Genomic DNA, 57671 nt, shown 5'->3' with positions numbered 1-57671 from the left:
AACGGCTCCGGAGGCAGTTGCGTGCTGTCGTGCGGATCGTCGTACCCAGCGTCCTGGTCATCGGCGTCGCGTTCGCCGTCACTGACGACTACGGCTGGCACAACGTGTTCTTGTTGAACTCAATCGTTGGTCCCCAGGGGTGGACGGATATGTCCCGCTTCTGGTTCGTCGAAGTGCTGGTTCATATCCTGATCGGGTTGGCTCTCCTGTTGGCCACACCAGCAGTGGACCGCGCGGCACGCAGATGGCCGTGGGCGTTTCCACTCGCCTTGGCCGCCATCGACCTCCTGCAGCGCTTCGACATCATCGAGCTGCCTTACCCTGGCCAAGGGCCTGTCCTGTGGTTGTTCGCCTTCGGATGGGCTGCAGCTGTTTCCCGGGAGTGGTGGCAACGCGCCGCCATGACCGCTTTCGCCCTACTCACGATCCCCGGGTCCTTCAGCAACGAACACCGCAGCGCGACCATCCTGGTAGGTTTCCTCATCCTTCTCTGGATTCCTACCTTGCCCGTGCCGCGCGGCCTGCACCGCATCACTGCCCTGCTGGCCAGCGCATCACTGTATATCTACGTCACGCACTGGCTGGTCTATCCGCTCTTTGAACAGACCCACAAAGGGTTGGCCCTCGCGGCATCAGTGCTGGTGGGCGTAGCCTACTGGGCTGCGGCGACGCGCGCCATGGGCAGCGTGGAGCGATGGCTGCATGACCGCCAAAGGCGGCGCCACTTCAATGCCTCCGGCCCGCGGCCGGATGGCGATTCCGGGTCGGACAGGTTTCCAGAGCCGGACAGGATTTCAGTGCTGGATGCGAGGATGCCGCAGCGATCGCGTGCTCGCGGATGAGTGTGAGAAGACCGGCCGTGCTCCCGAAAACGCCCTCCTGCGGCCGTCACGGCGGCCCCTCCGATTCGAGGAGGCCCCATCTTCCTCCTGGGAATGCGACGGAGCCAACAGCACCAGCGGCACAATGGTTATCCCCAGCCAGACAATCACAGCCAGCAACGCCAGCATCAGGCCTGTAGTAGGTTCCATAGGTTAAGAATAGGCGGATTCGCCCTTGACCATAAGGCACCTTATTGGTATACGCGCCGGTAGGTGCGCCGCGCCCGACGCGTCCTCACATGAGCCTTTCAGCGAACTGTGGCAGTCTTGATTCAATGAGTTCCCAGCAGTCCCGCCCCATAGCGATGTCCCCTGACCGGTCAGCACAAGGTCGCAAGCCCGGCGTCGGTACAGGACTGCTTTTTGGCTTGGGTACAGTCGCCAGCATCCTGGGCTTGGTGGTCACGTACTACTTCTTCGTGCGGACCACCATGGGCCAGTTCATCGACGAGTCCGCATTGGTTGAGGCCACTGAATTGAGCGGATCTGCGGGCAGGGCGTCCACCAAATTCCTGGATATGCTGCCCATCCTGTCACTGGCGATCGCTATCATCGTGGTGCTCTTCGTGACTGTGGCGCGTCGCCGTTGGACTGCCGCCGGAATTGCCGTGGCCGCCTGCATTGCCGCCAACCTGGCTACGCAGGTATTGAAGTTGTTTATCCCGGACAGGCCCGATCGCGGCGTCCAAACACTTGAACTCAATTCCCTCCCCTCTGGCCACACAACGTTGGCAGCCTCTGCTGCTGCTGCGGTTTTCCTCATGGTCTCGCCCCGCTGGCGACCCCTGGCAGGTTTCCTCGGCAGCACCTTCGCCGTGGCCACTGGGGTTTCGACACTCATCAACCAATGGCATCGGCCCTCCGACGTCGTAGCCGCCTTCCTCGTGGTGGGCGCCGTCATGCTTCCTGCCGGATGGCTGATCCTTCGCAGCGGGACCAGCTGGAACGTTTGGAAAGGCTACGGCGAGCACTGGGCAGCGTCACGACTCTGGGTATGGTTGACCGCCGTTGCCTTGCTCCTGGCAGCTATCGTCGCCGGCTACTCACTGCTCCAGGTCATGCCGGGACTCAGCCCGGACAGCACCGTTGACTACTTCTGGGCCGGGACTGCATTCATTGTGGTTGCCGGGTACCTGTCAGCCCTTGGCGGGACGTGGCTGTTCGGCCTGGCGGCCAGGAAGCGCTAAAGCACCAGGGAGTTAAGGCTCGACGGCGGCAGCTTACTTCCGCTCGATGTGCCGGGCCTGAGCTCGGATGAAGTCCCGATCCTCTTCCGTAAGCAAGGTGCCTCCGTGCCCGTCGACAGGGCTATCCTCACCCGTCTCGTTGTTGAGGATGGCCGTTTGGGTTCGTGGGATGATCATGCTTCCCGGATTATCGATAAGCCACTGCTGCGTTTCCGGTGAAAGTTGATTCCAGAATTCCTTGATGTGCATAGTAATCAGCGCCGCCCCTTCAATGGTTGAGTACATTCCCACACTGGGCAGATTCCCTCAGTGCGTCAAGCATATTTTTACGAGATTACAAACACCTTTACGGATTATTTCGGGGCTGCAACATCTTCGGTTTCAAACCCGGAAAAACTTGATCCAACCTTGAGCCAGCGCCGCATGGACCCTTGATCTGAGACCGCGAAAGTAATCGCAAGGCAGAAGCCACAACAACACGAAAGAAGGTCTCACGGTGAAAAACACAACAATGCTTAAAGGCGCAGCGGCACTGGCACTTGGTGGAGCGCTGCTCCTGGGTGGCGGAGGAACACTGGCTTGGTGGAACGCTTCGGATTCCGCGGCAGCAGGCACCATTGTCGCTGGCAACTTGAACGTCCAGGCCGCAACCGGCGTTTGGACCGACCGCGCAGGCAACCCGGTCAACCTCGCCACGTACCTGGTGGTTCCTGGCGATCTCCTGACCTACACACAGGATCTGGACGTCACCCTCACCGGCGACAAAATGGCAGCCAACCTCGTTGCCGCGAACACCGGTGCAGGCGCAGGATTCGATCCCTCCAACGTCACGGTTACGTCACCCAAGCTGACGGACGCTCACGGGGCCGTCATCGCCAACCCGCTCACCACTTCGCAGCATGTCACGGCGAGCATCACCTTCGAATTCAAGTCCAGCACCTCAACCCGCACGGACAACAACGCAAGCAGGAACCTGGGCAACGTATCCTTCACCCTGACACAGGTCCAGCAGTCCGGCCTCCAGTAGTCCTGCCCCGCAACAACTTCAACAGGAGTGTCAATGAGAATCCCCAGGAGCATCAAGACGGCTGGCCTTATGGTCGCGGCCGTGCTCCTGGGGCTCATGGCCGTCCAAGGTACGTACGCACTCTGGTCCGCTACCGCTGTTGCCCAGCCGGGCACGGTCAAAGCATCCAGTTTTACCGTCAACCTGACAGGGAACCCTTCCGGGTCCTCGGTGCCCATGACCGTCAATGACCAAGCGACCACGTTGGCACTGACCACGGCACAGGCGCCCCTGGCGGACCTGGCCCGCGGCAGCTCCGTTTACACGTCCATGGGAATCGGAAACGCCAGCGACGCCGGTGGGGTCTTTGACATCACCGTCACCGCTACGGCGCCTACTGTCAGCAACGTATCCGGGGGCACCATGGCCGGCTATCTCACTGTGACTGCCGCCAGCGCCGCGTCGAGCACCGCATGCTCATCGGCCAGCGGCTATCAGCCTTTGACCGGGGCAGGATTTACGACGCCGGCAATCGCCAAAGGTGCCACCTCCACCCTCTGCTTCAAGGTGACCTTGGACGCTGCCGCACCTTCCAGCGTCGAGGGAAATTCCGTCTCAATCACTCTTCCGCTGCACGCTCGTCAGAAATGTGGGGTTCCCAATGGTTGCGCCTAGTACCCTCGTAGATCGCAATAGCCTTGATGAGCTCGTGCTGGACACGACGATTGACACCACATTTGGCGAATCTGGCGCCGACGCGTCCGTCGCAGTCGAACCCGAAAATGGGGAACTGAAGGAAGCCGGCCGGCTTTCCTCAGAACGTTCTTCCAACGCACGGGTACTGGCCCGCATCGGCCGGGGACTCGGCGTCGTACTTCTTTCCCTTGCACTCCTGGCAGTCACGGTGCTGATCATGCTGCCCAGGGTGACCGGCTCGCAAACGTATTCCGTGCTGACCAACTCCATGGCACCGAAGTACGCACCTGGCACGTTCCTGGTTTCGCAGGCAGCGGACTTTGACGAATTGAAGCTCGGCGACGTGATTACGTACCAGATCGAATCGGGCAAGCCGGGTGTCATCACGCACAGGATCATTGCTTTCGGGTTCCTCCAGACGGGCGAGAAGACGCTCACCACCAAGGGCGACAACAACGACGTCGCGGATCCCCAGCCCGTTCGTGAGATCCAGGTGCGCGGCAAGTTGCTGTACGCCGTGCCGTTCGTGGGGTTCGTCGCGAACGCCTTGGGCAACAGCGACCGCTCACTGTGGCTGGCCGTGGGCGCGGCGGGTTTGATCGGTTACGGTGGGTTCACCATGTTCCGGGAAATCCGGGGCTCGCGAAAGGAAAGGCAGTCTGCGTGAAGCGGGGAACTGGCCCCTCGGCCAAAGCCTGGGCGGTTGGCCTTTTCTGCCTGACTATATTGGTGGGCATCGGTGGAACGTCCGCATTCGGGCTGTGGGAGCAGAGCTCCAACGCAACCATGACTGTTCGAGCCGCGGTTTCCACGCCAACGCCTACCCCCACACCAACCCCAACTCCCAGCGCGCCTGTCGTATTGACGTTGACCTGCACGCAGATAACTACGAGCACTGTCCGGATCAGCATCGCAGGTCTGAGTTCCCCCACGGTGATGACGGTCGGCGGCAAGATGAGCACCAGCAGCGTCTATGTCTCCATCCCTGTGCTGCCTCCGTCTGCAACTTTGGATTTGACGCCGAGCAGTCCCATCTTCGCCACCGCCATCCTTGACGGCCACAACCCTGAAGTCGACGTTCAGGTGACAGCGTTGCAAAACACTGGGACCACAGCCACGGGCGAGCTACGCCGTTTGAAGCTCTCCGGTAATGGAAAATTCCTGACCTGTCCGGTGTAGCGCGGGTCGGCCTCGGGCAGCTGCAACCGCCTCGATAGGCTGACCCGATGACGACGATTCAGGCCTTGGGGCCGACCCTGCTAGGGATCGGCCTCCTCGTGACCCTGACCGCGGCAGTGCTGACCACCTATAAAGTGCCGTACAGGTGGGCGCCAGCGTTGGCGATCCTGAGGGGGACAGTTCAGCTGGCCGCTATCAGTGTCATCCTCAGCGGTGTCATCTCAAGTCCCGTCTTCGTGGCGCTGGCGCTGCTGATCATGTTTGCTGTGGCTGCAACCACTGCTGCCCGGCGCATCGGGTGGAGTTGGAAAACCCTTGGCCTCGTTGGCGGATCCATGGGTCTGGGGGTCGCCGTGACGCTCGGCGTCATCTTCGCCACTGGCGCGGTTGAGCTGACTCCACGTTATGCATTGGCGATGGGTGGCATCATCATCGGCAACGCCATGACCACGGCCACTCTGGCTGGACGCCGTTTCTCGGAGGCCGTTAATGATCACTGGGAGGAAGTGGAAGGGTGGTTGGCCTTGGGTGCAACACCTCGCCGGTCAACGTTGGAATTGGCCCGTCGCGCCGTCTATTCAGCGTTGATTCCCTCCATTGACCAAACGAAGACCACGGGGCTGGTAACTCTTCCAGGTGCCTTTGTCGGTGCGATTTTCGGTGGCATTTCACCGCTCGAAGCCGGCCGGTTCCAGATTGTGGTTCTGGCCGGAATCATGGCTGGCGGTGCGTTTACCGCCGTTTCAGTCATCGCTTCCCGTGCCGCTGTTCGGGTGCGACCGGCGCGCTTGGACCGGTGATCGGCTACTGGCGTCGTGAAGGCCAACGGCGGACGGAGCTTTGGGCCGTACCTTCCCGTGGGAGTCCTGGCTTTGTCGTTGCCAAGGGCAGTGTGATCCTCATGGAGGTGCCGTCTGGGCCCGTGGAGGCCACGTCCGCGGAGCCTCCTGCGGCGACGGCGATCTCGCGAACAAGGGACAACCCGATTCCGAAACTGCGCTGCTGCTGGCCCAGGCCAAGATGGGTGGTCCGAGCAAAACGGTCAAAGATCCGGGCCCGGTCAATGCCTGTGATGCCTGGGCCCGTATCGGTCACGGTGATTGTGGCCTGGCCGCCGGCCACGTTGGTGGCGACCATTATGTGGCCTCCCGCCGGCGTATGGACGAGTGCGTTCTCGGCCAGACCCAGGATCGCACGGTGCAGTCTTTGAGGATCAATAAGCGCCCGCGGTTGCCCCACGCTGGAACAATCCAGGGTGATGCCTCGGTCAACGGCTAACTGGCGGATACTGTCCACAACATCCTGGGCAACACCCGCGACGTTGGTCAGGGCAATATCCGGTTCCTGTACTGTTCCGGTGGCGGATTCCAGCAGCTCATTGACTATCGCGGTCAGCGCGGCAGTGTCGCTCCGGATCCGGGCAAGCGCTTGGGCGGCTGCCGTATCAGGTGGTGTGCCGCGCTGTGCCAGTTGAATTCTGGCGTCCAGGATGGCCAAGGGCGTGCGCATCTCATGGCTCGCGTCCTGGACGAAGCGCCGCTGCATGGCCAGCGCTTCGCCCAGCGGACGGATCGCACTGCGGGCACTGAGCCAGCCAATGCCCCCAGCCAGCAGGATGCCGGCTGCCCCTGCGATGATCATGGCTTTGATCAGATCGTTGGTATCAAGATAGGCGTACACGGCGCCGGGTTCAGCCGGTTCCGGGATGCCGGACTGGTTAAGCAGGTAAAGCGTAGACGCCGCCAGGAGGCAGAGGACCAGAACTGCGCAGGCGGCACTGATGCGAAGAGCGATCCTCATGGATGCCCTACGCAGGAATGCCTGGTCCTGGTCCAAAGGAGCAGGATGTTTAGTCATTCGCATCGCCGATCTGGTACCCCACCCCGTGCACTGTACGGATGATCGATCTGGTGATCTTCCTGCGCAGGTGGTGGACGTAGGTGTCGATCACTCCGGGCAGTTCACCTTGGCTGGAGGTGGCATTGATGAGCTCTTCCCGCGTGAAGACGTGGTCCGGCTGCGCGGCTATCGTCGCGAGCAATTCACTCTCCTTGGCAGTCAATGAGGCGAGGAATCCGTGAATGGAACGGATGGACCTGGAAGAAGGGTCCAGTTCCCAGTCTCCAATACTTAAGGTCTTGAACTCTTGCTGGTAACTCCGGGTCAACGCCCTTAGCCGGGCCCCCAGTTCCAAAATGTCGAAGGGCTTGGTCATGTAGTCGTTCGCGCCGGCGTCGAGTCCCCTGACCTTCTCCTCCGTTGCGCCGAGGGCGGTGAGTATGAGGATAGGGGTGGCGATACCCCTGGACCTGAGGGCGGCAATCAGCGCGACGCCGTCCATGCCGGGCAGGCCCCGGTCCACCACCATCACATCCCAGATCCGGGAGAGTCCCCGATGCAGGCCTTCATGGCCGTCGACGGCGACGTGAACCTGGTAGTCCGGCTCCAGCAGTTCGGCGATGAGCGGCCCGAGGACGACGTCGTCTTCCACCAGGAGCAGGGATGGCTTGGTTGCAGTGATCACGAATCCATTGTTGCGCGCCGGTCTTTTTCCGACGCACGGGCCCGCTTGTGCTTGAGGAATTCGATGCCCCACGGCAGCACGGACACCAGGACCATGATGATTGCTATGACGTCAATATTCTTGGCCACGAAGTCAAAGCGGCCCAGCCAGGAACCGAGCAGCGTCACCGAGGCGGCCCAGAGGATTGCCCCGGTGATGTTCCAGAGAGCGAAGGATCTGTAGTGGTAGCGGGCAATTCCGGCGCTGAGCGGTGCGAAGGTTCGCACCACGGGTAAAAAGCGCGCCAGGACCAGTGCCGAGCCACCACGGCGCCGGAAGAACTCTTCTGCTTTTCTCAGGTGTGCAGTCTTCAGTATGCGGGCATCATCCGAGAACCATCGGCGTCCGAACCGGCGACCAAGCAGGTAGCCTACTTGGTCGCCTGCGATCGCCGCCACGCTCACGACGATGATGAGTACGGGCAGTGTCAGATTCAGTTGCTGGTGCAGCAGGCCAGCCGTGAAGAGCAGCGAGTCGCCCGGCAGGAAGGGGAACAGGACCCCGGACTCGATAAAGATGATCAGGGCCACGACAGCCAGCGTTGCAGGGCCCAAACCCTGCAGCAGACTGGCAGGATCCAGGATTGGCAGCAGTTCGGCGGGGCTCAGTGTCGGTGCGAGAGCGAGGGCTTCCATTAAGGCTTCTTTCGATGTGGACTCGCGTCGGAACGGGATGACCGGGCGGACTGCAGCCGGGCCACGATCGAGGGTGCTTGACGGTTCCAGAGACCAGCCATCAACACGACGACGCCAATGGTTGCCGGAAACGATGCCATGACATCCAGTGGATAGTGCGCGCCGATGTAGACACGGGACCAGGCGACGATCACTGCGAGGATCATTCCTGTCCAGAGAACCGGCTTCTCCGCGCGGCTACCCCGGGCCAGGAAATACGCTGCAATGGCCAGGGCGACGGCCAGACATGTGTGTCCGCTGGGAAAGCTGTTGGATATCGGCTCCGGCGCCAGCGGGTCCAACAACAGTGTCGGGTCCGGCCGGATCCTGCCGATGACCACCTTGAACAGTTGGCAGCTCAACCATCCCGAACCCACTGTGAGGGCAAACAGCACAGCTTTCTGTGGGGAACGTCGAATCAGCAGGAGATACAGACTTGTGGCGAGCACCACCAGCGCTCCCACCACAGGCTCGAACAGCAGGTTCAAGGCCAGAGCTAAACCGGTCAGGACAGGGTTATGGTTGCGGCTGAAGTTCTGATCCACAGCCAACTCAGCCGACGTGAAGCCCGGCACGGACTGGACCGCTAGCCCGACGGCGATGACGACTGCCACCAAAATAAGCCCAACGGTCAGCCAGTGTTTGGGGGCGGGCAGCCGCTGGACTGGTACGGAGCCAGGTGTGGATTGCGGGAACATGGGACCCTTCGGCAGGACGTATCGTTCTTCCAATCCTCCGTGAGGGCAATTAAGAACTCGTTAAGAAGTGTGTCCCGGCCGGATTGAGCCCATGATGAAGGAATGCAACGCGTCATCGGTTGGCTGGCCGCAGCCATCATCGTCACTCTGATCTTCGGAAGTACCTATGTCACGCTGCAGCAATTGGGCCGGCGGGCAGCGAATGATGCGCCGACGGCTGCTGCTGCGGCACGGGTTGAAGCCATTGATTCGCCGGCGCCGAGTACGCCGCCGCTGGAATTGAATCCTGACAGCGGTGTCTTCGTCATTGTCTACGGGGCGAATAACAAGCCGGTGTCCAGCACTGCTGTCCTTCATGGGTCCTTTCCCGTCCTTCCTGAGGGCGTGCTCGAGGCGGCACGACGGACCGGATCCGATGCTGTGACCTGGCAGCCGGAGCCCGGTCTGCGGATGGCGGTGGTGGCACGAGCCGCTGGGGAACAGGTAGTCGTCGCGGGTCAGTCGCTAAAACCTGTCGAGGACAGGAACTGGATGGTCCTGATCTTCCTGTCGGCGGCATGGCTGGGCAGCATGGTTGTCCTTGGCTTGGGATACGGCGCCGCAGAGATATTTCGGGGACGTTCGCTCCGGCGCTACGCTGAAACCGGAGATGCGGGAAAGGATCTGTCATGAGTGCTGAAGGAACGAAGGAAGACCCATGGGTGCTGGTCACGGCACCGGGCTCGTCGGAGTACTCCATGTACCGCGACCCGGAGTCAGACCCACCGGCCCTCGTTTGCCAAGTAGGGTCGACGACCCTGAAGTATCACCTGCGAGCCATCGAGGATCTGTCCGCCTGGCTCCGTGAGCAGGAGGACTGGGTGCCCCTGGGCGCAGCCGATGAGAGCAAACCAGCACCGGAGGGAAGCGTCGAGGCATGGGGACGGGATCCGGCCAACCCTGTATCCGGGTGGTACGGGCTCCGCAAAGGATACCGCGGCCGCTTTGGGATGTACCTCCCCCCGCTGCTCGAAAAACTCGGGCTGGTCGAACTGACCCACGAGAAACGCAACAACATGGTTCGAGCCCTCCCCAGCTAACCCATTGCCGTGGAGAAAGCGGCTTCCCACTCCGGTTGAAAGGGCGCGGCTAGTAGTTCCGCCGATGTTTCAGTCGAGGGATCGCGACGGCGAACACGGCTGCCGCTGCGAAGCCCAGGACGCCGGTGGCCCAGACGCCAGCAGCGAGCGAAATGGCAGCAGTCAGGGCAGACAAGAGCACCGGCCCACCCGTTGCACCAGAATCGGCAATGAACCGCCAGATGCCAAGGAAGTGGCTCCTTCCATTGTCCGGTGAGAAGTCAGCACCCAGTGTCATGATCAGCCCGGAACTGATGCCGTTGCCAAAGCCAATCAACAGGGCAGTCAACAGCAGCGGAAGGAACCCACCAGTGAACGGAATGAGGATCAACGCCGTCCCCATGATCACTGTGGACGGAACCGCCACCCACTGCCGTCCCTTGCGATCCATCAGCTTTCCAGCCGGATAAAACACCAACATGTCGATGGCGCCTGAGAGGCCGTAGATCAGCGATGCTTGCGTGGCGTCCATGCCTAAGTGATCGGCCCACAACGGGATGACAACTTGGCGCGAAGCACGCAGAGCGCTGAGCAGCAGAATTCCGAAGCCCACAGACAGGAACACCCCGGCATGGGAAGCAGCCACATTTCGCAGCGTTGACGCCGGGATGACTGGCCCGCCGTCGGACGTATCGGGAGCCACCAAGTCAGGGATGGTGAGCGACAAAGCAGCGGCCGCCATCATCCCGACAAAACCAACCCAGTACGCCCCGCTGATTCCGGCGAACTGCATCACGCCGGCACCGATGAACGGACCGATGAAGATGCCGATCCTCGTAACGCCGCCCAATGTGGACAACGCACGGGCGCGGAACATCACCGGAACTGCCTCGGTGAGGTACTTCTGGCGGGCCAGGTTGAAAACGCTCGCCGACATACCCACCAAGGTCATAGCTGCTGCCAGCAACCAGATCCCGTGCTCCATCTGTGGAGCGAAAGCTGCCGCGCCGAGGGCAAGGGCTCCTACGGCACCTGCCCCAACAATTGCCCAGCGTTCGCCGAACTTTATGGTGATGAGCGATGCCGGGATATTGAAGAGCCAGGACCCCAAGCCGATCAGCGTGACGATCAACGCGGAGACTGCCACGGATGCTCCAAGGTCACGCGCCGAGAGCGCGATGACCGGAAGAACCGCCCCCTCGCCGATACAGAACAACAGCGCAGGCCCGAAGGCCGGTAAAGCAATGCTGCGGAGGCTGAAGTTTTGGTCTTGCTGGGTGGTTGTCATCCCCTTCATCCTAGGACTCTGACCCAGCCGCCTCGCAGTTGTCGCAGTTCCGGAGATCCGGAACCGCAACAACTGCGCGCGAGACTAGGCCTCGTCCAGGTGACTAGATGCGGTTAGCCGTTGCCTTCCGACGTCCGGCTGCTGAAAGTGCCAAGCCTATGAGAAGAAGGCCGACTGCCCAGAGCGTGAAGCTGCCGTCCAATCCCGTAGTGGCCAGAGAGTTGGAACTCCCGACGCCGGTCGCAAGGCCTGCTGTCAGCACACCTTGAGTGCCGCCTGCAGTTACTGCGCTACCACCTAGCTGGGCACCGCCCATTCCGGTTGTCCCGACGCCAGCGTTCCCGAATACAGGACCCCCAATTTCGGTCCCCGGATTGTTGGTGCCAGAGTCAATGCCAAGTCCCCCACCACCAGCAGGCTGGCTAACCTCCGGCGGGTTGACGACGGGAGGGTTGGCCACCGGCGGATTCACAACGGGAGGATTCACAACGGGAGGGTTGACGACCGGCGGATTCACAACGGGAGGGTTGACGACCGGCGGATTCACAACGGGAGGATTCACAACGGGAGGCGTGATGGCTCCGACAGAGGCGCCACCGATGCCAAGCGATGTCGAGTCGACCGTGACCGGAGCGGTGATTGGAACAACCACCTGGGTCCCGGAAGCGACGCCGCCCGATCCATTAGTGGTAGCACCCGAGGTCCCCGCCGGTGCAGTTCCCCCGGAAGTACCGGCAGTGCCAGCCGACGAATCGCCCAAGACACCAGCAGACGTCGAGCCAACAGTCACCGGAGCGGTAACCGGAGCAACCACCTGCGTCCCGGAGCCAAGGCCCTTAGATCCCGAGGTCGTAGCGCCCGAGGTCCCCGCCGGTGCAGTTCCCCCGGAAGTACCGGCAGTGTTGGCTGACGAATCACCCAACACACCAGCCGACGTCGAACCAACAGTCACCGGAGCTGTAATCGGAGCAACTACCTGAGTCCCGGAGCCAATGCCACCAGAACCGTTAGTCGTAGCGCCGGACGTTCCCGCCGGAGCAGTCCCACCGGAAGTACCGGCAGTGTTGGCTGACGAATCACCCAACACACCAGCCGACGTCGAACCAACGGTCACCGGAGCTGTAATCGGAGCAGCCACCTGAGTACCCGAACCGATGCCATTAGATCCGTTTGTATTGGAACCTGTGGTTGTACCTGTACCCGTGCCCGAAGTACCGGACGTGCCACCGCTGGCAGACGAATCACCCAGCACACCAGCCGACGTCGAACCGACAGTCACCGGAGCGGTAACCGGAGCAACCACCTGAGTCCCGGAAGCTACCCCATCTGACCCGTTGGTCGTAGCACCCGAGGTCCCCGCCGGAGCAGTCCCACCGGAAGTACCGGCAGTGCCGCCATTGCCGCTGGCGGCTGAATCACCCAGCACACCAGCAGACGTCGAACCAACAGTCACCGGAGCGGTAACCGGAGCAACGACCTGGGTCCCGGAAGCAACGCCCTTAGATCCCGAGGTCGTAGCGCCCGACGTTCCCGCCGGTGCAGTTCCGCCGGAAGTACCGGCAGTGTTGGCCGACGAATCGCCCAGCACACCAGCCGACGTCGAACCAACAGTCACCGGAGCTGTAACCGGAGCAACCACCTGAGTCCCGGAAGCTACCCCTTCTGCCCCGCTGGTCGTAGCACCCGACGCCCCCGAAGGAGCAGTCCCACCGGAAGTACCGGCAGTGCTGGCCGCCGAATCACCCAGCACACCAGCCGACGTCGAACCAACAGTCACCGGAGCGGTAACCGGAGCAACCACCTGAGTCCCGGAAGCTACCCCATCTGACCCGTTGGTCGTAGCACCGGGAGTAGCGGCAGCAGGTGCGCTGCCCGTATTCGAGGGTGCGCCGGACGTAGCTGATGAATCTCCAGCCACACCCGCGGCAGTGGCTCCGATGTTAACAGGGACCAATATCGGAGCCACTACCTGAGCGCCGGATGCGATGCCTTCTCCCCCCGACGTTGTTGCCTGCGCAGGCGCTTGGGCCGGTGCAGAACCTGATGTTGCTGCTGGTGTTGTCGTTGCCGATGAGTCCCCCAGGACACCCGTCGACGTCGATCCCACAGTTACGGGGACCGTCACCGGTGCAACTACTTGGGTACCGGAGGCTGTGCCGCCGGAACCGTTGGTGCCAGCCGCCGTCGTCGAACTGCTTGGTGCAGTTGGAGCGGCAGGTTTGGCTGGGCCCGTCGCAGTGGAGCCCCCCAGCAGACCCACTGATGACGAGCCCAGGTTTATGGGCGCTGTTACGGGCGCGACTACCTGTGTCCCGGAGCCAGTCCCGTTGGAACCGTTGGTGCTGGCAGTTGGCGCCGTCCCTGTAGCCGGAGCGGCTGCGGGCGCCTTTGTGGTTGAGGATGAATCTCCCACGAGGGCCAGTGACGTAGCGCCTGTGCTGACTGGCGCTGTCACCGGTGCCACCACCTGTGTGCCGGAAAGGGTTCCGTCCTTTCCACTGGTCGTATCTGCCGCGTTGGCCGCGGTCCCGCCGAGGGCTATCAAGCCTCCGGCAAAGCATGTGCCGATCAGGCACCTGCGAATTGTCGAGTTCATTGTGATCTTCTCCTGAAGGTCTTGTTCCCAAAGACGTCCGATGACGGATCGTCCGGCTAACCATCGGCCGCATGTAGAGGCGCGGCTGGGCTGGGGAACTAGTCAGGAGAGGAGCCGGGATCGAAAGAAACCGGCTTTGGATGATCTTCATTGCTGGCCGCTGCTGGACCAGAAAGTGTGTCTGCAGGAACGATTGGCGCCCCATGCAGGAAGGCTGCGGCAGGGCTTGGCGGCCCGTTTTGTGAGGTACCCGAGCCCGCGCCGGTGACACCAAGAGGTGTCGTTTCCGGGTCGGCCGGCAGCTCGGCTGGAACCTCAGGTTCGACGATGACAGAGGCGCCGATTACGGCACCAGGTGAAGCAGGGGCAAAACCTCGCGCCAGAGCAAAGGTCAGTGAAACGTCGGCATTGAGGGTGGGCGGAGTTGTCCCGAGGGGCAGGCCAGCGGATTCCGTCCCCGAACCGCCGCCGGCTGAAGCCGTTGGTGAAGTCCCGACGGCGGGTGGCGGCACAGTTCCGGCACCTGGCGTCGTGGGGAGCATGGCGCCGTCGCCGCCCAAGAGCGGGGGAAGCAGGCTTCCGGGTCCAGCAATCGGAGGTAAAACGCTGCCGACAGGCGGGAGGACCTTATCGATGACCTCAACGATGGGGGCCACGACAGGCTTCGTCACGCCCGTCACCGGGTCCAGGCCGACGGGTTTCAGAACATCATTTACCGGAGGAACAACCGCCTCGACGGTGTGGTCAATAGTGCCCGTGGCTGGTTTGACGACCGTGTCCACAACGCTGCCGACTGTGTCGCTCGGAACTACCCGGTTAACAACGGGGAGTTTGGCGATGACTTTGTCCGCGGACTCCGCAACCTGCTTAACCACCGGGGTTACAGCTGGAACGTGCACGGTTATCGGATGTGCCGGGACAACGACTTTGGCGGGAGCCGGAAGAGGTACGTTCGGCACAGGGACAGTGACGACGGGGGCGGATGGCTTAGGCCCGACGGAAGTTGCAACGGACGCGGCCGCCTTCTTGACCGCACCCGTTGCAGCACTGAGTGTCTTGTTGGTTTGCTTGCTGGCGGTGTCGGCTGATGAAACGGTTGACGACACCGAAGATGTCACTCCGCCCAGCAGCGAGTGGTTATCAGTGATCCCGGAATCGGCGTTGGCGGCCGTCGCGGACAATGCCATCCAAATTGCGGTACCGGCGCCAGCGATCATGACGGAGCGGAGAATCTGAGTAGCGCGCGGAATTACGCGAATGGCCTTCATCTCGACACCCCCCAGGTAGCCGCAAACCGATGGTCGATTTCATCCTAGGACTGGTGTTGCCCAATAGTCCATGGGGAGGCAGTAATCAAGATGACAAATTTGTCAGTAACCTTCATTTATGAAGAAGGGTAAAAGCCAGTCTTCTCGGGTCCAAAGTCGGGCGTTGCCAGGGATCCACCAGCAACCCTTCCGTGCTGGGCATTGGTTTCCTGGAGCCGTTTGATGAACCAGCGCGACTGCTCCGGTCCATAAGGCAGTACAGGGATGGCCTTGGTTGCATCGTTGGGCATATCGCGGATGGACTGGGTTGCCTGCCGCACTGCAGTGCTCATGGTGTCGGCCATGGTCTTGACGAATTCGTCGCTCGCAGGCTTGCCGTGGCCCGGGACCAGGAACTCGTAGCGGTGACGCAAAGCGGAGATGTGCCGGAGGACGTCCGCCCACTCCTCGGGATACGAGTCCTCAAAGGAAGGGTGTGCGCCGTGCTCGACGAGGTCACCCACGAACAGCGTTGAGTTGGTACCCACCAGGAGGTCACCGTCGGTGTGGGCGCGGCCCAGATAGAACAGTGTGGCTGTAATTCCGCCGAGGTCCACTAGAACAGGCTGGTCGCCAACGATCGCGTTCGGAACAACGATGTCGACGGCGTCACCCTCCCCCGCGGCCATCTCCGGTTCGTTGGTGGCGACGAAGCGACGCTGGTTGTCGGCGTCCCGCTCGATGGTTGCCGCACAGTTGGCGTGCGCCCAGAACTCTGTCACGCCGTCGTCGGCAAAAACAGCGTTACCGAAGAAGTGGTCGTAGTGCGCGTGGGTGTTGACTACCACCAGCGGAAGCTGGGTCTTTTCGCGGACAGCAGCGAGGATCTCGCGGCCTTGGCGGGGGCCACATCCGGTGTCGATGACCATGGCGAGCTCACTGCCCACCACAAGCCCGGTGTTGAGTAAGGACCCCTCGGTCTCCAAGACGTAGTTGTCCGTGCCAAGTTCATGCCAAGCTGACAATGAGTTCTCCGTATCCAGTGCAATCCGGCGATGTTCAGGCCTCGATTCTACCCATGCGCAGCTGGGAGAAGCCGGAATGACCCGGTGGCAGGTGAACTCCGTGCCGGACTAGAGGATGGCCGTCATGACGTTCCAGCCGGACCCAATCTGGCGGGCAGCAAGCCACCCACCCGAGCCGTCACCCGGGTAGAGCCACAAAACACCGGAGCTGTTGCGGGCAATGACGTCAATCTTGCCGTCGCCATTGAAATCACCGGGGCCCTCAATAGCGGTCATGACATTCCAACCGGAACCAACCTGCCGGGCAGCAAGCCAACCACCAGAACCGTCACCGGGATAGAGCCACAGAACGCCCGACCCGTTGCGGGCAAGAACATCAGCTTTGCCGTCGCCATTGAAATCACCGGGGCCTTCAATAGCGGTCATGACATTCCAGCCGGAACCAATCTGGCGGGCAGCAAGCCAACCACCAGAACCATTGCCCGGATACAGCCACAGAACACCATTGGCATCGCGGGCTATCACATCGGCTTTGCCGTCCCCGTTGAAGTCACCGGGTGCCTCGATCGCGGCCATCCCATTCCAGCCTGCACCGATCTGACGGGCAGCAAGCCAGCCACCAGAACCGTTGCCCGGGTACAACCACAAGACACCGTTCGCATCCCGGGCGATCACGTCCATTTTGCCGTCCCCGTTGAAGTCACCGGTTGACTCAATGGAGGTCATGGCATTCCAGCCTGCACCGATCTTGCGGGCGGCTAGCCAGCCACCGGAACCATTGCCTGGGTACAGCCACAAAGCGCCGCCGTTGTCCCTGGCAAGGACATCGCTCTTGCCGTCACCGTCGAAATCAGTGATTTTTTGACTGGAGGTCTTGAAGGTGAACTTCCACTCGGCCAGAGCTGTCGGGGCCAATGCATAATCTGCAACAACCCTGGCGGTAACGGTTACTGCTCCACTCCCCGGATAGGTGCCAGGGGCAAGAACCTTTCCACCTACCAAATATTCCACGCCGGCGAGGGCGGGAATCGTGTAGGTATCGTTCGAGGTGCCGTCCCGGTCATTGAAAACTACGGGCGCAGGCGTCACGGGAAGGTGCCCACCAAATGTGGTGAGCGCTGCGGTGGCATCAATCAAACCCGCCCCACAGCCGGCCGGGCAACCAGCAGGAAGTGGTCGTGCCGAGTCCTTCAGCTGCTGTTCCACGTGGTCGGGAGTGAGGGCGATCCCCTCTGCCGAGTACAGGAGAGCCGCAAGGCCTGCCACATGAGGGGCGGCCATGGACGTTCCCTGCATAAACGCATAGCCCGCCGTGCCCTGCGTGGTTGTCCCTGAGTTGTAGGTGGACAAGATACCGTTCAGGGCCGAGGAACTCATCTCGCCCCCGGGAGCAGTTACATCAACGGCGCTCCCGTAGTTGGAGTACGACGCCTTCGCGCCGGTCCTGTCGCTCGCGGCAACGGTGATGACGTTCGGGCAGTTTGCAGGGCTGGAATCGGCCGCGGGGCGATTGGAATTTCCAGCAGCAACTACTACAACGGCTCCAGCGTTATGGGCGAAATTGATGGCGTTTTGGTACGTGTCAGAGCACGGCTTGATGCCACCGAGACTGAGGTTGATAACGCGGGCCGGGTTGGGATTGATGGGAGCCCCGCTAACAATGCCGCCTGCCGCCCAAATGATTCCATCTGCGATATCCGATGAATACCCACCACAGGCACCCAACGCCCGAACCGGAAGGATCTTAGCCTTCGGGGCAACACCGGTTACACCGTAAGTGTTGTTGCCGATCGCAGCGATTGTGCCAGCCACGTGCGTTCCATGCCAGGAAGAATTTATCTGCGGGCTGCCCACACCGCATTCATTTGCTGTCGACCAATCCCCGGGATCCGTAGGATCAGCGTCCCGGCCACTCCCATCCCGGGCATCGGTGGCATCGGACATCATGTCGTAGCCGGGCAGGACATTGGCGTCGAGATCCACATGACTGGTGATCCCGGTGTCCACTACTGCGACGACTACGCCTTCACCATGGTTGTATTGCCACGCCCCGGAAGGTCGAATGCCGGCCAAATCCTCAGAGAGATCCCACTGCGTGGAGTAATAAGCATCATTCGGATCAGCCGCCACCTGCATAATGTCGTCGGCTTCGGCGTAGGCAACGTTGGGATCCGCACGAAGGGTTTTCAGGAAATCCTCGGCTTTTGTCCCGGAAAGGGCCTTGGCAAGTTTGATGACCTGGCCGCCCGCTGCGTTCGGGTGCGAGCTCTGGGCAACGACTCCGAGCTTCATGGCCGCATGACCGGCGGCCTGCTCCACGGCAGCCGCAGCCGCTTTGGCGTTGTCCCGTAGCCCGACGATAAATTGGTCCGTTGCCGCCTCAGGTGCCGGACGGAGTGATTGAGGGGTGCTCGGGATGATGTCGCTATCTCCCGCTACTGCCGGCTGTATGGCCAGGCCGCCGGTGATGAGGAGCGTGGCCAACGCGAAGCCGACGGTCCTTAAGGATCGCATTGGGGAGTTTTTTACCATGGTTGGGCATCCTAGAACGGCGACTGAGCACGGTAAGGCTGGGTCGCGGGCAACTGGAGACCACCAGTTGACCCCCACAGAAAATTGTACGCAGAGGTGGCAGCACTTTCGGCCAGTCTTTTGCGAGGATTTGTCGAGGATTTGCCCTACAAAGAGCAGGACCCCGATTGCCCGAATCGGGGTCCCGCAGCGTTGCTGTCTGTCTCGCGCCTACATATCTGCGAGCGCTCCACCAGGGTTCTCGATGGCGTCGGCCACGTACCGGAGGAAGCCGGCGGCAGTCTCGCCGTCGCACACCCGGTGGTCGAAGGCTAGGGTCAACTCGGTAACCTTGCGTACGGCAAGTTCACCGTTGACCACCCACGGCCTGTCGATGATGCGGCCCACGCCGAGCATCGCAACCTCTGGATAGTTGATGATCGCGGCCGAGCCATCCACGCCGAACACACCGTAGTTGTTCAGCGTGAAGGTGCCTGAGCCGAGTTCGGCTGGGGTCGCCTTGCCGTCACGCGCGACGGCGGTCAGGCGCCGGATCTCGGCATCCAACTCGCGGGCGCTCAACTGGTGCGCGTTCCGGACAGACGGGACAACGAGACCGCGATCCGTCTGTGCTGCGAAACCCAGGTTGATTCCGTCAAAACCGACGATCTCCTGGGAGCCGTCCTCCCCGACTTCAAAGCGCGTGTTCAATGCCGGGTACTTTTTTAACCCAGCCGTGACAAAACGAGCAATGAAGGCCAGCAGACCGGGCGTGTCGTGCGGAGCGCGCTTCTTCAGTTCAGCCCGCATCTCAAGCAAAGCCGTTGCATCCACATCCACCCAGACCGTGGCCTCAGGGATTTCCGTGCGGCTCTTGGTCATGTTCGCGGCAACTGCCTTGCGAACTCCACGGACCGGAGTCCGGGCCGAGACAGCGAGCCCGGTACGGGAGTCGAGGTCGCCCTCAGCCACCGGCACCGAGGCCGGAGCCGTCTCACGAACACGAGCAGCAGGAGCTTGCGGGGCCTCAGGAGCTGAAATAGCAGCTTCCACATCCCGGCGCATGATCAGCCCACTAGCTCCCGAGCCCTCGATGTTCTCAAGGGAAACACCATGGTCCCGGGCCATCTTCCTGACGAGCGGCGAGATGACGGCGCTGAGCTTGCCGGGGATGCGCGTTCCGGCGACGGCCGGCTCGGAAGCAACCGGGGTGTCAGCCCGGATCTCCCTTTGGCGGTCGACGACGGCGACGCTCGCCTTCGGCGGGCGGGTGCGGCCTCCGGTCACGCCACCTGGAGTGCCGTATCCGATGAGTACATTGCCGGATCCAGCTTTCTCCTCGGTGCGATACGTCTCGGCGGCCGCATCAACCTCGGGCGAGGCCACGATCCCGGTCGAGACTGCATCGTCGGCAGAAGAGGTAGGTTCCGGCGCGGCGGGAGCAGCGCCCGAACGTGCGATCGAGATCAGCGGCTTGCCGACGTCGAGCGTTTGGCCAGCCTCACCGTGAAGCTCGGCCACGGTGCCCGCATAAGGCGAGGGCACCTCGACCATGGACTTCGCGGTTTCGACTTCAGCGATCGGCTGATCCACCTTGATTTCGTCACCCACAGCGACGAGCCAGTTCACGAGTTCAGCCTCAGTAAGGCCCTCCCCCAGGTCCGGCAGTCGAAATACCTGCATATCTGAGCTCATGGTCAGTCCTCCCATTGAAGGTCGTCGACGGCGTCGAGAATACGGTCGACGCTCGGCAGGTAGTAGTGCTCCAACTTGGGAGACGGGAACGGGACATCGAAGCCAGTCACACGGCGGATCGGTGCAGCGAGGTAGTGGAACGCACGCTCCTGCACACGGGCCACGATCTCGGAGGATACGGAGGCGAAGCCATGAGCCTCGGCGATCACGACGGCGCGTCCCGTCTTGCGCACGGACGCGCAGACGGTTTCATCGTCGAAGGGGACGAGGGTGCGGACATCGATGACCTCAAGCGAGCGACCCTCTTCGGCCGCAGCGGCCGCCGCTGCGAGCGCAGTGGGAACGGACGGCCCGTAGGCAATCAAGGTGGCGTCAGTGCCGGGACGAGCAACAGCCGCGCGGCCCTCGGTGGAGGTGCCGGCGTCGTGCTCTGCCCGCAAGGCGTCCAGGTCAACCTGGTCTTTGGACCAGTAGAGCTTCTTGGGCTCCATGAACATCACGGGATCATCCGAGTCGATGGCTTCGCGGAGCATCCGGTAACCGTCTGCAACGGTGGCTGGGGTGTAGACCTTCAGGCCTGCGGTGTGGGCGTAGTAGGACTCGGAGGAGTCGCAGTGGTGCTCCACTCCCCCGATGCCACCGGCGTAGGGAACACGGATAACCAGGGGCATCTTGACCTTGCCCTTGGTTCGGTTGTGCATCTTGGCGACGTGGCTGACGATCTGTTCGAACGCCGGATAGGCGAAGGCATCAAACTGCATCTCGATGACAGGCCGCATGCCGTTGATAGCCATGCCCACAGCCATGCCGACGATGCCGGATTCTGCCAGCGGGGTATCGAAGCAGCGCTGCTCGCCGAATTCGGCCATGAGTCCGTCGGTGATGCGGAAGACGCCGCCCAGGATGCCGACATCTTCGCCGAAGACCAGGACCGAGGAATCGGCACGCATGGCATCGGCCATTGCCGTGTTGAGGGCCTTGGCCATGGTGATGGACTGAGGGCCGCTCGCCTCAGCGGTAGCTGCAGCGGACGCGGCTGCGCTTGCGGTGGCGGCGCTGACGTTGCCGTTGACGTTGGTGGTGACGGTCATTTTGCGCTCTCCTCTCGTGCGAGTTCGCCGGCAAGCAGTTCAGACTGCTCTTTCAGCTGCGGGGTGGGCTTGGAGAACACGTACCTAAAGAGGTCCAGCGGCTGTACCGGGACGTCTTCACCCAGGCCTTCGCGCAATTGGGTGGCCACCGCTTCTGCATGTTCGGCAATGCGGTCGTTGGCGGCGTCATCCAAGAGTCCCTTGTCGGTCAGATAAGACTTCATGCGGGTCAGCGGATCCTTCGCTTGCCACTCGGCCACCTCACTGTCCGGGCGGTAGCGCGTTGCATCGTCGGCGTTGGTGTGCGCCTGCATGCGGTAGGTGTGGGCTTCGATAAGCAACGGCCCCGAGCCTTCGCGGGCCAGGTTCACGGCACGGTCCATGACGGCAAGGAGCGCGACGAGGTCGTTGCCGTCAACGCGCTCACCGGCCATGCCATAGCCAACAGCCTTGTGAGCCAGAGACGGTGCCACCGACTGGTGGCTGAGCGGAACGGAAATGGCGTACTTGTTGTTCTGCACGAAGAAGATGACCGGCAGGTGGAAGACGGCCGCAAAGTTCAAGGCCTCGTGGAAGTCACCCTCACTCGTGGCACCATCACCGCACATCGCCATCACCACGGTGTCCTCACCGCGGAGTTTGGCGGCATGCGCGACGCCGACGGCGTGCAGCAGCTGCGTGGTCAGCGGGGTGCACTGGATCCCGACGTGATGCTTCTTGGGATCGTAGCCACCGTGCCAGTCGCCGCGGAAGATCGTCATCGCCTCAACGGGGTCCACCCCGCGTGTCATGACGGCGACGGCGTCACGGTAGGTGGGGAACAGCCAGTCACCTTCGCTGAGGCACATGGCAGCCGCCACCTGGCAGGCTTCCTGTCCGTGGCTCGAGGGATAGACAGCCATGCGGCCCTGCCGGACGAGCGCGGAGTTCTGATCGTTGACGCGACGTCCGACGACGAGCTGCTCGTACGCGGCCATCAGTTCAGCGTCGTTCGGCGTTGGGTACTCGTGGCCGGGTTCGGTGCCTTGCTCTTCATGGGAGCGAAGGGTGCCATCCGGATTCACCATCTGAATCTGGTGCCGGGCAGGCAGCATGTAGTCCTCTACGCTGATGCCGAATTTTCTCTGGACGTCAGCAGCTTGGTCCTCTACTGCCGCTTCCGGCGCAGTGTGGTCTGCGTGGATCGTCATTGGTCCGTCCTTCTCTAGCCACTATGTGCTTCCAGTATGTTCCGGACAGCAGTTTCGTATCCAGCTTTCGTTCAAATCATGGAAGAGCATGCAGGAAGTGGCTATTCTGAAAGACGAATTGCAAATGTGAGCTGGGTAACGAGCCAGTCCTGTAGACGAATTGGAGACCACGTGAGCGAGACCGAGGCAGAGCAGACTGCCGTGCCCCTGGATGATGTTGACCGGGACATCATCCGCGAGCTCACAACTGACGGCCGGATGTCCATTACACAAGTGGCCGAAAACGTGCACATCAGCCGGGCGCACGCCTACTCACGCATTGCCCGGCTTACCGGCGAGGGGGTTTTGACCAAATTCACGGCGTTGGTGGACCCGATCAAAGCCGGCCTGCGATCTTCGGCCTACGTCACCCTCAAGGTCCAGCAGCATTCCTGGCGAGAACTGAAGGAGCGCTTGCGGGCGATTCCCGAGGTCCACCACATCGCCCTGGTGGGCGGCGACTTTGACGTCATCCTGCTGGTCCGCGCCACGGACAACATCCACCTCCGGCGTGTGATCTTCGACCAATTACAGTCCATGGACGGCATCCTGGACACCCAGACTTTCCTGGTGTTTGAGGACGTTGATACTCGGTAGCTGCCCTGGCGGCAGGCGCCTCGTACGGAACACACATTCGGGGACCATAGACTGTCCCCGTGCCCCTCAAAACTGCCTCCCTCACACGCGCCACTGTGCGGGTTACTGTTTCGGTTTTGGTGATCGCCCTGCTGTGGCTGATCGCCGCTTTTCAGTTCTTTTACAGCCCGCCGAGAGTAGTGCCTCACCGAACCGACGCGATCGTCGTTTTGGGCGGGTTAAGCAAGGAACGACTTCCAGTGGCTCAGGAACTCCAGGACAGCCTGGATATCCCCATTTTGGTGGTCTCGACGACGGGCCTTTCCGGCAACGTTGAGGGTGACGCTTTGTGCCACGAAGACGATGACCCAGATCTAGTTTGCTTCCGTCCCTCACCACTGAATACCCGAGGTGAAGCCAGAGGCCTTGCGGAGCTGATCGCGCAGAACGGATGGAAGTCCATCACTGTGGTTACCTCCGACTATCACCTGTTGCGGGCAGGTACTTTGATGCGGCAGTGCACGTCCGTAGAGATCCAAATGGTGGGCTCCCAACCCGACCTTTCGGCCGCAGCCTGGCTGGACAGATTCGTGGTCGAAACAGGTGGGCTGATCGACGTGTGGATGCAGCCGGAGTGTTCTTCTCACTAAGGTAGTGGGAGGAACTGTCAGAAAACACGTCGCCGAGCGACCGTCCACGGAAGGTGCACGAGGTGAGTCCAACACCAGCAGGCCCGCTTCCAGCGGGCCGTCATTTCAGGCGCCGTCGCTTTGGATTTCAGCTCCCGTCGGCTCCTGTCCGCACGCAACCTACGCCCATAACCGACCATCCGAGGCCTTCGTCAGCACCAATCCCCATAGTCCCCACCAAGAGCTCCGAGCAGCAACAGTTCAAGCGTCGGGTGGCGTTGGTTCTTGTCGCCCTGGTTGTTGTGGCCGTGCCGACTCTTCTGGCAGTCCTGCTTCTTGCGGGCTAGCTTTCACAAGCCCGCTAGAGTGTCGATCCTGGCTCAGCGGCAAGCTCAGCTAAGATGTTGAAGTCTCTGTCTGTCGCAAGATCGCTCTCTTGGGGGAATAACGTGCCCAGCATCATGCCCATTTTCGGTACCCGACCCGAAGCTATCAAAATGGCACCCATCGTCCATGCCTTGCACGAATCCGAAGAGTTCGACTGCATCGTTACCGTCACAGGCCAGCACCGCGAAATGCTCGACCAGGTCAACGACCTTTTCGGCATCACCCCGGACCACGATCTCGATATCCTCCAGCCAGGTCAGTCGCTCACCGACATCATGACGCGCACCATGACCGGGCTCGACAAGCTTTTCTCGGCAAACAAGCCGGACGCCGTCATCGTTCAAGGTGACACGACCACATCCACAGCTGGCGCAATCGCGGCATTCTACCATGGCATCCCCGTAATCCACGTCGAGGCAGGCCTCCGTAGCGGCAATCTCCTTTCGCCGTTCCCCGAGGAAGCCAACCGCAAGATCACCAGCCAAATCACGACGCTGCATCTTGCGCCCACTACGACCAGCCGGGCGAACCTCCTTGCCGAGGGCGTATCTGCTGAAGACATCGTGGTTACGGGCAATTCCGTGATCGATGCACTCTTCACCACAGTAGACAAGCAGATTCCCTTCACTGATCCCCAGCTCGAGGAGCTTGCAGCCAGTAGTCGCAAAATTCTCCTTGTGACCACGCACCGCCGCGAAAACCAGGGTGACGCTATGCGCGGTGTGGGCCGCGCGTTGGCCCGCATTGCAGACGCCGAGCCGGACCTCGTCATCGTCCTGCCCGCCCACAAGAATCCGGTCGTCAGGGAAGCGGTCCTGCCCGCCCTCGCGGGGAAGCCGAATGTGGTGGTCACGGAGCCTTTGGCCTACGGAGAGTTCACTCGAATGCTGTCCCTGGCACACATCGTCCTCACCGACTCCGGTGGAGTCCAGGAGGAAGCACCCAGCCTCGGCAAGCCCGTTCTTGTGATGCGTGAAAACACGGAACGTCCTGAAGCCGTTGAGGCTGGCACCGTTACTCTCATTGGCACCGACGAGGAACGAATTGTCTCCCAAGTTGACCGTCTCTTGAACGACGCCGATCACTTCGATGCCATGGCCAACGCCGTCAACCCCTACGGTGACGGTCGCGCATCAGAACGCACGGTCGCCGCGATTGCTGAGCTCCTCGGTGTAGGACAGCGGATCGACGAATTCGGTGTGACAGTTTCCGTCTAGTAAAGACGGTCATTGGAACAGGTTTGTCATGAACCGTTAGCACAAATTACAGTTCTTTCTGGAGCTTGAAAGTTGGCGTCAAGTTATTGAGTTTGGCGTGCCCACACGCCATTCTTTTGCCATAGGTCCAAGGTCTCACCCTACGAGCCCAAGGATCCACCGTGGCAAAGTTCAGGTCCGAGACATCACTACACCCCACTGCCAAAGTCAGGCTGCTAGCAGCGAGCGTCCTAGCCGCACTCATCTTGATATTTGGATTAATTCACGGGCCCGTTGCAGCCAAGGCTGCGGCATCCCCCGTCTATCCCATCAGCGGCTACTTCATCTATGGCAGTACGAGCGATGCCTCAAACACCAACAAACTCAGAGACATCAAATCAGTTGGCGGGGATACCGTGGTGACGTTCGGATCGCTGCTTAAGCCCTCCTCCCTTTCGGCAGTCCCGGCAGCGTGCGTGCTGAACGGCGTGAACTGCGCCAAAGCTGCGACCTCAGGTGTCAATGTCAACAGGTATTTCACGTACAACGACAACAGCTCTTGGGGCACTTCATCGCTTGTATGTCCGCGCGACAAGACCCTGGCCAGCGGCAGCACAATTTACACAGTGCTCGTCCTTCCCTCACAAGGGACGGGGTGCAACTCGTCCAACGGCTCCTACGACGTTGTGGTGATTACAGGCGGTACGGCATCAATCTCCATCTCCTTGGGCAGGGTAGCCACAACGCTGGGTATGAAGTACTACGCAGGGATGCCAGCGCCGGTGAAGAGGACCGACGTGACCTACCTGCCGGATCTGTCCTACCAGTCCACCTTCACGAGATTCACTGAACGATTCCTGCAGTACCAGGGCAAGGTCAACAACGTGGCCGGTCTGGCTGGCTTCTACCACCACACGGAGATGCCACTCAGCGACGGCGCCATCTGGGATTCGGTTCTCACTGTCTATGAGATCCAAAATTCGGCCATCGCCAAGTACCTGCCCACACGGTCGGCACTGGTTAGTCCCTACATTGATTCACGCAGCGCTGCTGGTGGGCGTGTCACGACAGACCAGGTACGGCGCTCCGTCAACAATATCGCCCACACTGCGAACGGCGTTGATCTGGCCATCGCCGTGCAGGATGGAATGGGAACGGGTAAGGCCGGGACCTTCTTCGGCAACGAAAGCGGCAACGCCGTGGACCAGTATGCGGCATCAATCGTCGGGAACGGTTCGTGGGGAAGCAAGTACTTGGCACCGAACCGCGACTACTTCATTGCGCTGGCCGACGGAATCGAGGGAACCGGCGCCGAGCTCTGGGCCAATCTAGAAGGTATGGCCCCGGCAACCAGTCAAAACCCGTGCGGAAGCAGCCTCCGCGGTCAAACCACCAAGTCAAGGGTTGATAAGCAATTGCAGCAGATGGGCAACTCCCCCGTAAAGGTCATCTCCTTCATGTGGGATAACTACTATACCTGCAGCGGCACCTGGACGCCCCTGTTCGATCGGTTGAAGACCGGCAGCACCACGCCTGTCATTACTGATTCCATCTTCTATGGGAACGGAGATGTCCTAGTGACGGGTTACAACCTCAGTGGCGGAACTGTAGACGTGAAGTGGACTGACACGGCTGGTAGGACCCATGAGAAGACGGTCTCTGCCACAAACTACAACGCGCAGTACGGAACACAACTGGGCATGAATCCACGCCTGGAGTCGGTGACGGCGAGCCTCGGCGGTACGTCCCTCGGTTCGGGCAAGTACTACATGATCAACGTAGTCAACGGCGCCGGCGTGAAGAACGATGCCTTCTACTCGGATCGCGGCTGATCCAGGGATAGGCAATAAGCGGCGTAAGAGTCACGGACCTTGCCGGAGGGCCGTGACTCTCAGGCGATATAGAAGCGGTTCTTCCCGTCCAACTGGTCCAGCCGGTGGCACCATACAGCGCGCTCGGAGCCGCTAGACGCCGCGTCAAGCTCATTTTCCAAGGCGTCGATATCCAGAGCGTGCTCGTCTTGCTCGAAGATAAAGTCGTCTTCAGAGAGCACTTGTGATTGCTCCGTCTGTTCAACATTGAAGGAATGTACTGACGGCCTCGCCCAGAAGATGCCATCGCCAACGGTTCGAGCCGGAACTCCAGCCGCCGTGGAGTTGGACGGGATCCGCTTTGTGACAAGGCAACGGGCAGCCAAAATGCTCCCGGAGCCAACCCGGGCACCCTTGAGGAGCAGCGCATCCTCGCCAAGCCATACGTGATCCCCCACCCAAATTGACGCACTTGGGTTGACACGTTGGTGTGAATCTACCGAATAGACCAAATGAGGGTCTGCTGTCCGCAAGGCCACACGTGAAGCGAACATCGCGTCGCGTCCAATAATTATGTGTTTCCGTTCAGTGGGGAGCATGTGCGCTTCAGAGGTGAATGAAGCCTCCGGACCAACGTACAACACGGACTCTTCAAAGACGGTCGCAACCAAACGCGTATAACGAGACGATTTGCGGATATAAATGACCGAGTCATTGCCCAGGAATCGAAGCCGCGAATTCCGAAGCATAACGCCGTCCTCCACATAGAGGACGTTGCCTGTGCCAGCAAACTCCACCGATGAGGAGACAAATTCCGATTCGGAAGTCTCAGTGAGGTAGACCTCGTTATCACGCACCTTGGTGACGTCCGCGTACGAGCGAATGGACTGGGGGGACATCACAAGGCCACCAAGACAACTACCAAGCTAGCGGGCAACGGACACAAATCCGTCTGCTGCATTCTCTCCTTCAGAAGCGGTGCCCCAGGTGGCAGCGTCGTCGAAATCTGCATCATCTGCAGACGCAACTTCAAGGACAGTGCTGTCCTTCCAGCCCACACCCGTCAAGGCGCTCAGCGCTTCGGGAGTCGGCGCGTTGCCATGCACCACCATTAGCAGTCGCTCAACTCCAGCGGCAACGACAAACCGCAACGCCACAAGGTCGGCGAGCACCCATTCACCCTGTGGTTCCACCACGGCGATATGCGAGGCTTTGCGATTCCTATCCTCGACTTCTTTAACCTCTGCTTCGACGTCGGAGACGAAGTGCACCTCAACGGTGTCGCCTGACTCAGAGACCTTTTGGCAGCGGTAACGGTAGTGACCGAAGTGGTCACCGTCCAAAACAACGTATTCCTCAAGCCCGGCAGTCTGGAGGTTGAGCTCCGAGGAACTCAGCTTCGTTTGTAAGCACTGTTCCGGACCTCGCCTTACAGGCTCGGGAAGGAGGCTGCTCCAGCGCGTTCCGTTCTCTTCGATCGCGGTCACCGCAGAGAGATCTTCGATTGGATCATAGGCTGCAAATAGCCGCTGGCCCTCCGATGTGAGCTTGACGAACTTGTAGGAGTGATCGGTCAGTAACTGCATAAATCGCGTCCGGCCCAGCGACCCCTCGATAAACCAGTTTGCACCTTTAACCTCGGAGGCAGCAGAGTCGACCCGCAATTGAACACGAAGCGTGTCGTCATCGTGGAAGGTCCTAATGTCCTCGCAGACAAACGACTTCGGCTGGGGAGCCGTGAGGAACTCACGGATAATGCACAACATCGTTGGCAGAGCGGCCCGTGCAACCGCCGAATGGCCACCGTCGACGCGATATTTAGTCAGGTTCGGGACGTCTTGAACCAGCTCAATAAGTGAGTGATTGCTCAGTTCATCTGAATTCGTGTAGAAGTAATCAATTTTGCGGCCTTCGGCGAAGTACTGCCGCAGAAGAACCTCGGGCTGCTCAATTTCATGGAGCGCACGGTTCCGGAACAGATTGTCCTTGAAGAACGGCTTGTTGAAGTAGTAAGGCAGGTTCATCTGGGGCACTGCCAGCAGCAACTGAGCGTCCGGGAAGTCTTTTGCGTAGTGGATGGCAATACTGCCGCCCTTGGAGGCGCCAAACAGGAGCATTTCCGTTGGATCAACACCATATTGGGTCCTCAGGTCCTCGATGGCTCGCCAAACTCGGTCATAAAGCGGGCGCCCGGCGCTGTCCACCATCATGTAGGAACCGGCGGCAAGATAGCGGTCCTGAAAGCACACCATCAGGGTCTCGTTCAAGTCTGTATCAGTAATTGCCTTCAGATAACTGACAGCGTAGGAGATACGGGACGTGGACGGACCAAACCCAGGAAAAGTAATCAGCAACTTTTTAGGGTTGGTGGTATTGCCGCGCAGCGAATAATAGACATCTCCGTGCTGCTCGACGCCGTACTGGTGGTCATACTTGAGCTGCTGCGGCGTTGTAAAAGCACCGCGTCCGATTTTCAGGTCGAAAGGGGCATCAATAGTTAATTTGAAGCGGGATACATCGTCCGAGCTGACGATAATGTTCCGATACTCCAGGGGGAAACCACGTGCTGGTGGCTCAATTTCATTCCCGTAAACAACCGTGGAATCTTGCAAGAGCTGGAAGCCTTGGCCACGGCGGTTCTCCCAGTCATGGATCGTCAGTTTTGCAAAGAAGAGGCCTTCCGGGAGGCTTTCGGAGGCGATACGGCGTACGCTGCCTTCCAGCCCCTTGGCTTTGAGGAATTGGCGAGCGCGCGTTTCCGGCCTCGAAGCCATGATCTTGCGCGCCAGCTCCGTTCCCAGAGGTGAATACGCTGCTGCCTTACCTGCATTCTTTATGCGGCGTTGAAAGCCTCGAATCATTTTCATTAGAGACTCAGCATTCTGTCGACGATTTTCGCGTTGATTCGCTCCGGGTCCACGCCCTCGAAGAAACGATCCCGGCGGTGAATATATATATCATCCGGACGGAGGTAGTGCTCCTGAACAATATGGTTGATGAGTTCGGAGTGCTCGTGGAAGACCGGCCCCAGTCCATCCTCACGGAAGTCGAGCCTGCCTTCGTACGGCTGGTCTCTGAAGAAGTCCACCGCGTCCCAGTGGTAGTACGCAATTGGTGTCCCGATGAATGCGGCGTCAAGGACGGCTGAACTATAATCCGTGAACACCATTTCCGCCGAGGCTATCGCCGCGCGGTAGCTGAGGTCGGACTTGACCACACGCTCGGAGAACCTGAACTGACCCGCACGCTTTTCTACGTTGGGATGCAATTTGACCTCGAGTGTTCGGTCCGTTTGCTCCAGGAATTTGATGAGGGCCGGATCCGATAGGACGGCATCGATGGCGCGGAAATACTTAGACTGGGTGAAGTGTTCAGCCGAGGACTGGTGCAAGTTGAACCGCCACGTGGGCATGAACAGGAGGTGCTCGCGGCTATGCTCGGCCCGCGCGAGTGACTCCATCCGTGGCAGACCCGAGTTGAGAGTCTCAACTGGAGCGAGCTTGCCCAGGTAGTCGGCCTCAATCTGGCCAGTGGCAACGAACACGTCGAAGTACTTGGATAGCACCCAATCCGTCATGTCGTTGAGTTGCACGCCATGCTGAAGGTAGACAAACCGAGAGTTGGCCAGTGTCTTGGCCTTGTAACGGATGTTGTAGATCTGCGAGGACACGACCAGGTCCGAGATCAGGAACTTCTCATAGAACTCTGTGGTGAAGATCGGAATGAGTTTGAAGCCCTTGGCTTCCAGCCGGGACCAATCATCTGACTTCGGGTTCAGTGCAAAGTAGACTTCGGTGAAGTCAGGGTGGTGCGTAACGAAGTACTCGTACAGGTGCTCCGCGTTATCGTCGGCCTGAAGTGGCCGGTCAAAGAATAGGATGGTCGATGAAGGTCGCAGGGGGCGTTCGTAGAAGTCGTAGCACTCGGGTCGGGCATATGCTGGCCGGAGCTCCCGTGGCAAATAGGACTTTTCGATCGTGAGGACGTCGTTGCCAAACCTCAGTCGGTAAAGCTGCAAAGCCGAGTCTTCACTGGCTTCGCCCTTGCGGAAGATAAGGTTGGCATCGCCATCGCTGAGTTGCTTGAACAGGTGGGTGTCATGTGCCGGGTTGTTCAGCCACCTAAGCCAGAACCCCTCAAACGGTTGAAGAGGATCCACCAGGGCAACGTGATCCACCAGGTCAAACTGGTGGATCAGGTCACTGAGATGGGCCAACGTTACTTGCGTAGTTTTCTGCGCCCTCATGCCGCGCAGGAACAGCGCAATGTACCTCACCAAGTACAGCTGAAGATCGTTGGAGGTGGTCGGTATCAGGGGTACCAGGCGGGTGGCGTCCGGGGCGACCTGGAGTCCGATGGCTGCTTTTGTATCTGAGGTGACGGAGAACCCTGTGGGCAAGGGAGTGACCGTTGCGATAGACCAGTACAGGCGGTAGCTGATATAGAGCCCAGAACGATCGATATCACCGATTGCTTCCAGGGCGTCGGCCAATCGCCGGGTGTTGAAAACGACGCCGAACACGTCGGTGTCGCGCGCGTAGTGGTAGCTCTGATCGATCTTTGTCCCGCCCACGTTATTCGCAATGGGGCCGGTATAGATTACGGGCTCCGCAAGATACACCGTTCGGGTACGAAGGTAATCCAACATGGTTGACACATAGCTGGCGGATATCTGATGCGACGTACGCACAAAGACGACATACTTGCTTTCAATGGAGCCACAGAGCTGGGTGATCTTTTCAGTCGTCAGGGCTTCATCGACATGCAGGAGCTCAAACTCACTTTCCGAGCGCAACCGCGCTGAAACCAAGCGTCGATACATCACAGACTCACGGTCAAGGCGTCCAGACTCTTCGAGAACGATCGTGAGTATGGGTGCTACGTCGGCCATCTATGTCCTTGGTAAGTCGAGTGCGTGGAAAAGGCGCAACGGAGAATCCCATGACAAGTCTGGCATCTGTGACGTATCGCACAGAAATATGCACCGAAATTTCCCCGAAGTTGCGCAAATCAACCCTTAGTATACGCGATGTTCCACATTCGTTGGATTTACAGGCTGCAAGGCTAAACCGACTCCCGCTATATATAGCGGGCCTTAGTCTTGCTGGGTGACAAATATCACCCCCTAGTTCACCCGGGGTTCACTCTTTGTTCGGGTCTTCATAGGAACGCTTTGGGAGGCTGTGCGGACAGAGACACTCTAGCCACACAACAGCGGAAGGAATCCAGCATGACGATCCGAACCTTGCAGGCCGGCGATTGTTTCCCGGTTGACCTCTTGAGCATTAATGATGATTGCCCTGCCACTACACGGACCAGCCCTCCTGCGCTGTGCTCCCTTGATGCCGGCCACGATGGCCAACACGTGGCCGCAGACTCTACTGCGTCCCCCGAGCTCGCCAACGCCGACACCTTCGATGAGACGGGCGATGTTAGGGGGAATTCCGGAACGTCAACCCTCACCGTTGTGAGCGTTTGGGACTGAACAGCTATTACATGGGCGGCAACCAGTGAACAGCCAGCCGGTAGTAGTCTTGTGAAAGCACAAGAGAGCGACTTTGGCCCGCACAGACGTGGTAGTTTGCAATACGGCCCGCCTCCCATCAGGAACAGTTCAAGCATGAAAGGGGCCGATCATTCGTACTCTGCGCACCGCCCTTGGGCAATTTAAAGACGGCGTACTAGCGCACGTAATGAAGGTCCCTCGCCGCAACAACGCCCATTCCATGCACGATTCGGCCCGCGGAAAGAACGATCTGGTCTTTCCGGTAGCCGTCGCGCTCGGAGACCATGATCGAAGCAATAGGCTCCCCGTCGCCACCCTCCTCCCAGAGTCCTCCAACAAAGCCTGGGGCTATGAATGGGATTGCGTCGCTCTTGAACCCCATTCCTGGCTCGAAACGTTGCAGAAGAAGCCCGTTAGGATGCTCTTCGTTGAGTCGTCCTGGGCTGAAGCGGTCGGCTGGGCCGGACCGCAAATGACCCCCAATATTCAACGCAAAGCTTTGACTGACATCGTTGAGTGGTGCAAGTCGAGAAGCATACCAACGGTTTTCTGGAGTAGAGCGCAAGAACCGTATTATGTAGAGCTATTCCACGCAGCGATGATTTTCGATGTCGTTCTTACACACGCCGCCGAGCGTGTCGAAGAGTACAAGGAAAAACTCAGACATGGCCGAGTGGGAACACTGAATTTCGCGGCCCAGCCTAAATTACACAATCCCGTCCGCCCGGATAACGGGTTCCAGGCGCGCGATGTTGGCTTTGCTGGAACGCATTCCCCCTCAAAGTCTCCTGAACTGCACAAGCAAATCGAGGTCGTCCTACGCGGGGCAAACGACGCGTCCAGCAAGATGGAGCACGGCCTGGAGATGTTTACGGACAAGCCTCACAGCAAAGCCAAGCCCTATCCACCAGCGCTGAACCCTCGCATGGTTGGAAGACTTGAGTACGAACAAATGCTCTCGGCGTACAAGGCTTACAAGTGTTTTGTGGCATCAACATCTCGGGAGATCTTCGAAGTAGCGGCCTCCGGCACGGCTGTTATCGCAGCTGGGAGGCTCATCCCCAACCATGCCTTCAGCGCCATCGAAGTTCCGTCTGCCTCAACGCGCGAGGAATCAGCGAGTTTGGTGCGCTCTCTGGTTCAAAGCACAGAGCTGCGTGATCGAACTGTTCACATGGCCCAGCGCAGGATCTGGCAGCAGCACACGTACTCGCACCGGGCGGCTGAGGTGCTTGGTGTCGTGGGCATTCCTGCCGAGCCCGCTGTAGAGACGTCCATGACAGTGGTCCCCAAGATTTCTGTTGTGGTTTCCAGCATCCGGCAAGAGCAGACAGGCCACATCCTCGGCACCGTTGGCAAACAAGTAAACGTGGATGTTGAGCTTGTTTTCTTGGCCCATGGATTTGAACCCCATGTAAGCAGCATTCGGGCTGAGGCACTGGATCATGGCATTGAAAATGTAGTAATACTGCAGCAACCCCGCTCAACATCACTGGGAAAATGCCTGAATTTCGCCGTTGATGCGTCATCCGGGACGTACGTGGCCAAGATGGACGATGATGACGTTTACGGCCCTCACTATCTGCAAGACCAGTCAGGGGCACTGCGTTTCAGCGGAGCAACTGTCAGCGGAAAGCAGGCACATTACATGTATCTCGCCGGCCCCGGCGTGACACTCCTCCGTTTTGGGCACAACGAACACAAGTTCACTGATTTTGTCATGGGACCGACAATGTTCACCGCCCGGGACACGTTGAAGGATATGCCCTTCCTGGACCTGAACCGCGGGGAAGATACTGACTTCCTGCGAAGGGTAAGGCAGGCCGGCGGAAGTGTTTATTCGTCCGACCGGTTCAACTTTCTTCAGATGCGCTCCGGCGACGGCGATGGCCACACATGGTCCGTCAAGGAAGAGGACCTCATGGCCACCGGCGTCGTCTCGTTCTTCGGGATGAACGAAGAGCACATCATCTTCTGAAGTCAGAGCAGGACGCCTTCGCCGACAACAGGGGTAGCTCGAATCCAAATACCTCGTGTATCGATGACTTTCTTGTCCGCGATGAACTGGGGATCCAAGGCACGAAACTGGTCGTGGTCCACCAGGACCACCACGACGTCAGATCGGCGAATGGATTCTTCAGTTGATACCAGTTCAACGTTGCTGCGGTTGAGGAGCCGCCCGGGCAACCCCTCGACGTGTGGTTCGGCAATGTTGATGCGCCGCTCCTTTAGGGCATCCGCAAGGTGAACTGCAATTTCAATGGCCGGTGACTCCCGGAGGTCATCGATATTCGCCTTGAACGCAAGGCCAAGGACCGAGACTTCCGCTGTGGCGGGAAGGCCAACCAGAGACGAAACCACCTGCTGGAAGACCCATTCGGGTTTGGCGTCATTGACTTCGCGTGCCGTACGGATCAATCGTGACTCTTCAGGCGCTGCCGCCACTATGAACCATGGATCCACGGCTATGCAATGACCTCCAACGCCGGGACCAGGCTGGAGGATGTTGACGCGCGGGTGGTGATTAGCCAACCTGATCAATTCCCAGACGTTAATCCCCATTTTCTCGCTAATAACGGATAATTCGTTTGCGAAAGCAATGTTGACGTCGCGGTAGGAGTTTTCCACGAGCTTTGCCATCTCGGCTGTGACAGCATCCGTCGTATGAATTTCACCCTGACAGAACACTGAGTACAGGTTCTTGGCCGCTTGGGCGGCTTCTGGCGTGAGGCCTCCTACAATCCTGTCGTTAGTGACGAGTTCAATCATCACCCGCCCCGGCAGAACGCGTTCCGGACAATGTGCTACCAAAATCGCCGGCCGCGAAGCTGATCCGTCAAGACTTAGGTCCGGCCTGAGGTTAAGGATGTATTCCGCCATGTGCTGGGTGGCTCCGGGTGGGGATGTAGATTCCAGAATCAGAAGCTCACCCCCCTGAAGCTGCGGAGCGATTGCTCGAGCCGCTGCGTCAATGTATGTAAGGTCAGCGGACCGATCCTCCTTGAAGGGCGTCGGAACTGCGACGATGTACGCTTCCGCCTTGGGTGTCGCGGTGGCGGCCGACAGTCGGCCTTGGCTGACCGCCCCTGCAACATGTACGCCAAGATCCGGCTCGACGAAGGGTACCTGACCGCGGTTAACCGCTTCCACGGTGTTCTCGTTGATGTCAACGCCGACCACAGAAAGACCGTTAGTCGCCAAGATTGCGGCTGTGGGCAACCCGATGTAGCCCAAGCCGATCACTGCGACCTTGTTAATTGTTGTCAATGCTGTCCCCTTGTTTAGACAGTGATGTGTTCTTTGGGATCTCCAAAGAACTTGATTTCGCCAGATGCCGCCAATTCTTCGTCCGTCGCGTCCCAGGTGTGCCCGTCTGCCTGACGCATTTGACAGAAGTTGAACCTGTCGGCGGCATACACCTTGCCGCCGGCCGTGGTTATAGACTTCAAGAAGGCGGTGTCCTCGCCCCTGCTAACGGGCTCAAACGGATGTGCTTCAAAGGTCTCACGGCGAGCAGTTATAGTGGGCCCCATGACGAACCGGCTGAAGCGGTGTTCCATATGCGGCATCCGAAGGACGGTAGCCCTGCTCGAGATGAAGTGCATGTGATGGGCGTGCTTTCCAACCACGTCTGCGTCAGAGTAATCCAGCGCGTACAGCAAATCGGCAAGATAGTTGGCGCCGTAGTAGTCGTCGTCGTCCATCTTCGTCAGGACTTCACCTGTGGAGGCGCCAACGCAGAGATTGAGGCACTCCCCTAAGGAAACATTCCGGGTTTGCGTTAGAACCTTGTACCGACGCACGCCATACTTCTCTGCCAGTTCCCGGGCATGGCTCGACATGATTTCAAAGCCATGAGTCAACAGCACGAGCTCGATGTCGACACCAACCTGGCTTCCGACCGTTCGGAAGACGTGCTCCAACTGATGGGGGCGAATGGTTGATACCAATGCGCTGACCGAAGGCAGCGCGGCTTGCCGTGATCGTTCGGGCAGCACCGACGCTACCACCGTCTCGGCGCGGTGTGCGTACGTGTTTTCTGCCCAGATCCGGCGTTGTCCGCGATGGACGACGCGATCATTTAGTTCTGCGCTGCGGGCGAGCATGCGTATCTGATGCTCCCCTTGGTCCTGTGACTCAGCAACGAAAACCTCGTCTGGCTCGAAGAAATGCCCGATAGCCGCGCTAGGAGTGGAAACGACTGGCGTCCCGGATGCTGTGATTTCGAAAATCCGGCGGGCACACATGCTCGGAGAATCAACCACGGAGTTGACGTTGAGGAACACCTTGTACGCCCGGTACGCAGTCAACATTCTCGAATAATCCAGGCTTCCAACAACGTTCTCATTGAACGGCACCGGGAACTGGTAGTTGGAGTCGCCACCGAGCTGCCGAGAGAAGATTTCCAACTTGGGGCCGGACTTGGCCGAGGCCTCCCTTGCTGCGGTCAGTAGCAGATCCATCTGCTGCCGGCGTTCCGGGTACTTGTGCGCGAAATACATTCCTGCGAACGCCACTCCTCTGGAGTGGCGCTCCTGCCCAACACGAACAGGATTGTGGATCGCTGGTTGGGCTGCAAACGGCAGGGCAGCCACGCGCTCGTGACCCAAGTCTTCCCGGTAAATGGGGATTCTATGCGAATCACTTGTAAACACGACGTCGAATTCCCGTGCAGCAGGCAAGAAGTCATCGTAGTGGGGCGGGTCCTCCTTGTTCCAGAAGACAGTGGGGATTGATTGCTCGCGGCACCATTCCATGAGTTCCAGGAATTCCGTTTTGGGGCCGGACGTTCCCATCAGCTGGTACTTCCAGGAGCCGCCATTTCCGTTCCAGGCAGATTCCACGAACAGAAAATCAATGGGAGTCTCCGCCAATTGTTGGCGCCAGTGATCCTTTTTCAGAGTTAGCAGCTTCCATTCGAAAGCGAACGCAGCAGCAGAGAAGTCATCCAAGATGACTCCAACAGTAAGGTCAGCTCGTCGAGGTTCTCGGTCAGGGATGCGGTGCGGCCCAAATGAAGGGGGGCCAAGGGCTGTTTTGCTGGGGGACTTTGATCTCCTCTGTTTCCGGTTGATCCTGGCTTCAACCTTCCTACGCCTGCGCCATTCCGCGACTTGTTCCACCCCGCCTTCACGATAGTGCCACGCGGCTTTCCTTAGATCCTGAACGTTGTAGATCATGCCCGGCTCCTACGCATTTTGCTCCTTGCCAACACTTCAGTCGTTTGAAGATCGGAGCGCGCCTCATCCCTGAGGCGCGCAGCAGTCAAGTTATTACCCTTAGCTAATTGACCGGTGAATTCCTGGTAGGCCTTAACCGTCTCGGCTGGACCACCATCCATGATCAGGTGTCCCTTGTCCAGCCAGAGGACCCGGCTGCACATCTTGGTGATGGTGTCCAGGGAGTGACTGACCAGGAAGACACAGCCGGCCTGTTCGCGGAGTTGGTCCATACGCCGTTTGCTTCGGTCACCAAACTGGGCGTCACCAGTGTTCAGCGCTTCGTCCACCAAAAGAATCTCCGGGTCGATGCTCGCGGCGATCGCGAAACGGAGCCTGGAGGCCATGCCCGATGAATATGACTTCATGGGCAGGTAAATGGAATCCTCCAGCCCGCAGAGTTCAACGATGCTATGGAACTTGGCCTCGACTTCCTGCCGGCTCATGCCCATGGCGAGGCAACCAAGGACAACGTTCTGATGGCCGGACAAGTCAGGCATCAGCGCAGCATTCACACCGAGCATGATGGGTGTACTCGAAGCGAAAATCGCTCCGGATGTGGGGCGCATTTGACCGCTGATGAGCTTCATCAGCGTGCTCTTGCCGGAGCCGTTACGGCCGATGATTCCCACGGACTCGCCGCGTTCCACCACCAAGGACAGTTCGTAAAGCGCACGTACCGTCACGGTGTTTGGTCGACGGCCAAGGCGGCTCAAGAACCTTGTATCCCGACGTTCCTGCGCCACTGCTTCCGAGTCCGTAGTGACCACGCGGTATTCCATCGCTGCACGGTCAACCACCACACACGGATGGCCTTCAACATCCACGACTTGCTCATCCGCGACCATAGGACTCCTCCCCTTGCCAGAAGAAGACCATACCCACGAGAAGTGCACCCAATGCCCAGACGGCTAGTGTGGCCCAGGACTGCCACGTGGGGGCTTGGGCGTAAAGGATGCAATTGCGAAGGATATCGATGACGTTGAACAACGGGTTCATTCTCAGAACGGCCAGAATGTCGGGGTGCTTCACAAACTTGTCGTAGGAGTAGAAGATTGCGGAACCGTACATCCAGGCGCGCATGAAGAACGGAAGCAGGTGGGTAGCATCGTGGACGCGCGAAATGATGCGCGCCAGGATCAGTCCAACGCCAAGATTGAAGACTGATTGAAGCAAAAGTGCCGGGATGATCAGTAGCCACAACCAGGTGATCTTCTCGACCGGCGGGATCAGGGTAATGATCAGAAGCATCGCGAGGATCAGCGGCACGTTGGACATCATTTCCCGGATGTTCATGCCGATCGGCAAAGTCGCCCGCGGAAAGTTGAAAGCCTGGACCACGGACTTATTGCTGTGGATGGAACGGGCACCGCTCGTAATAGCGCCCGATGTGCCCTGGAATATGAAGATTCCAATCACCAGGTAACCAACGTAATTCTCAATGCCGCCGCTGGTCTGGAGCAGAATGCCGAAAATAACGTAGTACGTCAGCCCATTGAAGATCGGGTTGAGCAGCAACCATGCACTGCCCAAGCGGTCTCGTCGCGTGCCACTCTGCACCCTCGCGCGGGCGTCATAAAAAATGAACTCACGGAAGTCCCAGAGCTGAACCAGATAGTCCAGAAAGCCCGGGCGCGCACCAACGCGCGTCAGGCGGCGCATGTCCACAGCCAGTGGTTGTACCAGTGCTGGCTCGGGCAGTAGTGCTTTTTTCGCCGACATCAGCTGACCCTCCTTACGTTGTTAGACGCCCAAATTTTCATAAGCCCGGATGTATGCCTGGGCATTTGCCTGCCAAGTCCTCGTGGCCAATACTTCTTGCCTGCCAGCGGCGCCAAGCCGCTTCCGTAAACCGTCATCATCAAGCAATTCGTACAACACCTCAGCCAGTCCCCCGGGATCTTCAGCGTTCGCCACTCTGCCGTTTACGCCGTCGTGCACTATCTCCCGCAAGGCGTCCAGGTTGCTGGCCACCACAGGCCGGCCGGAGGCCAGGGCCTCCACAGGTTTGAGCGGCGTCACGGCCCGGGTAACAGCCAGGTCCTTGCGTGGAACCACAAAAATATCCAGCGCCAAGTGGTAAAGGCGAGCCTGCTCCGGAGGAACACGCCCTGTGAAGAGCGTCCGTTCCGAAAGTCCCAAGCGCCGGACTTGGTCCTGAAGCCCGGGTGCAGCGGTGCCGTCCCCGACCAAAACCAGCTTCAACTGTGGCAGTCGTGGCGCAAGCAGCGCAAATGCTGTGACCAGATCGTCAAGGCCCTCGTAGTCGACAAGGCTGCTTACTGTCCCGATATAAAGCCCGTTCGGGTCCAGTCCCAGAGCCAGCCGCGCCTCGCCATGATCGAGCGGTTCAGATAAGTAAGCGCCGCCCACGGCATTCGGGCAGATAAGGATTTTATTGTCCGGAACGCCCATGGCCACGATGTTGTGTTTCATGGACTCGCCCAGCGTCACCACCAGGTCCGCGCTCTGCATGACGTCGGCTTCCCGTTCGGTAAACAACTTGTACCGTTCGCTCCGGCGAGCTTCCTCGCCACGGGTAGACGCCCACGTGTCAGCCAGTTGTCCACGGACTTCGTAGGCCCACGGGACGTCCAAGGCATTTGCGACTTCCCGGGCTACCAGGCCGTTGACGAAGTGGGTGGTGGTATGGAGGACGGCGGGCTTGAAGTCGTGGGCAAGGGACAAAATGCCTTCGGCCTGCTGCTGTAGGCGACCATGCATGGACGGCTTCATGCGCGCCGGCAGGAGACGTTCGTAGCGCACGCCGTCAACAACGTCATGCTGCCGCGCTGTCACCGCGCCGATCTGCACGGGGTAACCCAGGCGCGTTACGGCCAGGGCTTCCCAACCGGCGTCCTGTTGGGCTGTCAGGATGGAATGGCTGCGCCGCGCGTAGCCGCTGCCGGTATGCGGCACGGAGTTCGTCAGCAGATGCAGGACCCTGCGCGGCTGCGGTTTCACTGCGGATGCCGTCAACGTTGGACTCCACCCCTGGAAGACGCGGACTTCGGAATCAAGCCGCTGCCGCTGTTTCGCCATGCCGCCCCGCTCGCCAGCGAGGACGACGGCGGCGCCGCTCATGTCGCCGTCGTACCACTTGCGTCTGGCGAGGGTCGCCGGAGCCCGGGTCGCCCCCGCGGCGAGGGGCAGGAAAACATCCGCCCACGCTGGCTGCCCGGCAGCGATGGCTACTTCTGCCGCCTTGCGGGCGCGGTCGCCGTCAAGACCGGCACGGACGCCATGTTCAAACCGACGGGTAAGCCCAGCGGTGTCCCCCGCCGCGTGGGTGGCCAGCAGGAAGAGGGGACGGGCGGAATTGGGCGCAAGCCTGGCCACGAAACGGGCCAGCGGCCTAACGATCCTGGACGGCAGCCGGCGAAGGACCTGGAGGAACAAGACAAAGGGCGACTCTGTGAGGTGCTCTGACACGGTTCCCGCAGTCAGGGCAACGTTCTTGAGGAGTTGGATCACGCAGTCCCCCGGGCATCGGCAGACTCCGGATTGACCAAGGAGGTTATTGAGTCCATGTATCGAAGGGCCAGCTGGGCGTAGTCAGCGTTGTCCCTGACCCAGTCGCGTCCGCTGCTGCCTGAGGCAAGACGGCTTCGGTCCTCGGAAAGCTCCCGCCACAGCTGTGCCACTGCTTCGGCGTTCGCCGCGACGACGTCGCCTCCCCCTGCTTCAACGATGATGCGTTCCGCTTCACCCCGAACCACTGCCGTGACGTGCCGGCCAATGGCCAGAACCTCGTAGGTCTTGGAAGGGACGGTTGTCTCGAACGATTTCCAGTCATCACGGAGGGACACGATGCACGTATCAGCCTCGCGGTACTTGTCCATAACGGCCTGACCCTGCAATGAAGGGAAGAATGTCACGGGCGCGTTGAGCTCGCGGGCTAACTTCACCAGTTGCGGCCGGCTGGTGCCGTGACCCACCAATGTCAGGTGGAATCCATCGCCCAGCAGCGCGCTTGCCCTGATGAGGATGTCCAGGCGCTGGCTTTTGCCATGATTTCCGAGGTAGACGGCTTGAAAGACGTCGCGTTCCAGGGCAGGTGGCTCTAGGAAGGGCATGGAGTTCAAATCAAGGCCGTTACTCACGGTAACGACGTTCTTGATGCCGCGGTCCCGCAGCGTCTCGGTAAAGCCGTCGGTAACCGTGACAACCAGGTCCGCTCGCTGCTGGACGAACTCGACCACACGCTCCACCAGGCTTTTGACACTGCCTTGCACGATTCGCGCGTCGCGGGCCAGGTCCGGCCAGGCATCGCGCATCTCGACGATGAAAGGGACCCTGCGAAGTCGGGAAAGCACGTATCCAGTAGCCAGCGTCGGGAGGCTCGGAGCTGTGGCAAGAATCGCGTCTGGTTTCTTGCCGCCCAAACCTATGGGAACGGACATCACGGCGGAGAAGAGTTGGTCAACGAAACGTGCAAGTGGCGATGTGCCAAGATGCCGTAGGTATGGCACGCGCCTAATGGTTTCGCCGTGGGGGCCCTCCTGGTGGGCAAAAGCGAATCCGGCCTTTCGCCGGGGCAGATCCCGCTTGCCATTGGGATAGTGCGCGACGGGAGCGACGACGTCGACGTCCCAGCCGGCCTTCCGGAATTCCCGGGTCAGGGACAGCCAACGGCGCTGCGGGGGGCTGTGCTCCGGCCAATATGAGTGGGTGAGAAGCATTAGACGCAACGGGAATGCAGGATTTACGGCAGCCGCGTCCCTGGGGAGGGAAGTATCCATGGACTACTTGCCGTTGAGGCGGGGTCCGCGGATCCCCTTTGAGCGCAGGGCACGGAAGTACGCAAGGCCCAGTAGCAGCAACACCAAGACCGTCAGGCCTTGGACAAGGGGGTTGTTCTCCGCGACAGGGGCCAGGGCCACCTTCAAGGGGCCGGTGATGTCTGCGCTGACAACTGGTGGGGCTGCGGTTTTCGTAGGAGTGGGTGTGGGCGTAGGCGTCGGCTCGGCGGTGGCCGTGGCGGTCTCGGCGGGAACCTCGGGCTCTACAAAGAAGTTCTCGACAGCAACATCAGTGGGGACAGCAGGAGTGGGAGACGTAGCAGGCGGAGTCACAGCAGGCACTTCCGCGGGCGGAGCGACTGGCTCGACGACGGGCGGCACCACGGGTGCGGGAGCTGGCTCTTCGGAGGGCTGGGCAGGTTCCGTAGGAATAGGTTCCAGAGTGGCGGGAGGCGAGGACGGCTGAATGACGGGCGGGATGATGACCGGGAACGTAGGCTCAGGCGTGGGCGATGGGTCCGCCGGCTGTTCCGTGTCTGTGCCGGGGTTGGTTACCGTAGTGGCCATGGCTGGTTGGGTACCAAAAAACCCGAGAATAGCCAGCATGATGACCACAAGTGCGGCTTGAACACGTCTAATTCCGGTGCCCAACTTTCCCCCCGTTAATATGTCGTACAAAACGCCAAGGGCGTCCGTTCCAGTGCGTCCACCTGAAGGAGGGTAGGCGCGGCCGCCAACAGCAAGGAGGGCAGCCCGATTTAGTCTAGCGTATGGATAACAGTCATTTGATTCCGTAGGATCGTCTGCTGATGCCGACCCCAAGGAATTCATGACGCTCATTCGCGGAAGCCGTCCACGCATCAAAGTCATCCTCGCGGCACTTGTGCTCATAGCCGGAGTTGGAGGGACCGCTTTGGTTGCGCCCAGCCCCAGCATGGAGGCAGAGCGGCCGATTCAGGATCCACAGCCCCCAGCAGCTCCGAAGAAAACTCCGGCCGTTAAGGCTCCGAAACCGGCAAGCTACCCAATTGGTGGCTATTTCGTCTACGCCACTCCGAGCAGTTCCCGGAACCTGCAGAAGCTCAGCGAAATTAGGGCAGCAGGCGCTGACACCGTCATCACTTTTGGAACGCCTCTCGCGCCAGCTACCTTGGCCACGCTTCCCAAGGAGTGTGTCATCGATGGAGTGAACTGCGCCCAGGCTGCTGCGGGAACTCTGGAGGTCAACCGCTACTTCACGTACTCCGACGGAAGCGTATGGAGCAGCCAAGCTCTGAAGTGCCCCAAGGACCGCAGGATCACCAGCCAAGGCAAGGCATTCGTTGTGTTGGTCCTCCCAGCCCAAGGCAGCGGCTGCACGTCTACGAACGGGAAGTATGACGTGGTGGTTGCAGGCGGTGGCACTGCGGGCGGCATGGATCCAGCAGCTTCCCTGGCCTTGGCGGCCACGAAACTGGGCATGAAGTTCTATGCCGGCATGCCCCTTCCCGTGAAGAGAACGGATACGCCGTACCTCCCTGATGTTTCCTATCAGGGGACCCTTGCGCTCTTCACGGAGCGCTTCCTTCAATATCAGGCTGCGGCAAATGACGTGAAGGGCCTGGCTGGCTTCTATCACAGCACAGAAATGCCCGTCACCGATGGCCACACTTTCGATCCCATCCTGGATCTGTACCGGATGCAGAACCAGGCCATCCACCGAATCCTCCCCACTCGCGGCGCAATCATTAGTCCCTACCTTGATGCGCGGGTCAGCGCTTTCAGTATCAGCCTGACGGAGGCTCGAAACGGGATCCGAAGAATTGCCCAGACGGCCAGCGGACTGGTTCTGAACATTGCCATCCAAGACGGCATGGGAACCGGCAAGGGTGGAGCTTTTCAGTCGAACGAAGCGAACTCGGCAGTTGACCGGTATGCGGAGAGCATCGTGGGCAAGGGCTCGTGGAGCAGCAAGTACGTGGCACCTGTTCGTGACTATTTCCTGGCAGCCGCTGCGGGCATTTCCGGAACAGGCGCCGTCCTGTGGGCAAACTTGGAGGGCATGGCTCCCGCCACAGCCTCCAACCCTTGTGGTGACAGTCTCCGCGGACAAAGCTCCAAAGCGAGGATAGACCGGCAGCTGCAACAGCTATCCAACGCGCAGAAGATCATTTCCTTCATGTGGGATTCGTATTACACCTGCGTTGGTACGGGCGTTCCCTTGAAAGCCCAGGTGGAGTCCGGAATCGCAACGCCAATTATTACCGACGCGACTTTCGACGCATCCACCGGCCAAGTGCGGATAACCGGCTTCAATCTTTCAGGCGGCAATGCCCAAGTGAAGTGGAGCACCAAAGGCGGACAACGCCTCATGAAAACCGTGAAGCCCACCAGCACAAATACGGCATACGGAGTCCAGGGCGGTATGAACCCGGAACTGGAGATGATCCTCGTAAACGTTGGTAAAACTACTCTGGCTGCCGGCCGCTACTACACCGTCAATGTCACCAACCAATGGGGCGCGGAAAACGACGATTTCTATTCGCAACGCATCTACACAGCACAGTCTTCCCGGGACTCCAAAGGCTAGCCACAGGCCAAGCGTGTTTGTACGCCTTAGCGCTGGCTGTCCTCGGGCTACAAGCACCGCGGCCACTTTTCAACCCATAGAGCGCGTCGACGTCCAAAGTAAGGCGATTAGGGTCCTTCGACGTGACCATGATGTTGCGATATGCACGTGGGAAGCCCCGAGCCGGGGGGTTCTATCTTGTTCCCGTAGGCGGCTGTGGCTAGCTCCTGAGTGTCGGCAGCAGCCATTACTCATTGCCGCTTGATAGAATCGTCACTGCTGACGCCGACACCAAGGAACACATGACGCTCCCGCCTGATACTGAAAATGCCGAGACTAAGTCCCGCCCTCGACGTCAAAAGAGCCCAAAACAGACCGCGCGAAATGTGTTAATTGGCTTTGCGGCCGTCGTCCTAATCGCGGGCCTGATTGGAGGCGGCTACCTTTACAACTTGGCACAGACCTTCAACTCGGGGACCACGAAGATTGAGTCAGCCTTCCCTGACGAGGCCACCCGACCCCAAAAGACCGAGCCTGCGAATGGTGCCCCCGCGCCCATGAATATCCTCGTGATGGGCAGTGATACCCGCGGGTCCGACGAATTGGACGTGGACACTGCTGCAGCCACCGATCAGCGCGCTGACACTCTGATGCTTGTCCACGTTCCGGCCGACCGGAAAAATGTCTACGCCGTTTCCCTCATGCGAGACCTGTGGGTCAACATCCCAGGGAAGGGCGAGTCCAAGATCAACGCGGCGCTTGCTCTTGGCGGTGTACCCCTGATGGTGCAAACTGTGGAGTCCCTCTTCCAGCAGCGGATCGATCACGTGGCAATGGTGGACTTCGAAGGTTTCAAGGGTCTCACCGATGCCTTGGGTGGCGTGGAAATAGACGTAAAGATCCCGTTCGCACCTGCATCTGGTCCAATGAGTGGCCACTACTACACAGCCGGCAAACAGACGCTAAACGGTGATGAAGCTCTCGCCTTTGTCCGCGAACGGAAGTCATTCAGCGACGGCGACTATCAGCGTGTGCGAAACCAGCAAGCGTACATGAAGGCAATCATCAGTAAGACGATTGCGCGCGAAACCTTGACGAACCCTGTGACCGTCAGCAGCATGGTGAGCGCGGTTTCGCCCTTCGTTAGCGTGGATAAGGGGTTCGACGCCGCCGCTATCGGCAGCCTCGCATTGGGTCTGAAGGACATTAGGGTGAACGACACTGTGATGTTTACCTTGCCCACACTCGGCACCGGTACTTCTCTGGACGGCCAATCGATTGTCGTTGCCGACACGACTGCCATTTCCGAGATCGCAGGCGCGCTCTCCAAGGATCAGCTAGGCGCGTACGTCACAGCACACGCACTCGAAAGAGGAAACTAGTGGGTAGGCCTGGGCAGGCAGTTCAGGAGATTCCTTCAGCTTCATGAGGGACCTCCGCGACTCGGCAAGCGCGAACTCGGCGGAATTACGCGAATACAGACCGAGATGGCTTTCCCAAGCGTTTTTGGAGCACTTGGCAAAAGGAGAGATGGTACCGACGCGGAATCCCCCACATCCATTCCGTATCCTTACCCTGTGCACAGGGAATATTTTTCGCTCGCCGGTGGCTGAACGGTTGTTACAGGCCGGGCTGGATCAGGTTTAGGACGCAAAGTTCGAGGTGAAAAGTGCTGGGAAGCGTGCCATGGTCGGCGAGCCCATCCAGCCACTGTCGGCCGAGATTATTCGAACGTTCGGCGGGAATGCCGCCAACTTCAAGGCAAAGCAGCTTATCGCAACAATGCTCCGTCAGAGCGACCTCATACTCACCATGAGCTCTCGACACCGACCAGCGGTTCTGCAACTCGATTCATCGCTGCTGAAACGAACCTTCACGATCGGGGAATTCGCAAGGATGCTCAGTGTCCTTCTGGAAGATGCATCAGTAGCGCCCTTGGGAACAATTGCAGATTGGCATCAAGTCCCAGCCCGTGCTGCTGCAGTTCGTCACGTGGCAATACCGGAAGATGCCAGTGCCAACGACGTGGTGGACCCATACCGCCGCGGATCTGACGTTTATAAACAAATGGAGGATGAACTTGCGCCTGCCATCCTCTCCATCCTGCGTTTTGCCAGGTTGAATGCAATATCTGACTCCGGGTTCGAGCTGTAAACCCAATCTGGGCCTGGACTAGGTTGCGTTATGTTCGAGTAATGGAAGCACGCAAAATCGCTCCATGAATATGGCAGAAGTTATAGTCAGACATGCCTTCCGCGTTTACCTCCGCACATCGTTCAACTTTTCGCAGTGATATAGCCGGTTTAAGGACGATCGCCATTGTCTCAGTAGTCCTAGTCCATGCTGGGGTGAGTTGGATACCTGGCGGATTTGTGGGCGTAGACGTTTTCTTTGTAATCTCCGGGTTTCTCATTACCGGTCAACTACTACGGGAAAATGAAGCTACAGGCAGACTCAATCTTCCAGAGTTTTGGGCCAGACGCGCTAGGCGGCTCTTCCCCGCATTGGCCTTTGTAGCGGTGACGGTCTTGGCAGTCAGTCCGTTCATATTTTCGCCCCTGGAGCTCAAAGAACTCGCAAGTCAGGCCGTCGCAGCTGTCCTTTCCGCATCAAATGTGCTCTTCGCATTCCAAGCTGCGGACTACTTCGGTCATGAAGTACAAGAGAGCCCTTTCCTCCATACGTGGTCTTTGGGAGTCGAAGAACAGTTCTATTTGGCTTTGCCCTTGCTCTTCCTGATCATTTCGTGGGCCGCACGACAATTGCGCTGGAGCATGCGCCTCGTTGCACTTTTGAGTTTGGTATCTTGTCTCGCTGTTTCGTTTGCTGCCTCAGCTGCCTTGACCCCAGAGCATCCGTTCTGGGCCTTCTATACAATCCCGACAAGGGCCTGGGAGTTTGCAGCAGGCGGGATTCTCGCAGTCGTTATAGGAGCCGTGAACTTGTCGAGGACGACGGCGGCAGTTGTTGCTTCCACCGGCGCGGCAGCCATTGTGGTTAGTTGCTTGTTTATTGGAGCCAACCAACCCTTTCCGGGCGTAATGGCGGCGCTTCCCGCTGCGGGTGCGCTGCTTGTGATTCTGGGCGGCTCAACGCCTAACCGGATGTCAAGCTTGTTTGGCACTAAGTTGATGGTTTGGACCGGCGAGCGGTCTTATTCCTGGTATCTCTGGCATTGGCCTGCCGTCGTTCTGGTTAGCGTGAGCTTTGACGTCCACTCAGTGTGGCTTGGTCTTGCGGCGTCGGCGCTAGCATTGGGCTTGGCGCACGCTACTTTCCTTTGGGTTGAGTCGCCGATCCGCGTGTCGAAAGCCCTTCGGGCCAGCAAACGCGCCACGTACACAGCCATGTCGGCCGGGTTTGTTGTCTGCGTTCTGGCCTCAGCGGGAATTTACGCTGGCGGTACATTGGCGTCAACAACAGGAGAGAATCGGACATGGCTTGCCGTACGTGAACAGGGTGCGCCTCAGGCATGCCCGGAGCGCCGCCACGCAGATTCCGGAATCGCGTACTGTGTTTCGGGTTCGACTGATGCCGCGAAAACTGTCATGGTGATTGGGGATTCCCACGCTGCACAGTGGGTTCCTACGCTGGCGAGGGTCGGTGCTGAGGACGGTTTCCGCCTCGTAATTCGCGCCCTCGATGCCTGCCCGGCTGCTGATGTGACGGTCCTGGCACACGGCGCCGTTTATTCCGATTGCGATTACTTCCATCGCGAGACTGAAGCGCTCATATACGAGCTTCGACCGGAAGTCGTTCTTACAGCAAATTCAAACAGCTATGTCGGACAAATCCCGGACAACGCGGGCAGTGTCAAATCTGTGGCCACTCAGTCCAGATTGTGGCGCGCAGGCTTCGCGTCCATTATTGAAGCAGCGCGCGACTCCGGAGCCGTGGCGGCAGTTATCGACGACACTCCGAGGCCCGGAGGTGACGCAGGTGTGTGCGTGACACGTCCTGGCGGAACCGAGCAGGGTTGCTCTCCGACGCGTTCCAGGGCTTTTGAGGACATTGCCACTCTACGAGACGCGGAACGGGCCGTCCAAGAGCAATGGACAATCAATCACGTCTTAAGTTTCGACGACCACCTCTGTCCGACTGATACATGCCTCATCGCCGATGGTGGAATCCCAGTTTTCACCGATAGCAACCACCTTTCCCAGGTCTGGGTCACCGCTCAGGAGCCGAAAGTCAGGGACTTCATCTCAGCCGCTTTGAAAGCCGCGATTAGTACTCCGTGAGCAAGGGACCTCTGTCGGTGCAAGTGTCTTCGGCCGCAGTTCGTTCCAACAGCTCGCGCAGTGACGTCATGAACGGTCCAATGAAGCTGCTGATCCGTATGCTCACCAGCCGGCCGTCGACGACTGACTCCAGCAGAAATTCTTCGCCCTGACGGGTCGTAAGGACACCATCTGCGACCCAGACCGAACCCGTACTGCCGCCAAACAATACTGACTGGAGTCTGTTTCGACTGTCCACCAGGGCCCCCTCCGGATCGACTTGGGCTTCGTGTCTTCAACTTAAGACAGTGGCCACAGCGCAGCACGAGTAGTGGGTACTCGACTTTTGCAGTCATTTAGGTAAGGACTACTTGGATTTGATGCCGTAAGGACATGTTCGAGTCCCCGTGACCTGTTGCGTCGGTGATAGAGTCTGACGGCGACACGAGTGGTTGGCAGCGGGCTGGCTGGCGTTTTCCGGTATTCTCCGTATTGCCTTCCGCTCATTTAAGGGGGAACGTGAAGATTCTTGTAACAGGCGCAAACGGGCGTCTGGGAATGGTCGTGCGCCAACAGCTTCAGCGCCGCGCAGATCTTTCCGCCATCTACCTGATCAGCCCCCGTGCCATCCCACAGACTGCAGCGGATGTCAGGGCAGACATCTCTGATCCCTCCGACTTGAAGCAGGCGGTCCTTTTTGCGGAGCCTGACGTCATTATTCATCTTGCTGGTGTCAGCGGGGCGGCATGCGACGCCAACCTGAAACTGTCAGAGGCTGTCAATGTCACGGCGATGCAGGTGCTCTGCGATGCCGCAATGACTGCGGGCACCTCTCGCATCGTTTTTTCCTCTACGGCCGCCGTCTATGGTGACCGCAATACGGAACCTGTGAGCGAGGCGCATCAGGTGGATTTAAGCAGTACGTATGCTCGGATGAAACACGAGGCCGAGGAAATCCTTCGGGAGGCAACGGATTCGGCGGTACTTTCAAGTGTCGCCTTGCGCATTTTCAACATCTACGGCGACAAATTTTCAGACTCGCTCGTCCATCGTTTGTTGTCTTCAACGCCTTTAAGGCCCTCACGATTGCAGGGCCTCGACACCTTCGTTCGCGACTACATTCACGCACCCGACGTGGCGGAGGCAATCTTGCGGTCCACCAACGTGCCGTTGCGGGGCCATCTGACTCTGAACATCGGAAGTGGCGAAGCCACGAGTAACAGGAAGTTGGTTCACCTTCTCAGCAAACTCGGAAAAATCCACTATGAGGTGGATGAACCGCGGGCCAGCTTCAGTTGTGCGGACATTGGTTTGGCTACGAGGCAGCTAAACTTCTGTCCCGAAACTCTTGATGACGTCCTGACGGCTTCAAGAGATTGGGCCAGCCTTTAGGACGAGGTCACACCGGTTCGCTCGCCCTGCTTGAACCACGTCAAGGTTCGCTCAATTCCGGTTTGCAGATCAACAGGTGTGACGTCTGGGAACAGTTCCTTCATCAAGCGGCCATCGCTTCGCGATGCCCGGACGTCTCCCGCCCGCGGATCGTGGTGGGAAATAGTCAGCTTCTGCTTCATAGCGCCTTCGAGGCCGGCAATGACCTCAAGCAAAGACGCATTGGATCCGAAAGCCAGATTGACTGGACTTTCTGAGCTCAATTGCTGCTGGCAGGCCGCAAGAAGAACTTCGCAGACCGTGTCTACATACGTGAAGTCACGGGATTGCAGTCCATCGCCATGCACCTCCAGCGGCTCACCACGGAGCGCGGCATCGAGGAACTTTGGGATAACTGCAGCATAGGCATGGCCGGCACGTTGACCTGGCCCGTAGACGTTAAAGAATCGAAACGCCAGCGTCTGCATACCGTATGTGCGCCCATAAGCGATGGTGTAAGACTCGGCAGCAAGCTTGCTAGCCGCGTAAGGGCTTACCGGACGAGTCCAGTCAGTCTCCGACTTAGGCAGGACTGGATTGCTGCCGTAAACGGAGCTCGACGAGGACATGAGAAAATGCTTGACGCCGTGCCGCCTGGCTGCTTCCAGGACGTTTAGGGTACCCGTTGCGTTGGCATGGTGGCTCTGCAAGGGGCGGGCCACTGATCTAGGCACGCTACCCAGTGCTCCGAGGTGGACGACAGAGTCGACACCTTCCATAGCAACGTCGAGGATAGCCTCATCAAGAATGGACCCCTCGATGACGTTCACAAGTCGTCCAGAAAGGTTTTCGGCATGTCCGGTGCTGAAGTTGTCAAGGACAACGAGCTCGGCCTGCGGATCGTTTTCGTTGATATATCGAACCAGGTTCGACCCGATGAAACCGGCACCACCAGTGATCAAGATCTTCATACTTCAATTGCTCCTTTATCTTGCCAGTGCTTCGGAAAAGCACAGCATCCGGTATGGTCTCGGCCAGGCTCACAAATGCTCCACTGATGCACCTTTGAGTGCATTTTTTGTGTCAAGCACCGGTACATCCGAATTATCCAGAATATTCAAGTCAAGGTAGTCGTGATCGGTGACCAGAAGGACCGCGTCGGATTTGCTGACCGTTTCGGCATCCAATGTTCCTCGTAGCATTTCCTTGGGCCAGTGGTGGTCTTCGACCAAGTCATCAACCCCTAAGACAATTGCACCAAACTCTTCAAGGAGCTCCCTAATACGCAAGGAGGGCGCCTCCCTGACATCCCCGGTGTTCTTCTTGTACGCCAGCCCGACCATCAAGATCCGTGAGCCTTTCAGAGGCTTGCCGACATTGTTCAAGCTCATGAGCAGGCGGCGGACGACATAGTCCGGCATGTGGTCATTGATGTCGTTGGCAAGTTCAACGAAGCGGAAGGCATGGCCAAGCTGACGACGAACGTGCCAAGAGAGATAGCTCGGATCCACAGGCAGGCAGTGTCCGCCAACGCCGGGACCCGGTACAAACTTCATATAGCCGAAGGGTTTGGTTGAGGCAGCGTCAATGGATTCCCACAGATCGATTCCCAAGGCGTGCGCATAGATCGCAAGCTCGTTAACCAGGGCAATGTTCACATGCCGGAAGGTGTTCTCCAGCAGCTTTGTCATTTCGGCTTCCTTTGGGGTTCCGACGGGAACAGTCCTTTCGACTAAGGAATCGTAGAAATCCTTGACGCGGACGAGCGATTCCGGTCCGAGTCCTGAAACGACCTTTGGCGTCTCGACGAAGCCCCACACCTTGTTGCCAGGGTCGATTCTTTCTGGACTGTAGCCTACGTAGAAATCGACATCCGCCGTTAGTCCGGAGCCGGTTTCCAAAATCGGCACAAGCAGTTCCTCGGTGGTTCCGGGGTGTGTGGTGGATTCGAGAATGACAGTGGAACCGCGGGTAATGAATTGCGCCAATGCCTTTGCCGAATCCGTGATGTAGCTCAAATCCGGAAGGCTCTCCTTAAGAGGGGTTGGCACCGTGATGATGGCGAAATCGAAACCAGCGGCCTCGGTGTAGCTAGTGGTGGGAAGGTAGCGCCCGGAGTCCAGTCTGCGCCGGAGTTCGTCATTTGTGATGTCTCCAACAAACGACTCGCCATTGCTCAGGGCGACGATCCTCCGTTCATCAATGTCCAACCCGACCACGTCATAGCCGACTTCGACAGCTCTCATGGCCACGGGAAGGCCTACATAGCCCTGTCCGACTATGACTGCTTTCTTTGATTTATCCATGAGTGGATCCCTATCGGTTGTTTGCTGGAACTTTGCGGGAATTTTCGCTGGCAATCGGGCGCGCGTTGGGGCGTCGACGGCGCCGTGCACGACCTGATACGCGTGGCGGCCCTATCGAGGCTTTTCGGTGACGGGGTGCCTTTGATGGTCGCTGCTGCCACCTGATGATCAACGTCCCGCATATGAGAAAAAGGCTCATGGTGGCGTAGCCAGTGACGCATGCCCATGCCGCGCCAAGGCCCCCGCTGCCGGGAATGAACACCAGCAGAAACAAACTCATCGCTGCCATGCCCACGACGCCGGTCCAACTGGAGAGCTTTATGTGCCCTGCGCCGGCCACTGCACGACTCAAAACCAGGTAGGGCGACAAGGCGATCTCGGCCAAGGCAAGCACACGGACGATGTCGACGGCTGGTGCATATTCTTGCCCAAACACCAGGGGAATGAGCCATGGCGCTGCAACATACATGACAGCCGTGTACGCCCCCGTCACTCCCGCAGCTCCGAGGACGAAGGTCAGCAGTTTCTTTCTGCCGAATTGATTCTGTGCAGCATCGCGGAAAGCGACTTGACCGACAGAATTGGATACGACCTGAATCAGACTCGCCGGCGTTGTCGCAACGGCGTACAAGCCAACAGCGCGGGTGTCGGCTAAGGCAGCAAGAAGATATTGATCCAGTCGGTAAGTTATGGACTGGCCCAGATTCATGCCCATCAGGCCGACGCCCTTGCGCAAAAGCTCTTTCGTTCCACCCGATGTCGGTTCGGTTGTTTTGAGGACAACGCCCTTGCCGATGATGCTGATGGCGATGACGCTGCGTGTTGTGAAACCGGTCGTGTAGGCAAGGAGTGCACCGAGCAGACCGTGCCCAAAAATCCAGAAAACGATGAGGGCAGCAGCGGTGACACCGAACCCGACGCTGTTCGCCATCGATGCCCGGCTTGGGAAGCCGGTGGCGCTCAGGGCGTCCGCCGTCTGATTGGCGAAGAACGCCGCAAGCCCCAAAGGCAGCACGCCCAAAATAACTTCGTTGACGCCCAAATGCACGTCAATTGCGCCAAGCAAGAAATAAGAGACGAGGATAAGGAGGACCAATTGCAAAGCGCCCAGCCATAGCGACGTTTTGGCATAGGCCCGCATCGTGACTCGTGGATCCCGGGGAAGAAGGATGCGCAGTGAAATGTTCGTACCAAGCCCACTTACCAGCGAAACGATCGTGACGGTGGTGATCAGGATCGCTAGGACTCCGCGGTCGTCCGGGAGGAGCATTCTGGCCGTGATAACGCCGCACAGCAAGGCCCCGAAGAGACCGGCCACGCTCCAGGCGGTAGTCCCAAGGACCTCTTTTCCTGACCCGGAACGGGTGGCGGCAAGCAGACGTCTCAATGTACTTTGCGCCCTTTAAGCCAGCTCAGCCCTATAGCGACGAGAATGAGTGCAACCCCGCCCGTGCCCCATGCGAAGATGGGCGCAAATGAATTCCTGACGTGCATCAGCAGGAGCGAGGCGGCAACGCCGAGGAAAGCCAGGGGCACGGGGCGCGGCGGAACGATGGAGAGACGGGAAGCCAGGAATCCAGCCAGCGCCAACGCGAGCAGTATGCCGGGGATCCCGAAATTGTGGTGTCCTTCGGCAATGATCGAACCGCCGATGGGACCTACACGGTGGGCAATCTCTGCGTTCATCAGACGAAAGTCCGTTTCAGCATCATCCCTGGGCAGGCCGAGTATTCCCGCGAGCCCACGCTCCAGAGGAGCTGCGTAGGTGGCCCCAGCCAAGTATGGTTCGTGCGCGGCTTCGTGCCAGCCAATAGTGGTAACGATAACCCGTGCCGAGTAGCCCATCTCCTCAATCGCCTTGATCGGCGAAGCGGACACCTCGTGAAGGGAGGTGTCCCCGAGTCCTTGGCTGCGGACCTGCTGTACTGCGGAGATCGCGACCAATCCGACGAGGACGCAGACCACCATTGATGCGAATGAAGGCGTCTTCCTGCAGCGGATGAATACAGCAAGGGCCGCGATCAACGGAAAGAGAGATTCACTGCGCAACCCCATGGGCAGGGCAAGCAGCAAGAATGTGAACAAGAAGACTAAACCCGTCCGCGAGATTAGCCGAGTAGTGTCCTGCGCTATGAGCGCAGATCCAATGGTAATTCCGAAATAGATAATGCCCACGGAATTTCCGGAAGTTGCCTCCAGGTATTCGCTGTAGCTGTTAAGGAAGAACAATGGGCCGAGCTGCGTATAGCAAACGAACAGCCAACTTGCGACCGCCACCGACAGTGTCAGTCCGCCCACGTCAACAATCGCGTCCCGCATGGATCGGTCAGATGAGTGTTCCTGCAGCTCAGAGGGCCGCATCTTCGTACCGGAGTTACTGGAAAGCCATGCGACAAACCCTATCGCCGTGGCATAGCTCAACAGGCCAAGGTCGATGAGGTAAGCGGCCCGGATCATCACAGGGTCGCTGTACCAGCCTGTCCACGTTCCATCCAGGAATGACGCCATTCGTCCGTTGTCAAGGGCCGGGGAGACGAACAATCCCAGGTGGAAAAGGCAAAGTATCAAGAAGTACAGGAAGGGAAAAGACCAAACGCCATCGGAGAGTGACTTGGCGACCAAGTAGCCCAGGGCGCACGCTAGCAGGAGCGAGATGATCGCCACCCTTTGGATCGGGGCCTGCTCGAAGACTGGTGCAAGCACTAGCAGACAGATTAGGATGGCGCTTCCGACGTGAGCAAGTACGGCTCCGTGGAGTTTCGCTCTGGATAAGACCTCGTCCGGCAGAACTGAGTGCGTAGTCTGTGTCTGGACCTTCACGCGCACCACAGCCTGCGGAAGTGGCCGACTGCAACCTCAATATCCAGTTCAGAACCGTACAACTTTCTACGGGCCAGCTCCCGGGTTTCAGGCGTTGGCCTGTCTCTTAGTGCATCGGCGATGGCATCGGCCCAAACGGATATGGCAGTTTGCAATGACAGAAGCTGTATCCCTCCGACATGCTGCGCGAGGTGAACGGCGCCTGCAACATCAGATGCAATAACGGGCGTACCAGCCGCACATGCCTCTACCAGCACGCCGGGCAGTCCCTCCAATGTGGAAGTGAACAACAGAAGATCTGCAGAGGCCAGCAGATCAGGGACGTCCATGCGTTCGCCGGCATAATGAACACGGTCCGTAACACCTAATTGCTCGGTTATCGACAGCCAACGCGACCGGTTTGCTGCCGACTGGACCTCGTCAGCTCCATCTCGACCTACAAAAACCAAGGCTCCCATCGGGTGTGCTTTGGCATACTCACCGAAGAACCGGATGGCCCCGTCTCTATTCTTAGTGGGGATGTCAGCCCGACCTATGTGGAGAATCAATGGTTCGGCCGGGGCGATCCCGAGCTCATCGCGGATGTCAGTGGTACCGGCGCTGGAGAACTTTTCCAGATCGAAACCTGTCATCAAGACACGGCAACGTGGGTCATTCGCCCAATCTTTCTTCCAGGCCACCGTTAGCGTTGAGGGAGCGATTCCGATGATGTCGGTTGCGAACTGGTTAAGGAGCCAGCGCATTGCCGCGTACTTTGCCCGCGCCGGCAGCGACTGTTCGGCACGGGGCCGGCCGTCGCTGCTGAAATTAGCGATCCGGATACGGGCGCCACCAAGGGTTGCCAACGCGAGGATGAATCCAGAAGCAAGATGAACGTGCGAGTGGACGACTTTGATGCGGTTGCCCCGGAGAAACCGGACGAACTTAAATGCAAACCAGGGGCTGGAGAGGCGTAAAGGGACAATCGTGGCGCCCGCCGCTCTGTAGTCGCCTGCCAGGGACCCTTCCCGCCCGGTGAGTGTGACCATTGTCAGTTTCGGGCCGGTCGCAGGCAGGGCTCGGGCTACTTCAAGCATCCGCATCTCGACGCCACCGCGGTCGACGGACCCGAGGATGTGGGCCACAGTAGAGCTGCTCTTTTCCGTCACCGTCATGATCTTTCCAGTGCTTTCGGCGCAGCCTCGAGTTGGCTGAAAAAGTCAATAACCCTTTGCGGGTCAAGTGAAGCGATAATTTGACGAGCATGCTCCAGGTTTGTGGCCCCCTGCTGTGTCATCCACTCATAGTTGTTAAGGGCTGAGCGGAGCAATCCGGTTAATTCTTCAACGGATCCTGAGGTAAAGAGGCAATCCGGTGGAAGCAATTCCGGGATTCCGCCTATGTCGGAACCAATGCAGGGCAGGCCCCGGGCCATCGCCTCAATGAGGGCTCTCGGGACACCTTCAGTGCGGGATGGCATGGCAAAAAGGTCAGCACGGTCAAGGATGTCGCGTATTTCCTCGGGCGTTTCAATGTGTCCATGGAAGTTGACATGCTTATCGATGCCTAGGTCTTTGGCCAGCTCAACAAGTACCCGATGTTTCGCGCCTCCGCCAACAAGTTCCAGGGTAATGCTGTGACCCTTGCTTAGGAGTTGGGCAGCTGCCTGGAGCAGGAGATCGTGGCCCTTGTACATCTGGTTGTGCGTTCCGACGGCGACCACGATAAGGCCCTCCC

General features: G+C 59.3%; 48 protein-coding genes and 2 pseudogenes (2 of these 50 only partly in view). 20 read left to right on the top strand and 30 right to left on the bottom strand.

From position 1 onward, the window contains the following. Both AC1DD5_RS01580 and AC1DD5_RS01575 read left to right on the top strand, forming a co-directional pair. Nucleotides 1-842, top strand: a pseudogene (locus AC1DD5_RS01580) (AMP-binding protein); it begins 1849 nt to the left of the window's first position. Nucleotides 843-1156: 314 nt separating this feature from the next. Continuing rightward, nucleotides 1157-2068, top strand: a complete 912-nt coding sequence (locus tag AC1DD5_RS01575) for a phosphatase PAP2 family protein (protein WP_442016519.1) — start codon at nt 1157-1159, stop codon at nt 2066-2068. A 33-nt stretch (nt 2069-2101) separates the two neighbouring features. Here the strand turns inward: AC1DD5_RS01575 and AC1DD5_RS01570 are convergent, their stop codons facing one another. Continuing rightward, complete coding sequence (locus tag AC1DD5_RS01570; protein WP_442016520.1) at nt 2102-2353, bottom strand: hypothetical protein; 252 nt, start codon at nt 2351-2353, stop codon at nt 2102-2104. Nucleotides 2354-2564: 211 nt separating this feature from the next. On the opposite strand from AC1DD5_RS01570, the gene AC1DD5_RS01565 reads away from it, so the two are divergent. From AC1DD5_RS01565 to AC1DD5_RS01545, 5 genes are read left to right on the top strand one after another with little or no spacing between them, the layout of a single operon-like run. Then, nucleotides 2565-3095 (top strand): alternate-type signal peptide domain-containing protein, encoded by a 531-nt coding sequence (locus tag AC1DD5_RS01565; RefSeq protein ID WP_442016521.1) that lies wholly within the window; start codon nt 2565-2567, stop codon nt 3093-3095. Nucleotides 3096-3128: 33 nt separating this feature from the next. Beyond that, the gene (locus AC1DD5_RS01560) at nt 3129-3749 is read left to right on the top strand and encodes a SipW-dependent-type signal peptide-containing protein (RefSeq protein WP_442016522.1); all 621 of its coding nucleotides are present in this window, start codon (nt 3129-3131) and stop codon (nt 3747-3749) included. Next, nucleotides 3736-4437: a signal peptidase I gene (locus AC1DD5_RS01555; protein ID WP_442016523.1), complete on the top strand. Its 702-nt coding sequence runs from the start codon at nt 3736-3738 to the stop codon at nt 4435-4437. Before AC1DD5_RS01560 ends, AC1DD5_RS01555 begins: the two co-directional genes overlap by 14 nt. Beyond that, a complete protein-coding gene (locus tag AC1DD5_RS01550; RefSeq protein WP_442016524.1) occupies nt 4434-4949 on the top strand; it encodes a hypothetical protein in 516 nt (171 codons plus the stop codon). Before AC1DD5_RS01555 ends, AC1DD5_RS01550 begins: the two co-directional genes overlap by 4 nt. Before the next feature lie 47 nt (nt 4950-4996). Next, nucleotides 4997-5749 carry an ABC transporter permease gene (locus tag AC1DD5_RS01545; protein WP_442016525.1) on the top strand — a complete coding sequence of 251 codons (753 nt, stop codon included), beginning with the start codon at nt 4997-4999 and terminating at the stop codon, nt 5747-5749. 4 nt (nt 5750-5753) lie between these two features. Here AC1DD5_RS01545 and AC1DD5_RS01540 read toward each other — a convergent pair whose 3' ends face one another. The 4 genes from AC1DD5_RS01540 to AC1DD5_RS01525 are packed head-to-tail and all read right to left on the bottom strand — an operon-like array spanning nt 5754 to nt 8884. Beyond that, the gene (locus AC1DD5_RS01540; protein ID WP_442016526.1) at nt 5754-6806 is read right to left on the bottom strand and encodes a sensor histidine kinase; all 1053 of its coding nucleotides are present in this window, start codon (nt 6804-6806) and stop codon (nt 5754-5756) included. Further along, nucleotides 6799-7473, bottom strand: a complete 675-nt coding sequence (locus AC1DD5_RS01535; RefSeq protein ID WP_442016527.1) for a response regulator transcription factor — start codon at nt 7471-7473, stop codon at nt 6799-6801. Before AC1DD5_RS01535 ends, AC1DD5_RS01540 begins: the two co-directional genes overlap by 8 nt. Further along, nucleotides 7470-8147, bottom strand: a complete 678-nt coding sequence (locus AC1DD5_RS01530) for a DedA family protein (RefSeq protein WP_442016528.1) — start codon at nt 8145-8147, stop codon at nt 7470-7472. Before AC1DD5_RS01530 ends, AC1DD5_RS01535 begins: the two co-directional genes overlap by 4 nt. Continuing rightward, nucleotides 8147-8884, bottom strand: a complete 738-nt coding sequence (locus AC1DD5_RS01525) for a phosphatase PAP2 family protein (protein WP_442016529.1) — start codon at nt 8882-8884, stop codon at nt 8147-8149. Before AC1DD5_RS01525 ends, AC1DD5_RS01530 begins: the two co-directional genes overlap by 1 nt. Before the next feature lie 102 nt (nt 8885-8986). Here AC1DD5_RS01525 and AC1DD5_RS01520 point away from each other — a divergent pair, with 102 nt between their 5' ends. Both AC1DD5_RS01520 and AC1DD5_RS01515 read left to right on the top strand, forming a co-directional pair. Further along, nucleotides 8987-9556, top strand: a complete 570-nt coding sequence (locus AC1DD5_RS01520; RefSeq protein WP_442016530.1) for a hypothetical protein — start codon at nt 8987-8989, stop codon at nt 9554-9556. Then, nucleotides 9553-9963 (top strand): DUF6855 family protein, encoded by a 411-nt coding sequence (locus tag AC1DD5_RS01515; protein WP_442016531.1) that lies wholly within the window; start codon nt 9553-9555, stop codon nt 9961-9963. Before AC1DD5_RS01520 ends, AC1DD5_RS01515 begins: the two co-directional genes overlap by 4 nt. Nucleotides 9964-10012: 49 nt before the next feature. Here the strand turns inward: AC1DD5_RS01515 and AC1DD5_RS01510 are convergent, their stop codons facing one another. The 8 genes from AC1DD5_RS01510 to pdhA all read right to left on the bottom strand — a co-directional run bounded on the left by AC1DD5_RS01510 (nt 10013) and on the right by pdhA (nt 22585). Beyond that, a complete protein-coding gene (locus AC1DD5_RS01510; protein ID WP_442016532.1) occupies nt 10013-11230 on the bottom strand; it encodes an MFS transporter in 1218 nt (405 codons plus the stop codon). Between the two features lie 103 nt (nt 11231-11333). After that, nucleotides 11334-13826, bottom strand: a complete 2493-nt coding sequence (locus tag AC1DD5_RS01505) for a beta strand repeat-containing protein (protein ID WP_442016533.1) — start codon at nt 13824-13826, stop codon at nt 11334-11336. 98 nt (nt 13827-13924) lie between these two features. Further along, entirely contained in the window at nt 13925-15094 is a 1170-nt protein-coding gene (locus AC1DD5_RS01500; RefSeq protein WP_442016534.1) for a hypothetical protein, read from the bottom strand. 116 nt (nt 15095-15210) lie between these two features. Further along, nucleotides 15211-16098 carry an MBL fold metallo-hydrolase gene (locus AC1DD5_RS01495; protein ID WP_442016535.1) on the bottom strand — a complete coding sequence of 296 codons (888 nt, stop codon included), beginning with the start codon at nt 16096-16098 and terminating at the stop codon, nt 15211-15213. 108 nt (nt 16099-16206) lie between these two features. After that, entirely contained in the window at nt 16207-18630 is a 2424-nt protein-coding gene (locus tag AC1DD5_RS01490) for a S8 family serine peptidase (protein WP_442016536.1), read from the bottom strand. Nucleotides 18631-18840: 210 nt separating this feature from the next. Next, on the bottom strand, nt 18841-20304 hold the full coding sequence (locus AC1DD5_RS01485) for a dihydrolipoamide acetyltransferase family protein (RefSeq protein WP_442016537.1): 1464 nt from the start codon (nt 20302-20304) through the stop codon (nt 18841-18843). 2 nt (nt 20305-20306) lie between these two features. Beyond that, nucleotides 20307-21395: an alpha-ketoacid dehydrogenase subunit beta gene (locus AC1DD5_RS01480; protein WP_442016538.1), complete on the bottom strand. Its 1089-nt coding sequence runs from the start codon at nt 21393-21395 to the stop codon at nt 20307-20309. Further along, on the bottom strand, nt 21392-22585 hold the full coding sequence (gene pdhA / locus AC1DD5_RS01475; protein WP_442016539.1) for a pyruvate dehydrogenase (acetyl-transferring) E1 component subunit alpha: 1194 nt from the start codon (nt 22583-22585) through the stop codon (nt 21392-21394). Before pdhA ends, AC1DD5_RS01480 begins: the two co-directional genes overlap by 4 nt. 171 nt (nt 22586-22756) lie before the next feature. Here pdhA and AC1DD5_RS01470 point away from each other — a divergent pair, with 171 nt between their 5' ends. The 4 genes from AC1DD5_RS01470 (at nt 22757) to AC1DD5_RS01455 (ending at nt 27244) form a co-directional block, all read left to right on the top strand. Further along, nucleotides 22757-23221 (top strand): Lrp/AsnC family transcriptional regulator, encoded by a 465-nt coding sequence (locus AC1DD5_RS01470; protein ID WP_442016540.1) that lies wholly within the window; start codon nt 22757-22759, stop codon nt 23219-23221. Between the two features lie 59 nt (nt 23222-23280). Continuing rightward, nucleotides 23281-23850, top strand: coding sequence for a YdcF family protein (locus AC1DD5_RS01465; protein ID WP_442016541.1), 570 nt, complete (start codon nt 23281-23283; stop codon nt 23848-23850). 428 nt (nt 23851-24278) lie between these two features. Continuing rightward, nucleotides 24279-25433 (top strand): non-hydrolyzing UDP-N-acetylglucosamine 2-epimerase, encoded by a 1155-nt coding sequence (gene wecB / locus AC1DD5_RS01460; RefSeq protein ID WP_442016542.1) that lies wholly within the window; start codon nt 24279-24281, stop codon nt 25431-25433. A gap of 161 nt (nt 25434-25594) precedes the next feature. Beyond that, nucleotides 25595-27244: a hypothetical protein gene (locus AC1DD5_RS01455; protein WP_442016543.1), complete on the top strand. Its 1650-nt coding sequence runs from the start codon at nt 25595-25597 to the stop codon at nt 27242-27244. A 59-nt stretch (nt 27245-27303) separates the two neighbouring features. Here AC1DD5_RS01455 and AC1DD5_RS01450 read toward each other — a convergent pair whose 3' ends face one another. From AC1DD5_RS01450 to AC1DD5_RS01440, 3 genes are read right to left on the bottom strand one after another with little or no spacing between them, the layout of a single operon-like run. Further along, nucleotides 27304-28122, bottom strand: coding sequence for an acyltransferase (locus AC1DD5_RS01450; RefSeq protein WP_442016544.1), 819 nt, complete (start codon nt 28120-28122; stop codon nt 27304-27306). A gap of 27 nt (nt 28123-28149) precedes the next feature. Continuing rightward, nucleotides 28150-30090 (bottom strand): alpha/beta hydrolase family protein, encoded by a 1941-nt coding sequence (locus AC1DD5_RS01445; RefSeq protein WP_442016545.1) that lies wholly within the window; start codon nt 30088-30090, stop codon nt 28150-28152. Next, nucleotides 30090-32114 carry a CDP-glycerol glycerophosphotransferase family protein gene (locus AC1DD5_RS01440; RefSeq protein WP_442016546.1) on the bottom strand — a complete coding sequence of 675 codons (2025 nt, stop codon included), beginning with the start codon at nt 32112-32114 and terminating at the stop codon, nt 30090-30092. Before AC1DD5_RS01440 ends, AC1DD5_RS01445 begins: the two co-directional genes overlap by 1 nt. Nucleotides 32115-32453: 339 nt before the next feature. Here AC1DD5_RS01440 and AC1DD5_RS01435 point away from each other — a divergent pair, with 339 nt between their 5' ends. Beyond that, complete coding sequence (locus AC1DD5_RS01435; protein ID WP_442016547.1) at nt 32454-32708, top strand: hypothetical protein; 255 nt, start codon at nt 32454-32456, stop codon at nt 32706-32708. A gap of 196 nt (nt 32709-32904) precedes the next feature. On the opposite strand, the gene AC1DD5_RS01430 is transcribed toward AC1DD5_RS01435, so the two are convergent. Next, nucleotides 32905-33111 carry a hypothetical protein gene (locus AC1DD5_RS01430; RefSeq protein ID WP_442016548.1) on the bottom strand — a complete coding sequence of 69 codons (207 nt, stop codon included), beginning with the start codon at nt 33109-33111 and terminating at the stop codon, nt 32905-32907. 291 nt (nt 33112-33402) lie between these two features. Between AC1DD5_RS01430 and AC1DD5_RS01425 the strand changes: the two genes are divergently transcribed. Then, a complete protein-coding gene (locus tag AC1DD5_RS01425; protein WP_442016549.1) occupies nt 33403-34707 on the top strand; it encodes a glycosyltransferase family protein in 1305 nt (434 codons plus the stop codon). Nucleotides 34708-34709: 2 nt separating this feature from the next. Here the strand turns inward: AC1DD5_RS01425 and wecC are convergent, their stop codons facing one another. The 7 genes from wecC to AC1DD5_RS01390 form a co-directional block, all read right to left on the bottom strand. Next, nucleotides 34710-35996: a UDP-N-acetyl-D-mannosamine dehydrogenase gene (gene wecC, locus AC1DD5_RS01420; protein WP_442016550.1), complete on the bottom strand. Its 1287-nt coding sequence runs from the start codon at nt 35994-35996 to the stop codon at nt 34710-34712. A gap of 14 nt (nt 35997-36010) precedes the next feature. Continuing rightward, nucleotides 36011-37681: a glycosyltransferase family protein gene (locus AC1DD5_RS01415; RefSeq protein ID WP_442016551.1), complete on the bottom strand. Its 1671-nt coding sequence runs from the start codon at nt 37679-37681 to the stop codon at nt 36011-36013. Nucleotides 37682-37905: 224 nt separating this feature from the next. After that, complete coding sequence (locus tag AC1DD5_RS01410) at nt 37906-38796, bottom strand: ABC transporter ATP-binding protein (protein ID WP_442016552.1); 891 nt, start codon at nt 38794-38796, stop codon at nt 37906-37908. Then, the gene (locus tag AC1DD5_RS01405; RefSeq protein WP_442016553.1) at nt 38783-39670 is read right to left on the bottom strand and encodes an ABC transporter permease; all 888 of its coding nucleotides are present in this window, start codon (nt 39668-39670) and stop codon (nt 38783-38785) included. Before AC1DD5_RS01405 ends, AC1DD5_RS01410 begins: the two co-directional genes overlap by 14 nt. 21 nt (nt 39671-39691) lie before the next feature. Then, a complete protein-coding gene (locus AC1DD5_RS01400) occupies nt 39692-41422 on the bottom strand; it encodes a glycosyltransferase family 4 protein (protein ID WP_442016554.1) in 1731 nt (576 codons plus the stop codon). Beyond that, nucleotides 41419-42690 (bottom strand): glycosyltransferase family 4 protein, encoded by a 1272-nt coding sequence (locus AC1DD5_RS01395; RefSeq protein ID WP_442016555.1) that lies wholly within the window; start codon nt 42688-42690, stop codon nt 41419-41421. Before AC1DD5_RS01395 ends, AC1DD5_RS01400 begins: the two co-directional genes overlap by 4 nt. Nucleotides 42691-42693: 3 nt before the next feature. Next, nucleotides 42694-43257 carry a hypothetical protein gene (locus tag AC1DD5_RS01390; RefSeq protein WP_442016556.1) on the bottom strand — a complete coding sequence of 188 codons (564 nt, stop codon included), beginning with the start codon at nt 43255-43257 and terminating at the stop codon, nt 42694-42696. A 262-nt stretch (nt 43258-43519) separates the two neighbouring features. On the opposite strand from AC1DD5_RS01390, the gene AC1DD5_RS01385 reads away from it, so the two are divergent. From AC1DD5_RS01385 to AC1DD5_RS01365, 5 genes and pseudogenes are all read left to right on the top strand, one after another. Then, complete coding sequence (locus AC1DD5_RS01385) at nt 43520-45259, top strand: DUF4434 domain-containing protein (RefSeq protein WP_477520417.1); 1740 nt, start codon at nt 43520-43522, stop codon at nt 45257-45259. Between the two features lie 431 nt (nt 45260-45690). Beyond that, the gene (locus AC1DD5_RS01380) at nt 45691-46620 is read left to right on the top strand and encodes an LCP family protein (protein WP_442016558.1); all 930 of its coding nucleotides are present in this window, start codon (nt 45691-45693) and stop codon (nt 46618-46620) included. Nucleotides 46621-46768: 148 nt separating this feature from the next. Next, nucleotides 46769-47392, top strand: a pseudogene (locus tag AC1DD5_RS01375) (arsenate reductase/protein-tyrosine-phosphatase family protein). 92 nt (nt 47393-47484) lie between these two features. Then, on the top strand, nt 47485-49479 hold the full coding sequence (locus AC1DD5_RS01370; RefSeq protein ID WP_442016559.1) for an acyltransferase family protein: 1995 nt from the start codon (nt 47485-47487) through the stop codon (nt 49477-49479). Between the two features lie 498 nt (nt 49480-49977). Continuing rightward, a complete protein-coding gene (locus AC1DD5_RS01365; RefSeq protein ID WP_442016560.1) occupies nt 49978-50850 on the top strand; it encodes an NAD-dependent epimerase/dehydratase family protein in 873 nt (290 codons plus the stop codon). On the opposite strand, the gene AC1DD5_RS01360 is transcribed toward AC1DD5_RS01365, so the two are convergent. From AC1DD5_RS01360 to AC1DD5_RS01335, 6 genes are all read right to left on the bottom strand, one after another. Next, nucleotides 50847-51800, bottom strand: a complete 954-nt coding sequence (locus AC1DD5_RS01360; RefSeq protein ID WP_442016561.1) for an NAD-dependent epimerase/dehydratase family protein — start codon at nt 51798-51800, stop codon at nt 50847-50849. The two genes, AC1DD5_RS01365 and AC1DD5_RS01360, sit on opposite strands and share 4 nt — an antisense overlap. Nucleotides 51801-51869: 69 nt before the next feature. Continuing rightward, on the bottom strand, nt 51870-53135 hold the full coding sequence (locus tag AC1DD5_RS01355) for a nucleotide sugar dehydrogenase (RefSeq protein WP_442016562.1): 1266 nt from the start codon (nt 53133-53135) through the stop codon (nt 51870-51872). A gap of 10 nt (nt 53136-53145) precedes the next feature. After that, nucleotides 53146-54522 (bottom strand): lipopolysaccharide biosynthesis protein, encoded by a 1377-nt coding sequence (locus tag AC1DD5_RS01350; protein ID WP_442016563.1) that lies wholly within the window; start codon nt 54520-54522, stop codon nt 53146-53148. Further along, nucleotides 54519-55955: an O-antigen polysaccharide polymerase Wzy gene (gene wzy, locus AC1DD5_RS01345; protein ID WP_477520416.1), complete on the bottom strand. Its 1437-nt coding sequence runs from the start codon at nt 55953-55955 to the stop codon at nt 54519-54521. The genes AC1DD5_RS01350 and wzy overlap by 4 nt, the downstream gene beginning before the upstream one ends. Further along, nucleotides 55952-57109: a glycosyltransferase gene (locus AC1DD5_RS01340; protein ID WP_442016565.1), complete on the bottom strand. Its 1158-nt coding sequence runs from the start codon at nt 57107-57109 to the stop codon at nt 55952-55954. The genes wzy and AC1DD5_RS01340 overlap by 4 nt, the downstream gene beginning before the upstream one ends. Continuing rightward, nucleotides 57106-57671: the end of a glycosyltransferase family 4 protein gene (locus AC1DD5_RS01335; RefSeq protein ID WP_442016566.1), read on the bottom strand. 637 nt of this gene lie beyond the right edge of the window; 566 of the gene's 1203 nt are visible here — the last part of the coding sequence; its start codon lies beyond the right edge, outside the window; its stop codon occupies nt 57106-57108. Before AC1DD5_RS01335 ends, AC1DD5_RS01340 begins: the two co-directional genes overlap by 4 nt.

The organism is Paenarthrobacter sp. 10L420 (assembly GCF_056395385.1).
The sequence above is the reverse complement of the archived record's forward strand: the minus strand, read 5'-3'. Positions and strand labels throughout refer to the sequence as shown.

Excerpts from the sequence above, each read along its gene's own strand:
- AC1DD5_RS01570 (WP_442016520.1), bottom strand. The coding sequence starts at position 2,353 with ATGTACTCAACCATTGAAGGGGCGGCGCTGATTACTATGCACATCAAG.
- AC1DD5_RS01410 (WP_442016552.1), bottom strand. The coding sequence starts at position 38,796 with ATGGTCGCGGATGAGCAAGTCGTGGATGTTGAAGGCCATCCGTGTGTG.
- AC1DD5_RS01390 (WP_442016556.1), bottom strand. The coding sequence starts at position 43,257 with ATGGCCACTACGGTAACCAACCCCGGCACAGACACGGAACAGCCGGCG.
- AC1DD5_RS01490 (WP_442016536.1), bottom strand. The coding sequence starts at position 18,630 with ATGGTAAAAAACTCCCCAATGCGATCCTTAAGGACCGTCGGCTTCGCG.
- AC1DD5_RS01480 (WP_442016538.1), bottom strand. The coding sequence starts at position 21,395 with ATGACCGTCACCACCAACGTCAACGGCAACGTCAGCGCCGCCACCGCA.
- AC1DD5_RS01510 (WP_442016532.1), bottom strand. The coding sequence starts at position 11,230 with ATGACAACCACCCAGCAAGACCAAAACTTCAGCCTCCGCAGCATTGCT.
- AC1DD5_RS01505 (WP_442016533.1), bottom strand. The coding sequence starts at position 13,826 with ATGAACTCGACAATTCGCAGGTGCCTGATCGGCACATGCTTTGCCGGA.
- AC1DD5_RS01530 (WP_442016528.1), bottom strand. The coding sequence starts at position 8,147 with ATGGAAGCCCTCGCTCTCGCACCGACACTGAGCCCCGCCGAACTGCTG.
- AC1DD5_RS01355 (WP_442016562.1), bottom strand. The coding sequence starts at position 53,135 with ATGGATAAATCAAAGAAAGCAGTCATAGTCGGACAGGGCTATGTAGGC.
- AC1DD5_RS01515 (WP_442016531.1), top strand. The coding sequence starts at position 9,553 with ATGAGTGCTGAAGGAACGAAGGAAGACCCATGGGTGCTGGTCACGGCA.
- AC1DD5_RS01440 (WP_442016546.1), bottom strand. The coding sequence starts at position 32,114 with ATGGCCGACGTAGCACCCATACTCACGATCGTTCTCGAAGAGTCTGGA.
- AC1DD5_RS01370 (WP_442016559.1), top strand. The coding sequence starts at position 47,485 with ATGCCTTCCGCGTTTACCTCCGCACATCGTTCAACTTTTCGCAGTGAT.
- AC1DD5_RS01360 (WP_442016561.1), bottom strand. The coding sequence starts at position 51,800 with ATGAAGATCTTGATCACTGGTGGTGCCGGTTTCATCGGGTCGAACCTG.
- AC1DD5_RS01525 (WP_442016529.1), bottom strand. The coding sequence starts at position 8,884 with ATGTTCCCGCAATCCACACCTGGCTCCGTACCAGTCCAGCGGCTGCCC.
- AC1DD5_RS01500 (WP_442016534.1), bottom strand. The coding sequence starts at position 15,094 with ATGAAGGCCATTCGCGTAATTCCGCGCGCTACTCAGATTCTCCGCTCC.
- AC1DD5_RS01560 (WP_442016522.1), top strand. The coding sequence starts at position 3,129 with ATGAGAATCCCCAGGAGCATCAAGACGGCTGGCCTTATGGTCGCGGCC.
- AC1DD5_RS01430 (WP_442016548.1), bottom strand. The coding sequence starts at position 33,111 with ATGGGGTTCAAGAGCGACGCAATCCCATTCATAGCCCCAGGCTTTGTT.
- AC1DD5_RS01405 (WP_442016553.1), bottom strand. The coding sequence starts at position 39,670 with ATGTCGGCGAAAAAAGCACTACTGCCCGAGCCAGCACTGGTACAACCA.
- pdhA (WP_442016539.1), bottom strand. The coding sequence starts at position 22,585 with ATGACGATCCACGCAGACCACACTGCGCCGGAAGCGGCAGTAGAGGAC.
- AC1DD5_RS01555 (WP_442016523.1), top strand. The coding sequence starts at position 3,736 with ATGGTTGCGCCTAGTACCCTCGTAGATCGCAATAGCCTTGATGAGCTC.
- AC1DD5_RS01540 (WP_442016526.1), bottom strand. The coding sequence starts at position 6,806 with ATGACTAAACATCCTGCTCCTTTGGACCAGGACCAGGCATTCCTGCGT.
- AC1DD5_RS01450 (WP_442016544.1), bottom strand. The coding sequence starts at position 28,122 with ATGTCCCCCCAGTCCATTCGCTCGTACGCGGACGTCACCAAGGTGCGT.
- AC1DD5_RS01520 (WP_442016530.1), top strand. The coding sequence starts at position 8,987 with ATGCAACGCGTCATCGGTTGGCTGGCCGCAGCCATCATCGTCACTCTG.
- AC1DD5_RS01340 (WP_442016565.1), bottom strand. The coding sequence starts at position 57,109 with ATGACGGTGACGGAAAAGAGCAGCTCTACTGTGGCCCACATCCTCGGG.
- AC1DD5_RS01445 (WP_442016545.1), bottom strand. The coding sequence starts at position 30,090 with ATGAAAATGATTCGAGGCTTTCAACGCCGCATAAAGAATGCAGGTAAG.
- AC1DD5_RS01545 (WP_442016525.1), top strand. The coding sequence starts at position 4,997 with ATGACGACGATTCAGGCCTTGGGGCCGACCCTGCTAGGGATCGGCCTC.
- AC1DD5_RS01385 (WP_477520417.1), top strand. The coding sequence starts at position 43,520 with ATGACGCTCATTCGCGGAAGCCGTCCACGCATCAAAGTCATCCTCGCG.
- AC1DD5_RS01485 (WP_442016537.1), bottom strand. The coding sequence starts at position 20,304 with ATGAGCTCAGATATGCAGGTATTTCGACTGCCGGACCTGGGGGAGGGC.
- AC1DD5_RS01575 (WP_442016519.1), top strand. The coding sequence starts at position 1,157 with ATGAGTTCCCAGCAGTCCCGCCCCATAGCGATGTCCCCTGACCGGTCA.
- AC1DD5_RS01395 (WP_442016555.1), bottom strand. The coding sequence starts at position 42,690 with ATGGATACTTCCCTCCCCAGGGACGCGGCTGCCGTAAATCCTGCATTC.
- AC1DD5_RS01435 (WP_442016547.1), top strand. The coding sequence starts at position 32,454 with ATGACGATCCGAACCTTGCAGGCCGGCGATTGTTTCCCGGTTGACCTC.